The following is a 57,671-nucleotide window of genomic DNA, read 5'->3' as shown; positions in this document are numbered from 1 at the left end:
ACCATGTCCGGACATATATTTCCCCTGCTCAGTAGCATCAGATGATAATGAAGCCAGCAAGGTCATGCACGCTGGAGAGAGGAAGGCGAGCGCGAACCCGCTTGCTGCTCGTAGCATCAGCAAATGCCACGGAAGCTGAGCATGAGCCTGCAGCAGTAGAATGGCTCCCGCAGTAACAAGGCTAAAGACGATGTAGCGGCGGCTGCCATTACGATCGACGAGTACGCCTGCGAGCAAATTGCCAGGAAGATGGGTTAACGAATACATGCCCATCATCCAGCCAATAAAGGCGGGTCCCGCACCAAGAGAGATGGCAAAGGGCGTTAGAATAGGATACTGTGCATGTAAATCAAAAAACGCCAGAAAAAGAAACAGGTACAGCCACAGCGCAGTTTTCACAGGGAAACACCTCCGAGAGCCACCTACAATAAAGATTAATGCAGGAAGGCGGATTTTAAGAAGATCAAATTTAAGCAACTACTTGTACTTTACGTGGGACAGAGAGGGCTTATACCGCTTTTTTAATTCCTATAAGCAGGTATACCTTTCTCTGGCTGTGGAACCATGAATTATGATGGGCATTCATGTATAATAATTAATATTGGCGTCATGTCTATAGAGGAGATAATCCTTAGGACGAAACTAGGTGATAGGGGTGTTGTGAGGTTGATGGATCCAGAGGTGTGGTCACAGTTTATTAGAGAGAATTGGTTAGTTATTGTTATTGCGCTCATTCTGTTGTTCGCGGTTGTTAATTTGGTCAAAACGATGTTGAAATGGGCGATTGTCATTATTATCGTTGTAGGTCTATTCATCTATAGTGGTGTGACAATGGACCAAATTGGTAACGCTGTGAATAAGGTGGCAGATGGAACGGTAAGTACGGTGAAGAAGGAAGCACAAGAGGTTATGCTTAAAGAGGCGCAGGATGCGAAGTACACTTCAAATGGTGACGGAACATTTACGATCACAACTCCGAATATTGAAGTGAAAGGTACTACTGGCGAAGATAAGGTAGAGGTTACTTTCCGCGGAGTTAGTCTTGGGAAGTGGAGTATTACTGATACCACACAAACATTTATCGAGGAAGCTCGGAAACATCAATAAACGGCTTCAGTTTAAATCATTATCAAAAACAAGCAAGCGGGCGACTGAAAGGGGAGATTGGATATGATAAACGGTTGGTTGACTAGTCTGAGTGATGCAAATATCATCTCCATCGCCCTCCTGCTGGTAGTAGTCTTTTCACTATTGCAAGGCTGGAGCAGAGGGTTCTCAAGTGCTACCGGAAGATTATTCGGTCTGCTGGGAACAGGACTGTATACAATAGCTTCTTTGGTGCTGGCCATTCCTGCTGCGGCTTATCTCAATCCTCATGTACAGACTTGGGCAGCAGGAATAAGTCTGCCTGATAAACAGCTGACCCAGTGGCAGCAAATTTATTATACGGCTGTGTCTGTGCTGGCGGAATCGCCGCTGGTGCGGTTTCTATTGTTGTTATTGCTCTCTTATATCTTAATTCGCATGCTTCTGGGATTGTTGTCTATGCTGCTCCCATTCCATCAGCTACGGCGCACCAAGACATTTAAGGACAGAAAGATTACGCAAGTAAGCCGTATGGGCGCAGCTATCATAGGATTAATTATAGGCTTGACTCGTGGTTTAATTATTGTGCTTGCTCTCTTCATTTGTGTTGGCCTAAATCCAGAAAGTCAATTTAGCCGTTATGTGGAATCTTCTCCGATCTACAGTCAAAGCGCTGCCGCTGTATTTGAGCCCTTTGTTGGGGAGACCGTGCAGAAAAAGCTGCCTATTCTGACGAAGACCGTTGCAGCTGAGATGAATGATATCCTGCGCAGAAAATATGAAGTTATTGATCATGACATTCCACAAGATATTGTGGGTGCGGCTGAAGATATTATTGGACAAGCGCAAGGAGACGAGAAGAAAGCCAGACTACTGTATGATTGGGTAGGAACACGAGTAACTTATGATTACGCCAAAGCGGAAAATTATGAAAAAAATAGAATTTGGCATGAACAGACCCCGCAGGATACCTTCGACACACGCATAGGGGTATGTATTGATTATGCCCGTCTTTACGCTGTAATGGCCCGCTCCCAAGGATTGCAGGTGCGCGTTGTAACGGGTCAAGGCTATGATGGTCGAGGCGGGTATGGCGCACATGCCTGGAATGAAGTTTATATAAGTGACCGGCAAGCTTGGATTCCATTGGATCCCACTTGGGCGAGCAGTGGAGATTGGTTTAATCCGAAGGATTTTGACGATACGCATATTAGGGAGAACGCACTCTGAGTGAGGGCGCCGCACTCCTTCCGTGTGGTACAATAAACTCATACCAACCGCTCTAACACAAATGCGAGTGCAATGCTCACAATCAGCTTCTTAGAAATCACCTTCATTATAAGAGCAATGTCGCTGGCTAAGGCAATTCAGACATTATTTTTATATAGAAGGGAAGAAAGCTGGTGAGCTTTGGGAAGCAGCTCCCGCCTGCGGACGGGAAATCTTCGAAACATTCTGTAGGTCTGAGATTGAATCTGTTTTTCTTTGGCACCTTTTTTATTTTTTGTATCATTATTGTGCGTCTTGCAGGTTTGCAGTTTACTGAGGGAGCTTTGCTGACAGAAGAAGAGATCAAACGGGATACGAAGTTTGTTCCGCTGGCAGCCATGCGAGGGATTATTTTTGCTGCCGGGGGTGAGCAGATAGCCTATTCTACACCTATTGAGTCGCTCTATCTTACCCTAAATAAGGAATATACAGCTAAAACTACCGATAAAGTAACGGGTGAAACCTCACTAACGGAAAAAGCGAAAAATAAGTCTAATGACCTTGCAGCAAGATTAGTAGCGGAGTTTGAGAAATATGGAAGTGCAGATGCCCCTAAGTTAACGCAGCAGGACGTGCTGGATTTACTTGATCTGGACTTTAAAAAGTATCTGGGTTATGTACCGCGTCGTATAAAAGCAGGGCTAACTTCAGAAGAAATAGCTTATTTCATGGAACATAAGGATGAATATCCAGGTATTACCATTGTGGAAGAAAGTGTACGCCACTACGATAAAGATACGGTAGCTGTGCAGACGGTGGGTTTTGGTAAACCTTTTAAATCAACCGAAGACATAGCGATGTACAAAAATATTCGTAGTGCAATGAAAGACAATTCTTCACCGGGACTTATGTATAAAACGGAAGAATATGTAGGATTTGACGGTCTGGAAATGCAGTATCAACGCGAACTGCGCGGAGAAAATGGTTATCAGGTCATTTCGGTCACTCCTCAAAATATGGCGGAGAAGGTAGAACAGACCGTTCCCCCTGTAAAAGGCAATAACATTTGGATGACCATTAATAAGAATGTTCAGATGAAGACTGAACAGGCCATATTGGATCAGATTAAATGGCTGCACACCAATGCTGTTCAAGGCGAAACTCATCCTGATGCTTTAACAGGTTATGCAGTAGCAATGGAAGTAGAGACTGGGAATATTGTCGCTATGGCGAGTATGCCTGATTACGATTCGAATGTATGGACAAAGGACTCACTGCCTACATCTGTCTGGAATAAAATTATGAATAATCATCTGAATGGTACAATTACCTCGAATTCTTCCGGGAGATCGGGTCATGATTTTAGCTCACTTGTATTCTTGGGATCGACCATTAAACCGTTAAGTGTATTAATTGGTTTAAATGAAGGGTTTTTTAACACCTCGAGCACCTATCCCGATGTGGGGATTACCTATTTCGGTAAGGATGATAAATCATCGGTTAGAAATTCATCAGGTCACGTCTATGGAAAACTGTATCCGGCTGATGCTATCAAGCAATCCTCTAACGTATTTATGGTAGATATGGTCGGAAAGCAACTATACAAGAAATACCTGGGGGATAAAGGTGTAGAGGTCTGGGACGAATATATGAAAAAGTTCGGACTGGGTGTGTCAACACAAAGTGGTCTTCCCGGTGAATCACCAGGTCAGATTAACTATACAGATTTCAAGGCTGCAGGGAGCTCACAGGCCGCGCTCGTCTACGCATCTTTTGGCCAGCAAGGCAGTTATACTACATTACAGCTTGCCCAGTATGCTACTACACTTGCAAATGAAGGTGTTCGAATTAAACCGCAGCTTGTAAGTAAGATTACTGATGCGCAAGGTAAGGTAGTTAAGGAATTTAAAAAAGAAGTGCTTAATAGCGTAACCTTTGATAAATCGTTCTGGAGAGAAATCAAACAGGGAATGAGCAGTAAAGTTAGTGCTTTTGACGATTTTCCTTATGATTTTGCCCGTAAGACAGGAACCTCTGAAAAAACGGATAGAAAAAATATAAACCGTGATAACGGGGTCTTTATTGCCTTTGCTCCACGTGAGAATCCGAAGCTGGCTGTAGCGGTTGTGATTCCGGAAGGCGGCTTTGGCTCCAATAGTGCAGCTCCGGTTGCCCGTAAGATTTTTGATGCTTATGATTGGGAATATGGGCTGGATGGGGTTCCGAAGAAGAATATTCCACCTGTGGCAGATCCCGTTCAAGAACAATAAGCTTAAATTAGAGAAAAAGGAGAGAAAAACTGTGAGTTTTTTCCGTAAGCAGGCCTCACCTCCTGACGAGACCAGCAGCAAAAGTTCCATTGGCCTGCGACTCAACGTGTTTTTCTTTAGCACGTTCGTTATATTTTGCGTAATCATCATCCGACTAGCTGTTCTGCAGTTCGTGGAAGGTCCAACTTTAACTGAGGTAGAGACGAGTAGAGATACTAAAAATGTACCGTTAGCTTCCATGAGAGGGGTTATATACGCTGCAGGTGGTGAGAAGCTAGCTTATTCCACACCTGTTCAATCGCTGTATATCACACTCAATAAAGAGTATACGGCTAAGGAAACAGATAAAGTCACCGGTAAAACAACGCTGACCCCAGAGGCTAAGGCCAAGTCTGATGCATTGGCAGCCAAGCTGGTAGCTGATTTCAATAAATATGGGGATCCAAATGCAGAGAAGATGACGGAGAAAGATGTAATTGATGCGTTGGATTTATATTTCCGTAAATCACTTGGCTTTATGGCACGGCGAATTAAGGCTGATCTGACTACTGAAGAAGTTGCTTATTTCATGGAACATAAAGGAGAATATCCAGGGCTTGAGATTGTCGAGGAGAGCATTCGTCATTACGATAAAGATACGGTTGCTGTACAGACGATTGGTTATATCAAACCCTTCAAATCCGCGAACAGTCTTAATATTTATAAAAACATTCTAAGTGCTATGAAAAACAATCCGGAGCCAGGGCTAACGTATAAGGATGATGAATTTGTTGGATTCGATGGGCTGGAGCTGAAATATCAGCGTGAGCTTCGCGGGCAAAACGGCTATCAGGAAATTTCTGTCAATCCACAGAATATGGCGGAGAAAATTGAGCGTGTCGTTCCGCCTGTCAAAGGAAATGACATCTGGACAACGATTAATAAGAACGTTCAGATGAAGACAGAACAGGCGATAACAGATCAGCTCAAATGGTTGCACTCTAATACCGTACAAGGCAGAACGCATCCGAATGCTTTAACGGGATATGCAGTAGCGATGGAAGTAGATACTGGCAATATTGTTGCTATGGCGAGTATGCCTGACTATGATACGAATGTTTGGACAACGGGTTCTTTATCTGCAGATGTCTGGAACAGTATTATGGATAACTATCAGAACGGCACGATAACTCCTATTTCTTCAGGAACCTCAGGGAATGGACTAAGATCTGTATTGCTTCTAGGTTCAACGATTAAACCTTTGAGTGTACTCGTGGGCCTGAATGAAGGGTTGTTTTCAACTTCTTCTTATTATCAGGATAGAGGTTTTGCGACTTTTGGTAAGTCTGGGCATGAAACGAAGGTAAGAAACTCTTCTAACCACGTATATGGTTCTTTGGATCCTGCTAGAGCCATTGAGAAATCCTCGAATGCATTTATGGTCGATATGGTCGGTAAAAGATTGTATGACAAATATAAAAGCAAAGGGATTGACATCTGGGATGTCTATATGAAAGAGTTCGGCCTTGGTGTATCTACGGGAATTGACCTGCCAAATGAATTCTTGGGTCAAAGAAACTATACCAATATAGAAGCTGCTGGTAGTGCGCAGTCCGCACTGGTCTATGCCTCTTTCGGACAACAAGGAAGTTATACAGTAATGCAGCTTGCACAGTATGTTACAACACTTGCTAATGAAGGACAGCGGATTAAACCTCAATTGGTTAGCAAGATTACTGATGCAGATGGAAATATAGTCAAAGAGTTTAAACGTGAGGTGCTTGATGAAGTAACAAACTTCGATAAGTCCTACTGGAATGAAATTAAGCAGGGGATGCGAAGTGAAGTTAGTGCTTTTTCTGATTTCCCTTATGACTTTGCCCGTAAGACGGGAACCTCTCAGCAAGTAGCTAAGGGTGAAATTCGCGATAATGGGGTATTTATTGCATATGCTCCACGTAATAATCCTAAGTTGGCTGTGGCGGTTGTAATCCCTGAAGGTGGTTTTGGTTCACAAAGTGCGGCACCAGTCGCACGTAAAATATTTGATGCCTATGATTGGGAATATGGCCTTGATGGAGTTCCAAAGAAAAGTCTCCAGTCTGGCAATAATACTAATGATAATGCGAAGGAGGGAGAGACTACAGGTACTGAGTAACTCTGACCCTATGGCTAAGATTTAAAAAATAAACAGCTTCTCAATAGAGAGCATACAAGAATGGAGGGGTGGCAAATGATTGCCAAATACCGCCTGCTTGCATTGGATATGGATGGAACCCTACTGAATGATGAACAGATAATTACACCCACAACGGTGGAATGGATTCAAAAGGCGGTCAACGCAGGCGTTCATGTCTGTCTGTCGACAGGCCGGGCATTTGTAAGTGCCTTACCCTATGCAGAGCAGCTAGGTTTAGAGACACCGATGATCACTGTGAACGGCAGTGAGGTGTGGAGAGCGCCACATGAAATATACCGGAGATCACTAATGGATCCCAAGCTGGTACAAGAAATGTATGATCTTGCAAAAGCAGATGACATCTGGTTCTGGGCTTATTCTCTGGACGAAGTTCTTAAACAGGATAACTGGGATGGGGATGTAACGGGTAGAGAATGGCTTAAATTCGGTTATCACACTGAAGATGATGAGCTTCGTCATAAGTTGTTGCTTCGTCTTCAAGATATGGGTGGACTGGAGATTACGAACTCTTCTCCGCACAATCTGGAGATTAATCCTCTAGGCGTGAATAAGGCAGCAGGAATAAAGGAAGTCTGCAAGCTGCTGGGAATAGAAATGTCGCAAGTTGTAGCTGTGGGCGACAGCCTTAACGATCTGGCGGCGATCCAGCAGGCTGGGCTTGGGGTTGCCATGGGCAATGCGCAAAAGACGGTTAAACAAGAGGCTGATGTTGTGGTGGCGACCAATAATCAAGACGGGATTGCCGAGGTCATCCAAAAGTATATCTTTACCGAAGCTGCAGCCTCTGTAGGCAGCAAATAATAAAAGCAGTACTGCGAAGTGAATCCATGGAGCATTATGCTAGTAGGAGGTTAAGGAATTGACGATCCTGGGTTGGATTCTTATTATTGTTTTGTTTGCTGTAGGATTGGCAGGGGCTGTGTATCCCATACTGCCGGGTGCGTTAGCGATCTATCTTGCCTTTTTTGTATACGGCTGGTTCTTTTCTTTTGAGCCCTTTGGGGTTTGGTTCTGGATTATTCAAACACTGATCGTTGTAGTTCTTTTTGTTGCTGATTATGTTGTAGGAGCGTGGGGTGTCAAAAAATTTGGCGGTTCACGTTCATCGATTATCGGGAGCACGATAGGGCTGATCTTGGGACCTTTTGTTATTCCGGCTTTTGGTCTTATCATTGGACCATTTCTAGGGGCTTTTATTGGAGAACTGATCGTGGGATCTTCCCCGTCTAAAGCTGCTAAGGTAAGTGTTGGCTCCATACTCGGCTTATTTAGCAGCACCTTGGTCAAAATCGTGTTGCAGGTAATTATGGTCGTCCTCTTTTTTATATGGGTCGCCCGGTTTTAATTTAACAGTGAAGAAGGGGAAAGAGTTTGTCCAAGAAAGAGTCTTTTGTTAAAGGCACGCTTATCCTTGCTGCTGCAGCTTTGGTGGCAAGGGTACTCGGGCTTGTCCAGCGGGTGCCGCTGGAGCATTTATTTAATGATGTTGGTAATGCTTCATTTACACAGGCAAACACAGTTTATTTAATGTTATTACCGCTGGCTACAGCAGGGATTCCAAGTACATTAAGTAAAATGGTATCTGAGCGTTATGCACTGAATAGACCAAATGAAGCTCAGCAGGTGTATCGGGCGGCATTAATCTTTGGTGTTGTAGTTGGCGTAATTATGAGCGCATTGTTATACATAGGTGCTCCTTATTATGCAGAATATGCAAAAGTTCCTGAAAGTACTTTGGCGATCCGGGCCATAGCTCCGGCACTCCTACTCTTCCCTTCTATTGCAATGATGCGTGGTTACTTTCAAGGGCGGAATAATATGATGGCTGGTGGCATCTCTCAAATTGTGGAGCAGATCGCGAGGGTATCTACCGCTGTTCTTCTGGCATTTGTATTGTTACAAAAAGGGTACGACAACACGTGGATGGCTGCTGGTGCATCATTCGGTAGTGTATTTGGTAGTGTTGGTGCTTTTGGTGTAATGCTCTATTACGCTATGAAATTACGGCGTAGTGAGGGGCAAACTGCGTTATACGAAACGAATGAAGAGAAGCTTCCTCTATTTGGAATTTATAAGGATATATTTAAATTATCCATTCCTATCGTTCTATCTTCAGTTACGGTTCCAGTAGTGAACTTTATTGATACATCTTTAATTGTACCGTTACTGAGTGGACAAGTTGGTGTAGCTGATGCCACACGTGCTTTGGGTATTTTCGGGAGTCGGGCACAGAGTGTCGCCGGGATTCCGCCGGTTCTTTCTATAGCACTGAGCACTTCACTAATACCAATTATTTCAGCTGCATATGCCCGTCGGGATGAGAAACATCTAAAAGGGCAAGTGACGTTAGCGCTTCGTATCTCTATTTTAACAGGAGCACCGATTGTTCTATCACTCGTAGTTGCTGCATATTCAGTTAATGGCCTCTTATTCAGTAGTTTAGATGGCAGTGGTATCGTAGCCATGCTTACTTTAGGTACGATCTTTCAGATTACGATGATGACAACGAACTCTATTTTGTTAGGTATGGGCAAATCGCGAATTTCCATGTATTATGTGTTAGCGGGTATTATTGTAAAATTAGTGGCAAGCTTATTACTTAGTAAGGTATTTGGCATCTACGGAATTATCGGTGCAACAGCACTTTGTTTCGTGGTCATTACTTTGCTTAACTTACGGATGCTGAAATCGATTGTGCCATTTGAAATTATGGGCAAACGTTGGGGCGGTTTCGCGATTGCGGTACTTGTGTCCGGCGGGATTGGTTATGGCTTGAATGAAGCTGGGATTCTGTTAACGGATCTGATGCCTGCACGTTTGGCGTTTCTGATCACTTGTCTTGTTGTAGGAGCAGCTGTTGTTGTTATTTATCTAGTACTGCTTATTGTGCTGGGTGTGCTGACTAAACAGGAAATCTCCAGTTATCCGCGGGCGCTGCAAAAATTATTGAATCCGCTGATGAAGTTACAGCCTGCACGTGTTCGTATGAGAGAATAGGTTTGACTTCTACACTGCATTTTGCTTCACTTAAAGAGTAGAAAATAGACAGATATTGAAGAAGGGACTGAGTAAATCATGGACAAAATTAGTTCTCCTGCTGAATTTCAGGTAGCCATTCAATCACCTCGATTAACAGTGGCCATCTTCAAGGCTGACTGGTGCTCGGATTGTAAATTTATCGATCCTTTTATCCCAGAGGTAGAGCAGGCTTATGCAGACCGCCTTACACTGGTTGAGGTAGATGTTGATGCCGTGGGCGATGTTAGCCAAGAACAAAATATTATGGGTATTCCAAGCTTCGTCGCATATTCGGATGGACGGGAATTGGTTAGATTCGTTAATAAATTGCGCAAATCCCGTGAAGAGATTGAGAATTTCCTTGATAAAGCGGTCCAAGTGCATCAAAGCCTTCAAAAGTAATTCCTAAGGAACCACCGCTTTCGCCTGTTTGTGCAAAGCGGTGGTTTTTTGAAATATAAGTCTGGCTGCTTCTTCATTACTAAAAACTGCGGGTGATATTTTTGACGACAAATCAGTTGAAATGGCTTAGTTATCTTACTTGCCTTATCATGTTCCTCGCTGTACTCGGAGGAGCGGTAGTGACGAAGACTGGATCGGGCTTGGAATGCGGAAATGAATGGCCGCTCTGTCATGGAAAATTAATTCCGGCTTATACTATAGGCTCGATGATTGAATACACCCATCGCTTGTTTAGCGGTTTGGCAGGGTTATTCTCACTTGCCTCGATGTTTGCTTTTTGGCGTTATGCCCGTACGCGGCGCGATTTGCTGGGATATGCATTTATGACCTTAGTATTCGTCATCGTTCAAGGTGGTATGGGAGCGCTTGCAGTAATTAAATCCCAATCCGCTGCTGTAATGGCGTTGCATATGGGTTTTTCTTTGATCGCCTTTTCGAGCGCTATGATGTTGGCTCTTGGAACCAAGAGATGGCATGAAGCACGTGAATATGATCATAAGCTGGAGGCTCAAAAGAAGCCCGTAAGTAAGGCTTTTCGCAATTTAACCTGTTTTACTGCCATCTATTCTTATATTGTCGTGTATATTGGAGCCTTTGTAAGTCATACGGATTCACAAGGCGGGTGTTCGGGTTGGCCGCTTTGTAATGGAGAATGGGTTCCGGAGCTTTCCGGAGGAGTAGGTGTTGTTTTTACGCATCGGATTGCGGCTTTAATCTTATTCATGCTTACTGCGCTGCTCGGGCATTTAGCATTTTGGAAACATAAGGATTATCCAGAGCTTAGAGCGCTAGGTATAGCTGCAGTGCTGTTATGCTTGATGCAGGTATTTAGTGGGGCGGCTGTGGTTTACACCTTAGATAATGAAAGATTGTACATATTTGCCGCTTTGGCTCATATTTTGCTGATTGCCAGTTTGTTTGGTGTCTTATGTTATATGAGTGTAAGAGTCTGGCAGCTAAATCGCTCGAGTAGTGTCGTATCTGGAAAAAATGTAACGAACCCAATGATTCCACCGCCTTGGTAGAACATTCCCTCCGTGGATAGAGGTGCTTCACCCGCGGAATAATAAAGTGGAAATCGGTATATCGTGGAGCTGATTGGCCGATGCTTACGTCGCGAGTTTTGTACGAAGCAGTCCATGGAAGCAGACGCTGAACAAAACTTTAGGAGGACTGGGATATGCTGCGGGTATTACTTGGAGAGCCGCCTCGAAAGAACAGCGGTGTGTTGGCTGATGCGATGGAGAATATGGCCACTTTTGCAGCATTGCTGCGCAAGGAAATGAGTGCCCATGAGGATAATGACCATGAATACCGCAAGCTGGAGATTTGGACACGTGGGCTGATTTCCTCTCTGGATGAACTGGAGCAAAGTTGGTTCGCGGCCGCTTTTTACCGGAAATTAGTGATTGCGGGTTATATGGATGATATGACACCGGTGGAACAGGGCGATTATGCACGTTATGTTTATTTTTATAAAGATGGCTTTATCCGGGTTTTCTCTCTTCTGGACAAGCTTGGGACGGTACTGAATCATTTTTATGATCTCAAAACATCCAAATTAAAAACGCACTTTTCTTACTTTACAGTGCTGCGTCAGCTTCAATTATTGAATGTGCATCCTGCATTAGCGGATCAACTGGAAGAGATTAAGAACTCCTACCGCGATCCATTGGAGAATTTACGCAAGCGCAGAAATGCTGAAATTCATTATATGAATTCCGAAATGCAGGATGATTTGTGGCAGCGGCACCAAGGTCTGCATGACAAAATTCAGCTCGAGGATCTGGATAGCCATCTTGAGGATTTAAAACAATCGCTCGAAATGAACTGTAAGACATTAATCGCGGCATTCAGCTACAGCAATGAACAGCTGCGTAAGGAAATAAGCAAGGCAAAGAGCATAAAATCGTAATTGTTCAATATATTTCCTTTTGACAAAAATAGATAAACTCACTATACTTATGCTTGCATTAAAGTATGTACGATTTCAGAAAAAATATAATTTCATAACTTTATCTTATCGAGAGCGGCGGAGGGATAGGCCCGATGAAGCCCGGCAACCGATTTGTATCCAGCGCGGGAAGCGTTGTACAAATGTCATGGTGCTAATTCCTACAATGGCGCAGGTTGCGGTCGTTGGCAGATGAGAAGGCATTGTCTTAATAAACCCACAGAGCCTCTTGCGATCTGCATCGATCGTTGGAGGTTTTTTTGTATAGAATAAGTGAAGTATAAAGGGGGGGGCGACGAGAGTTGATTAATCTAAAAGGGATAACAAAGGTTTATGGAAAAGGGAGTAATGCGGCAACAGCACTTTCTGGATTGAATCTGTCCATCGAGAAAGGTGAAATATTCGGAGTCATCGGCCACTCTGGAGCCGGGAAAAGTACATTGATCCGTTGCATTAATCTGTTGGAACGTCCGACAGAAGGAGAGGTCTGGGTAGACGGTGTTGAGCTAACCAGTCTTAACCAAGGTCAGTTGCAGGAACAGCGGCGCAAGATTGGGATGATTTTTCAACATTTCAATTTGTTGTCTTCGGCGACCGTATACGATAATATTGCCTTTCCACTGCGCCTTGCAGGTACATCTAGAACAGCTATTGATACAAAAGTGAAAGACTTGCTCGCTTTAGTTGGGCTCGAAGAACATAAAGGTAAGTATCCTTCTCAGTTATCTGGAGGACAAAAGCAGCGGGTCGGCATCGCCCGGGCACTAGCCAGTGACCCTGATGTACTGCTGTGTGACGAGGCCACTTCTGCGCTTGATCCCCAGACAACGGACTCCATTCTTAAGCTGCTGCTCGATATTAATAAAAGATTCCATTTGACCATTGTGCTGATCACACATGAAATGCATGTAATCCAGAGCATCTGCGACCGTGTCGCGGTCATTCATGGTGGTGGGATTGTTGAGCAAGGCAAAGTTACAGAGGTATTTCTCAAGCCGCAGCATGAGGTTACACGCGATTTCATCCGCAGTGAGACACAGAATGAAGGACCTCTTCGAGTGGCGCTTGATGCTGCTGCCGGGGATAACTCTCAAGCTGTCAAAATTACTTTTTTCGGAGAAAAAACTTACGGCTCGGCACTATCCGATGTCGTGCGTGATACGGGTGTAAGCTTTGCAATCTTACATGGTACCATTTCAACGATTAAAGATGTGCCTTATGGACAGATGATTGTGCGGTTCGAAGGGCCAGCTGAGGCGATTGCTGTAACGATCTCCAGGCTAATTGCTCAAGGCCTTGATGTGGAGGTGATTTCGTAATGAATTTTGCAGATCTAAATTGGCAAGAAATGGTGGATGCTACGGTTGCTACTATAAAAATGATATTTTTTTCCGGATTGTTCACAATTATTCTTGGTTTGCCACTCGGAATTCTATTGTATTTATGGGGGAAATCGAATAGTATAGTAATCAGAGTAACTTACTCGGTCTTATCATTACTTGTAAATATTCTACGTTCCGTACCCTTTATCATTTTGATGGTGGCTCTAATTCCTTTCAGCAAAGCCGTTGTTGGAACCTCCATTGGTGTACTCGGTACGATTCCACCTCTGGTGATTGGTGCAGCTCCGTTTTTTGCCCGCTTGGTAGAGACGTCGTTAAGAGAGGTAGACCGCGGAGTCATCGAAGCCGCACAAGGTATGGGAGCATCGACGAACCAAATCGTTATGCGTGTGCTTTTGCCAGAAGCTCGTCCAGGCCTGCTCGCTGGAGTTACGATCACACTGGTTACACTGGTCTCCTATACAGCAATGGCTGGTATGGTTGGGGGCGGCGGATTAGGTGACTTGGCGATTCGTTACGGCTACCACCGCTATGAGACGGAGATTATGATTGTTTCTATAGTATTTATTGTCGTACTGGTGCAATTGCTACAAATGGCCGGTGACCGACTCGTAAAACATTACACACGGAAATAAGGTACATCCATATATATCCTTATTCAATACAAAATATAGATTAGAGGGGGATTTACAATGAAAAAAGTACTACTTACATTTTTTAGCCTGACACTGGTTGCGGTGCTTGCGGCTTGCGGTAACAACAATGCATCTAATAATGCTGGGAGCTCGGCTGCTACAACAGCACCAAACGCAGAAGCAACAAGTGAACCTACTAAAGATCCAGTGAAATTGGTTATTGGTGCCTCACCTGTTCCTCATGCTGAAATTTTGAAGGCTATTGCTCCATTGCTTGAAAAAGATGGAATTACACTTGAAATCAAAGAATTCACTGACTATATTCAACCTAACGTGCAGCTTGATGAGAAGGAGTTAGATGCTAACTTTTTCCAACACCAACCGTATCTGGATGACCAAAACAAAAATAATAAAACCGACCTGGTCTCTGTTGCATCCGTTCACGTTGAACCTTTTGGGGCTTATTCCAAAAAAATCAAATCGATCGATGAGTTGGCTGATGGTGCAAAAGTTGCCATTCCGAACGATGCTACTAACGGTGGCCGTGCACTAATCCTACTTGCAAAAAATGGTCTGATTACCTTGAAAGATGATACAAACATTGCTGCAACAAAAGCAGATATCACTGAAAACAAGAAAAATCTCGACATCATTGAGTTGGAAGCTGCTATGCTCCCACGTCAACTGGATGAGGTAGACCTTGCTTTGATCAACACGAACTTTGCACTAGACGCTGGTCTTGTGCCAACTAAAGATGCATTGTTCATCGAGGGTGTAGATTCCCCTTATGCTAACATTTTGGTAACCCGTCAAGACAATAAAGATTCCGAAGCCATCAAAAAGCTGGTTGCTGCCCTGAATTCTCCAGAAGCTAAAGCTTTCATCGAAGAAAAGTACGAAGGTGCGATCATTCCAGCGTTTTAAGGAATGAAGCTAAATTCGTCTATAGTCATAACAAGAACCCGCAGCCAAGTTGGCTTGCGGGTTTTATGTTCTAAGGTTGTGAGAGAATGTTAAATCCTCTATAATAAGAAAATCCCGATCTCCTTTACAGGAGAATCGGGAGGGTTATTGAACGGGATTTAGAATACTTGAACTACTTCTTCAACGCCTTCTACTTCTTCAAGGAGGGCGCGTTCAATCCCGGCTTTCAAGGTGATCGTGGAGCTTGGGCAGCTGCCGCAGGCACCCATAAGTTTCAACTTAACGATGCCGTCTTCCACATCGACCAGTTCTACGTCACCGCCATCGCGCTGCAGGAACGGACGAAGCTTATCCAGCACTTCTAGTACTTCATCATACATTTCGGTGCTTTGTGCATTCTCACTCATTTCTCAATCACTCCTTTCGTAAGTTCATTATAGTACAAAAAGTTAAAAAATAAAATGGTTAGGCGGAATAGGGAGATCATCATGAGACCAATTATTGAATTTTGTTCCAGCAACATGGGTCACGGAACAGACAAGCTAATGCATAAGCTGGAGGAAAATCCAGATTATGATGTTATTGAATACGGATGTCTGAACAATTGTGGAGAGTGTTATTTAATGCCTTTCGCCATGGTTGAAGGTGACATTATTGCAGCAGACACTGTTGCAGAGCTAGAAGAGAAAATTGAGGCCAAGATCAAAGAGCTTGAGGCTTGGTTTAATATAGATCTTGACTAAATTTCTCGAGAAAAAAAGAGGGAGCACTCCATAATCTAAATTATGGAGTGCTCCCTCTTTTTGGAACCTTACTTGAACAAAATCCACCAATTTGATCGATTAGGCAACATATTGGAGAGTGCAGGGGCTACCGTGAAGGTGCCACCGGACTCAGGCGACCTTATATTGAGTGTTTTCCTACATTTGGATTGCTATCGGACCCCATAGTCACTATTCACCTGAAAAACAGCATAAATGAACCTCATTATAAGCAATAACTTCACTGGAGTCCGAAACTCTCCTTCAAAGGCTGAAAATTTGCGAATAAGGTCATCTGAGTCCGAAGGGTATACGCACCAATAACGTAAGAAAGCTACTCTCGTGTTTATCTGAGAGTAGCTTCCTTTAATACTTATGAACCAATCATAGGCTTATCCTAAAGTGCGTTTCGACATCCAGAGCACTCCGCTCTTGAGGATGCGGGGAACCCGTCCTTTGACGGAGCGTTGTCCCATAAGTCCGAATCCTGCTTTTTTTCCTAGTGACCCTAAAGTACCCTTCAGGCGAATAGGATGAAGCTTAGGAGTCTCACCGCGCCAGGTCGCTTGGATAACCTGAGCTACCTGCTCACCCTGTGCTCCAGCGGCTTGTGCGCTTGGTGCGAATGGCAGACTGGCACAGTCACCAATCACATATACCTCCGGATAATCCGGTATACGATAATACTCATCCAGCATAATCCGTCCACCACGGTCCTTCGACACATTCAAATCTTGAACTACTTTTACAGGTTGAATCCCTGCGGTCCATACTGTCACATCTGAAAGGATTTCCTCGGTACCGTTAAAAATCGAATCCTTCTCTACATGAGATACAGAGATTCGTCCCAGCGTTTGCACCTGATGGTGATGAAACCATTCCTCTACGTACTGTGACAGCTTTGCCGGAAAGGCAGACAAAACACGTTCACCGCGATCCAGAATAGCGATGTTAAGGTCTGGACGGCTTTCCCGAAGCTCTGCGGCTAATTCAACACCGCTTAATCCTCCACCTACGATGTTTATCGTTCCGTAAGGCTTCACATCATTTAAACGGCGGTAGGTTTCCCGAGTACCAGCAAAGGTCTGGATGCTGCAGGTATATTGATCAGCACCAGGGATGTTGTGGTAATTGTCGGTACAGCCAAGAGCAATGGCTAGGAGATCATAAGATACAATCTCACCGGACTCCATACTGACTATTTTGCTCTCCAAATCAATGGAACTCACTTCACCGTACCGGACAGTAAGCCGGGGGTGAACCGGAAAATGAATGCGCAGGTGATAATCAGTTACGGTACCTGCGGCGAGCGCATAATATTCCGTTTTGATTCCTTGATAAGGCATTCGGTCAATTAAGATAATTTCAACATCATGAGGAAGATGATTATTGAGTAATTCTTGAATTAAGGCTAGGCCGCCGTAGCCACCGCCAAGAACGAGTATTGTTCTCATGCTGACCGAACTTCCTTTCCAATATGGGATAACAAATCTCAGGTAGTCTTCTTATTCGTATACCTTAACCTCATTATAGAAAGTGTCACGTTCGACAGGAATTCGTCCAGCACCTTTCACTAGCCAGATCAATTCGTCGCGAGTCAGACCTTCCGGTGTTAAGGCGCCAGCCGCGTGGCTGATACGTTCTTTTAGAATTGTGCCATGCACGTCTGATGCACCGAAGTTCAGCGCAACTTGAGTAAGCTGAGGGCCAATGTTAATGAAGTACGCTTTGATGTGATCGAAATTGTCCAACATCAATCTGCTGATCGCAATGGTCTTCAGATCCTCATAAGCAGAGTTGCGGCGCATGATGCCAGCGTTTTTATTCTTAGGCTGCATGGACAATGGAATGAATACCATAAAGCCATTGGTTTCGTCCTGCAAATCACGGATTTGCATCATATGGCGGATACGGTCTTCGTGAGATTCAATGGAGCCGTACAGCATAGTGGTATGGGTCTTCATCCCAAGCTGATGTGCTGTCCGATGGACTTCCAGATATTCTTCCACATTAGCTTTGTCTACACGCATTTTTTTACGATATTGGTCGGATAATATTTCTGCACCACCACCGGTGAGTGTTTTCAGTCCAGCAGCACGCAATTGTTCCAGTACCTCACGAATACTCAAACCGCTAATACGGGTGAAAAAATCAATTTCAGCGGCAGTGTAGGCTTTTAAGGTAACCTCAGGGAAACGTTCGTTCAAAGCTTTTAAAGAATCCACATAATATTGGAAGGGAACCTTGTCGTTATGGCCACCAACAATATGGAATTCACGTACGCCTGGGTGGATATGCTGTTCGACATATTGCACCATTTCCTGACCGGAAAGGGTATAGGCTCCCTCTTCTCCATCATCTTTGCGGAAATTGCAGAATGCACAGTGCGATTCGCAAACATTGGTGAAATATAGACTCATGTTTTCGATAAAATATACCCGATTGTGATTCTTGGCGATATTGACTTCATTCGCTAGCTGGCCAATGGTAAGTAAATCGTTGCTTTGATATAAATAAACGCCATCTTCCAAATTCAATCTTTCGCCGCTGCGAACCTTATCAATAATGTTCGCCATTCGGGCATCCGTGTGGGGGGTAAAAAGAGTAGACATATTATGATTTCCTCCTGAAAGTTTACGAGCAGATTGCTCGAAGATAAATTCCAGACGTACCCAAGTGGTAGCTGTTCATTCTAAAAAAGAAAGAGGCGAGCTTGCCTCCGTGACAAATTTCCGAATTTTTACTTAGAGTGCCTTCCCTATTATAAACCTACTCTCCTAAGGGTATCAACAGCTTGATATTGATGGTGTTTTTTACTGTGAAGGGTCATGCCTAAGGCAGTTGTGACTTGAGGGTAACAGAATAGTCGGTTATACTGAATTTATCAAGCATAAACGTCATTGGCATCCTTATAAAGTTGATAAGCGTTTAAGCGAGAAATATAAGACATAAAGAATAGGTGCAACACTTATACTATCTTATATTTTTATGAAATAACTTTTGGCCGGAAGGTCCCTTAAACATAAGTTTCCGCTTATGAAGGGAGACGAATTTGTAGGAGGATGAGATCATGATTAATATTAGTGAAAAGGCAGCAGAACAATTAAAGGCGATGCTTGCTGAACAAGAAGTACCGAACATGTTCCTCCGTATTGGAGTAACGCCCGGCGGTTGTAGTGGATTCTCGTACGCTATGGGCTTTGATGATAATGAAACCGATCAGGACGTATATATGGACATTCAAGACATGAAAGTGGTTGTGGAGAAGGAGAACCTTCGTTACCTGGATGGTCTCGAAATCGACTTTGAAGAATCCGGCATGACGGGTGGTTTCACCATCAACAACCCTAACGCTACTGCAACTTGCGGCTGCGGTTCAAGCTTCCGGACAGCTACGGATGCAGGGAAACCTAACGAAGAGCCTTGCTAATCACAGCAATCACGGCTCCAAGCCCCGTGTTGGATTCTAACAACACAGGCTTGGAGTTTTTTTTATTCTCAATGACAAAAATCAACACAAGGAGTTCGGAAATGGAAATGGAAATCAGAAAATTAAAAGCTGGTGAACAGCCTCCATTAGAATTACTTCTATTAGCAGATCCTTCGGAGAGCTTAGTTAACGGATATTTACAAAGAGGGTTATGTTGTGTGGCTGAGGTAGATAACAGCATCATCGGAGTCTACGTTGTGCTGCAGACAAGACCGGAGACTGTTGAGATTGTTAATATCGCCGTAGACGAAAATAAACACGGGCAAGGAATAGGTAAGCAACTGCTGAACCATGCGATTCAGAATGCCAAGCTGCTTGGGGCCAAAACCATTGAAATTGGCACAGGAAATTCGAGCGTTGGACAATTGGCACTTTATCAGAAATGTGGATTCAGAATCACTGGCATTGATAGAGATTTTTTTATTAGGCATTACAGTGAAGAGATCTTTGAAAATGGGATTCAAGTCATAGATATGATACGCCTGTCGCTGGATTTATGAGTAATAGGGGAGTTTCTCAGAAGCCATTTAATGGGCGCTGGGGTAGCTCTTTATTCTTTTACATAGGAAGCAAACGATAAATCGCTAACCATGTATCACGAACGATATATCGCTAACCATGTATCGCAAGCCATGTATCGGACACAGATGACCCTAAACGCCGCATTTTCCCATATTTGTGGTGCCAACGGACCGCATTGCCGCTATTGCTATGAAAATCAGTAAATATGAAACTCTTTCTAAGCGATAGTGTCACTGGAGTCCGAAACCACGCCTCAAAGGTTGAAAATCTGCAAATAACGTCATCTGGGTCCGAAATGCTCATGGGTTAACGACACTGTTGAAGCAGATAGCTATTGTTTAAAAACACAGAGCAGCGATTCTCCACATAACTGGAGAATCGCTGCTCTGTGTTTTTTTTGCGAGGGTCGGACCGTCTGTGCATAGAAGTAAGCTGTTTATAGGCAGTCCCCTGCGTACATTAGGCTGGAATAATAAACTTGTAATTAATCATAAATACGATGAGCGCTGCAGCTCCAAGGGAGAAGGCGATACAGCCCGTACCCAGTGCTCTGCGTTTGTCTTTAATAAATTTAAAGCCAATGGCGCAGATCAGTATAGTCGTTCCAGCCAATACAATGGACATCCCAAGCATAGCCACCCAATATAAAACCTCAAAAAACTGTGCCATTCTGAGCCCTCCCCGCGCTGTGCTTTTTAGTGATTCTGTTAGTACTCACTATAATAGTAGAAATTGAAAATGTAACCGCTATTAATAATACAATGATTTTGAAGATTATTCTAGTTATAGTGAACTCATCCATTAAGATATTGATGTCGAATTTCTTGAGAACTGAATCTACAAAATCCGCGGTTGTACCCTGTCGCTGTCGACTGATGCTGTGCTAAACACTAAGCCCTTTTTGCTAAGAGCGGCATCTTACACGGACAATCATACAAGAGGGCGAGACCTTCTCTGAGTAATGTATAGGGTAGGCTGGATTGTGAAGGGAGGGAAAGGACGATGGCAGGAAGACAATTGGCCAGTAAGTGGCTGAAGACAGAGGCGTTGCTGACCGACGCTCGGGTTGCACCCTATATCCCAATGACGAGGGGGTACAGGGCAGAAACGCTCCTGGCAATGCTTCGTAGATATGGAAATGTTGTCATTAAACCTATTGTGGGTGGCGGAGGTTACGGTGTAATCAAAGTTTTTCGGGATAGTCGCGGTTATGGATTCACCTATATGGACAGAACTCGAATTTACAAGGATTTTGGATCCATGAGACGTGCGCTTAATACTGTGAAGGCAAGACGCAGATATTTGATTCAACAAGGGATTTCCCTTGCGAGAATCGGTGGACGGCCTATTGATTATCGGGTCAAAGTAGTTAAGAATGGTGAGGTTTGGGAATTTCGCTCCATGGTAGGGAGATTGGCTCGGCCAGGTCTGTTCGTAACCAATCTTTGTAAAGGGGGAACGATGCTATCATGTCGTGAAGGACTTCGTAGATCGTTGCCGCGGATTAAAGCTTCAGCGAAGAAAGCAGAAATGCGGAGACTAACCCATGTATGTATCGGAATTATGGAACGGCATTTTCCGGGAATAGGTGAGCTGGGCTTTGATTATGCTGTAGATTATTCGGGGAAAATATGGATTTTGGAGGTTAATACAAGACCTCAATAAATTAACAATTATTTTAAGAATTGACGATAATAGAGTAGTAAGATAAAATTGCGTTTAGTTGCGTTCTTTTGGGGTAAATAACATTGTAATTTATTTACAATAAAAATATATTTTTTGCTTTATACAAGTGGTTCAATCCTGTGTATAACTATTATCCCCATAGTCCACTGTGTAGCTAGTACCTTTATAACGCTTACACACATTTTATACACAGGATTTCCACATGTACTTGTGGATAACGCGAACGCTTGTTCGAAAAATGATAGTTTGATATGATAGATTCAGATCCAAATAAAGGAAAGGTAGATGAAGTTTATGGTTGAATTGTCGGATGAGATGCTGCTTGACTCTTACCATAGAGCAATAGAGCTGCAACTAGAGCATGATTTCATCGCTCTTCTACTCGTTGAAATTCGCAAACGAAACTTACACTCTCCAGTACATGCGGTTCTTCATTAAAAAAGCGCAAAGGATAACTTTGTAGCAGGCTACATATATAAAACCGCGAGGCACAAACAAACATAAAAGGGTATCCTCACAGGCTGTTATCAACAGGCCTGTAAGAATACCCTTTTTTATTGTGTTAATAGATTTAGAGTTTCATATTACTGCTGTGACCCGGTGATAGCTTCGCTTCTGGATCAATGTACACCTTAGCATTATTCACAGCCGTTGGAGCTTCGCCAAATCCTACAGCAATCAGCTTCAGCTTACCAGGGTAAGTTGTGATATCGCCGGCAGCAAATATGCCTGGAATGCTTGTTTCCATACGCGAGTCAACAACAATGGAGTTCCCTTCAATATCAATACCCCATTCGGCAATAGGACCTAGGGAAGAGATGAATCCGAAGTTAACAATAACGCTGTCCACTTCAATTTCTTGAGTTTCTTTGGTCTTGATATTTGACAATGTAACCTTGGTAATGAACTCATCACCATGCAGCTCTGTAATTTCAGTAGGGGTAACTACGTTAACCTTGGAAGCCATCAGGTTCTCAACGCTATGTTCATGCGCACGGAATTTATCCCGGCGGTGAATCAGGGTTACCTGTTCAGCGATGGGTTCCAGCATGAGCGCCCAGTCAACTGCAGAGTCACCGCCACCGCTGATCAGAACTTTTTTATCTTTAAAGGCATTTAGATCATTTACAAAATAATGGAGGTTTGCTTTTTCAAAACGTCCAGCGTTGGGTAATTCCAAACGACGAGGTTCAAATGCACCTACACCAGCTGTAATGATGATCGCCTTACTGTGGTATTCGGCTACATCGGTTGTAACCACAAAATGACGTTCGTCCCGTTTTTGAACAGAAATCACTTTCTCCTCCAGCCGGATATTGGATTGGAACATATCCATTTGCCGAGACAGGTTGTCGACCAATTCTTGTGCTGTTACTTTTGGAAAACCTGCCACATCATAAATGTATTTTTCTGGATAAAGGGCAGCAAGTTGTCCCCCCAATTGGGGCATACTTTCAATAAGGGTTACTGATGCCTGACGCATTCCGCCGTAAAATGCGGCAAACATGCCAGCTGGCCCGCCACCTATGATTAAAAGGTCGCTCATAGGAACGCTGGATTGCTCTTGGGTCACGGGATATTACACCTCCGAGTTGATATATTCATTTTGCCATACTTGTGTACCTACTTATTATAATCATTGTGACACATACCTGCAAAGAAAGACTTTAGAAGTCAATAAAAGTGTGACGTTTTTTAGTATTTTAATGTTTGATTAATGCTACACTAAGGTTTACAATGGATATGGTCAATTTAGAAATGCTTCAAGTTTGATTGGAATTTCTTCTAAATATAAGTGTATAAATTCACAAAAAGGACCGTACATTGTTTCAATAAAAAATACAAAGACAGATTTACCTCTTGGAAGGAGCCGGAACATGAGTAGTATTCCCAAAATCGTTATCTTAGGCGCGGGCTATGGGGGTATTTTGACCGCACAGCGCTTGCAGAAGGCTTTGAATTATAATGAAGCGGATGTCACGCTTGTAAACCGTCACGAGTACCACTATTTTACTACCCATCTACATATGCCTGCGGCGGGTACGGACAGTATTGAACACACTCGGGTGTCCATTTCGAAACTAATCGATGAATTCAAGATCGACCTCGTGAAGTCATCTGTTCAGGAAATTCGTACTCAGCAGAAAAAGATTATTTTGGAGGATGGTACCCTATCGTACGATTATCTTGTCATTGCTTTAGGTGGAGAGCCTGAAACATTTGGTATTCCTGGACTTGATAAATACGCACTGACAATCCGGAGCATCAATTCCGTTCGTTTAATTCGCGAGCATATTGAATATCAATTCGCTAAGTACAAGAACGAGAACAATGCTCAGGAGCATATTAATTTTGTTGTCGGTGGTGCCGGCTTTAGCGGTATCGAATTTGTAGCTGAATTAGCTGACCGTATCCCTGGACTGTGTAAAGAATATGACGTTGATCCAAGTATGGTTAATATATATAACGTAGAGGCTGCTCCGACAGCACTGCCTGGTTTCGCTCCTGAGCTTGTTGAGTATGCGATGGACTTGCTCACCAAAAAGGGAGTTACCTTCAAGATGGGTGTTGCGATCAAGGAGTGTCTGCCAAACGGGGTAATTCTGGCATCAGGCGAAGAAATCAAAGCCTCCACAATTATTTGGACAGGCGGAATCCGTGGCAATCGTCTTATTGAGGCTGCCGGATTTGAAGCTATGCGTGGGCGCGTGAAGGTAGATGAATATCTACGTGCACCGGGCCAAGAGAATATCTTCATTATTGGTGATGGCTCCCTTATGATTAATCCGGAAGGACGCCCTTACCCGCCAACCGCTCAAATTGCTATGCAGCAGGGTGAATGCTGTGCGCATAATTTGGTGGCGGCAATCCGCAATCAACAGCCGAAGAAATTCGCATTCAGCAATAAAGGAACCGTAGCTTCCCTAGGCAAAGGCCAAGGAATCGCTGTAGTAGGCAGCAAAACTTACAAGGGCTGGACTGCAGCTCAGTTGAAAAAAGTTGTAGATATGCGCTACTTGTTCATTATCGGCGGAATTCCGCTGGTTCTGAAAAAAGGAAGATTCTTATAAGATGCGCCATTGCAGCGTACAGGTACGCGGACTGCTGACTCGGGAAGAATTGGACCGTTATAACGGACTGATAGAGGTTGGATCTTATCTGGAGGATCAGAACCAGTATGATCTGGCTTATATCGTTCAGAAGGAAATTGATCTGCTCATTCTCCCTGGTATCGAACGCCTGAAGGATAAAGGGCGCGCTCGGGATCGGGCCACGGCTGAATATCTGGAAAGTTTACGTGAAGATGATGAGGATAACGAAGATGAGGATTCAGGAACTTCGGTGTCTTAATCTAATAATATGGCAGTTAAAAAGGGTGTGTCTCCATGCGAACTGGAGACACACCCTTTTTTTGTTGTTACAGCTTGAGCATTTCTTCAAAAGATTCTTCTGTCAGCAGATTGCCGACATAAAAAGGTCCGAATTCGCCGTAGCGGGCACTTACTTCGTCAAAACGCATTTCGTATACCAGCTTTTTGAATTGCAGTGCATCTTCAGCGAACAGAGTCACGCCCCATTCCCAGTCATCAAAACCGACGGAGCCGGTAATAATTTGCTTCACTTTACCTGCATATGAACGTCCAATTAACCCGTGTGAAGCCATGAGCTCCCGGCGTTTGTCCATATCAAGCATGTACCAGTTATCGGCAAGCTCGCGTTTTTTGTTCATAGGATAGAAACAAATGTGTTTCGCTTGCGGTAAAATAGGCTTTAAACGTGCGGCAACATGCGGATTCTGCATAGGGTCGCTGCCGTCGCTGCCACTGCCACCAGCAGCGTAGTTGCTTAATTCAACAATACTTACATATGAATAAGCTTTGGTTGTATATTGAGCAAAAGCGATTTTGTTAAAGGCAGTCTCAAGCTGGTTCAAAGCTTCTAGGCTTTCGCGCAAAAACATCATTACAAAATCAGCCTTTTGGCCCACTATGGAGTATACTGCGGTGCTGCCTTCTTTAGCTTCCTCAACAGGGCTCCATTCCTGCATAAAAGCATGTAGTTCTTCCAGGGCAACGGCACGTTCTTCATCATCTGCTGCCGTCCAAGCGGTCCAGTTCAGAGAGCGGAAGTCATGCAGTGCATACCAGCCTTCCAGTGTCAAAGCGGCTTCGATCATGATCTCACTCCTTAAAAGTTTTACGAAGCATAAGCCTCGCCCAAAATAACATCGCGTAAAACTTGCTTCGAAAGCATACGCTTAGTTTTACGAAGCATAAGCCTCGCTGAAATAACATCGCGTAAAACTCGCAATTGAAGCATAAACTTAGTCTTACGAAGCATCTGCTTCATAGGCTATGTATGATCTGATTAATCTACTTGCATTGTATCGCAATCAAGCCGCCAAGAGCAAACGGAGGCATCCTCTAAGTGTGCGAATTAGTGCGTGAATTTGAATAAAGTTCATTGCTTCGTGACATTTTTTCTAGTAAACTTACTACTAGCTTGTAAAAGATGTGCGCTTCTTTATAGAAAGGGGTGGAGACGGTAAGATGGGATTTATTCCAGTGTTTATCCTAGCCGTTTTATTCTTTGTGATGATGTTTGGTATCGGCTTTATTCTTAACATGTTAATGAAGACAACCTGGTTTCCCGCTTATCTATTCGTACTTATTATTCTACCCGTCGTAATCTATTCTATTTGGGATAGAAACGCGATGTCGCTCTGGGAGCATCTCTCCAGTTTCCACTTTGTTGATTATCTTACAGGTGTCGCTGGTCTTGCAGGTGCTATACTTAGTGGATGGACCATTCAAAAGCTGCGCTTTGGCGGTTACAAGATGTTTTAAAGATTTGAAAGAGCCTATGTTATGAATCAGTCTTATATTTCTGCGAGAAACGGGATACCTTCCTCTTTAGAGGACGGCGAAGCCGTTTCTTCTTGTTTAATAGAGGTAGATATTCGTAAGAAGAAGTTGATTATATTGCGAAAAGAGTCGAAATTGGGATTTTATTTACATTTTCGCTATGTTAATTTGTGATAGAATAGAATCCTGTATGAATTCGTGTAAACAAGGGGGTATCCGTAGATGCGGATGAGTAACTTACATCATTTCACCGAACATCATCGGTACTGCGTTTCCCGCGAATTTGGTCTTAGTGTTATAGATGGACGTATGCTTAGCTCTGTATATCAACCTATGGTAGGAGCCTTTGCAATCAGTTTCTATCGCTTGCTGGTTGAACATGTGCCAGCAGATAGCATTGGCTATTCTGGAGTGGAGCAACAGCGCAGGCTATTTATGACTTTGGGTGTTGAACCCAATGAGAAAGGCCGCAAATATTTAATTGATCAGGCCTCCCGGTTAGAAGCAGTGGGTCTGTTGCAGACCTGTCGAATCTATGTGCCGGAAACAGATGATTATTTATATGAATATGAGCTAATGCCGCCGCTATCGCCAGCCGACTTTTTTGCCACTCAGCATTTAACCTTGCTGTTACGTGATAAGATTGGCAAATTTGCTGTGCTGTCCTTACGGGAACAGTTCTGGAATCGCGAACCGGAAGAGTGGAGTCGCAGATCTATAGGCAAAGAGAATATTTCCGTGCCTTTTTATGATATTTTTCAACTTAATACACATGTCATTGATTATGAGCTGGAGCAAGCTTTGGCAGAGGTAGCCTCTGTTCGACAGCCCGGCACGCTTGAATCCGGAGAGCAGGCAATCGGATACAGTGACATTATTTTGCGTTTTCCACGGGAGTCTGTGAATCGGGCTCATGTAGAAAAACTGCGCTTTGACCATACTCAAATGGGTGTAATTAACTATGTTGCTCATAAATACGAACTGAGTCCGCAGGATTTATGTCGTTTGCTGGATGAGGATGGAGTGTTCTCACCGGAGGGCGAGGTCATGCTGGATGCGTTGCAATATAAAGCGAGCCAACATTTCAGGCAAGATATGAAACGACAGGAAAAACGTGAAATTGCAGCTGCGAAAGTTGTTTCTATCCGGTCCAGTGCGACCGAAGAGAATGATGATTCTATAGCACCACCAGAGCAATCTGTTGAGATGGAGTATTATGTAGAAGTACCGCCACAATTTTTGTCCAAATGTGACATTCACCAATATAATATGATGCTGCGGAACGAACCTTATACGAGACTGCTACAAACCTTTTTCCCGGGTGCAGTGCCCAGCCATCTGATGGATATGTTCGAGAAAATAGATCTGAACTATAAGCTGAGCGGTGAAGTAATTAATGTACTCATTCATTATTTAATGACTATGGTAGCCTCGGGTGGAGAACAGCGGATGAACCGCAATTTTGTAGAGGCTATCGCCTCCAATATGCTGGTTAAACAAGTGAACACCTACGAGAAGGCTGTAAGATATATTAGAGATCAGTCCAAAGTGAAGGGCAAGGGGACAACGGCTAATACGGCTGGAGGAACACGATCACGTTCTTATGCCAAAAATTCAGGCCGATCCAATAAACCGGAAATTCCGATTGTGCTGGATGATGGAAGTGCCGGAACAGTATCGGAAGAGGAATTCGCGGCGATGATGAAGAAAGCAGCAGAAATTAAAGCCAGTAAGAAAAAAGGCGTATCGCAAACGCCTTAATGAAAGAGAGGTGGAACAATGGAGTCAATGGGCGATGTACTTCGTTCGATCAACAATCCAACTCTACGGCAGCGTCAACGCGATCTTGAACAGGGGTTATTCAATCATCCACTTGTGAAGGCATTACAGTCCGAACATCCTGAACTGGACGAATCACGACTGCGGCTTCATATGAGTCGCCTGTATCAATATGTAGAGGAAAGCCGAAACTGTGCGAACTGCCCAGGACTAGAGAAGTGTCCAAATGATTTTCCTGGCCATTATAGTAAACTAACGGTAGAAACTGTGAATGGTTCAGTGGATCTATATGAACGCAAGACGGCATGCCGACTTAAAGTGGCACAAGATAATCAGGATAACATCCGCAAACGTATTCGTAGTTTTTATGTGGACGAGCGTGTACTTAACGGCGGTTATGATGAGATAGATATTATGGGCAAAGACCCGCGCCGGGTCTCGGCTGTGAATAAAATATTTGATTATATCACGAATGTTAAAGAGGAAGGCCTGACTTCACGCGGCATTTATTTACATGGCTCTTTCGGAACAGGCAAAACTTTTTTGATGTGTTATTTACTGCATGAGCTTGCTGTTGCTGGATATACCGGAGTGATCGTATACATGCCAGACTTTATAGAGGACTTGAAATCGATCATGATGGATGGCCAGAAGATGAAGGAAACTGTTGATACGATGAAAAACTGCGATTTACTTATTTTTGATGACATTGGTGCGGAAAATTTGAATCCTTGGGCTCGTGATCATGTACTTGGGGCGATCTTGAATTATCGGATGAACCGCAAACCAACCTTCTACACCTCGAATTATCCGTTGGATGGCTTGGAGAAACATCTTAGCTTTACGAGCAAAGATGGTGAAGAGGTCTATAAAGGCCAACGACTAATGGATCGCATTGCTCCTTTTGTGGATGTTCTTCCACTGCATGGGGAGAATCAAAGAGGGGCCAATAGATAAGCCTGGAATATTCATAATGTAAAATTCAAAAGAGCAGTGATTCCTCTTTTATTAGAGGATCGCTGCTCTTCGTTTTTTTTGGTTATTCGAACTCAAACGCCGCTTTTTCCCTGCTACGAAGCAGGATCGCCTTAAGTCCTGATTGTTTTTCACTTGTTCAAACACACTTTCGGGTTGCAGCATCTGGCGGGCATACTGAATCTGATCGATAATTAGGGAATATCTCCCTAAAAATGAACTGATTCGTCAGCGAAAACAGATATTCTCCCGATTATTAGGGAGGAATTCCCTGATTTCGTTCATTTATAGCAAATATCGGTTATAATCAGGGAGGTTTTCCCTCATTATTCTAAAAAAAGAAGCCGCCCCATAAGTAGCATTCACTACTTTTGAGACAGCTTCTTTTTATTGTGCGAAGATTCCTTTATTCCGAGAGAATGAACTTAAGGATGACCATTCCGAAAAAGACAACCGTCATAAACGTGGTCATTCCGAAAAATCCGGTCATCAAATCCCCAAGATCATTGCGGGGTTCTTCGTTGATATGTTCTCGTGGGTCCCGTACTTGCGCGTTAACATCCATAGTTTCTGCCTCCTTACAGGGACAAGCCCCATATTATTAGATGCAAATTGACATTAGTTTATGAAATAAGTCATTGACAATTAATGCGCTTTCTTTAAGTATACCGAAATGCTGGGGAGGTTGTAAAGAAAAGAGTACGCAAAAAAAATACATTGAAGGCAATATAATTGCGAGTGATATTTCACATATCCCATAAAGATATGTTATACTTGTAATGTGTCGGTAAGTGGTAATTTGGTTATCATATTACATGAAACAATTTATTAACTCATATTTCGGAGCAGCTTCCATGAACTAAGCTTTGGCTTAAGATGTGCGTAATGCTTCGCAAAACTTAAAGGAGGAACAATATCATGGCTATCGTGAACGTGTCTGACCAATCCTTCAGTAACGAAGTGGAAGGTCAAGGTACTGTAGTAGTAGACTTCTGGGCTCCTTGGTGTGGTCCTTGTAAAATGCTCGCTCCAATCTTGGATGAATTGTCCACAGAGCTCGGAGACGACGTGAAAATTGCAAAATTGAATGTGGATGAGAATCCGGAAACGGCTTCCCGTTTTGGTGTTATGAGTATCCCAACTCTGATCTTCTTCAAAGATGGTCAACCGGTAGATAAAGTTGTGGGACTGAACTCCAAAGAATCCCTGAAAAATATCGTAGCAAAACATCAATAATTGATAGATGCTACTGTTCGGGCCTCGGCCCTGCCACTCAGCGCCTTCGGTTCATTCCGGAGGCGTTTTGTGTGCTGAATGCCAACTAATCATGGGTCCAATTTAGCTGGAGGGGATCATTTTGGACAATATCCGCAATAAACTGGCACTACTACCCGATCTGCCTGGCTGCTATCTGATGAAGAATCAGGAAGGCACTATTATTTATGTGGGCAAAGCGAAGGTACTCAAGAATCGGGTGCGGTCTTATTTTACAGGCAGTCATAATGGTAAAACGCAGCGGCTTGTCGCTAATATTGCTGATTTTGAATATATCGTTACGTCCAGTAACATGGAAGCGCTCATTCTAGAGTGTAATCTGATTAAGAAACATATGCCGCGTTATAATGTGCTTCTAAAAGACGACAAGACGTTTCCTTATATAAAAATAACGAATGAAACTCACCCGCGCCTTGAGGTTACACGCCGGGTGATTAAAGATAAAGCAAAATATTTTGGCCCTTATCCTAATGCTTATGCTGCTCAGCAGACAAAAAAGCTCCTAGATCGTATGTACCCGCTTCGTAAATGCGGCGTGATGCCAAAGGAGGTCTGTCTTTACTATCACATGGGCCAGTGTTTGGCACCGTGTGAGAAGGAGGTTCAGAAATCCGAGTATGAGCAGATTACGCAGGACATCGCTGCTTTTCTAGGCGGAGGTCATGAGGCGGTTAAAAAGGATTTACAGCAAAAAATGCAGGAAGCTGCTGAGGAATTATATTTTGAGCGGGCGAAGGAACTGCGGGATCAGATTATCCATATCGATGTATTGATGGAGAAGCAGAAGATCAACACTACAGATACTAAGGACCGGGACGTATTTGGTTATGCTGTAGACAAGGGATGGATGTGTGTACAGATTCTGTACATGAGACAAGGGAAGATGATTCAGCGCCATTCCTCCGTGTTCCCGTTCTATGGTGAAGCCTACAGTGACTTTATGTCTTATGTGACGCAGTATTATAGTGATAATCCCGCTTTGCCGCAGGAGATCCTGCTGCCGGATGTGCTCGATGAGGAATCTCTGGCTAATAAAGAGACTAAACCCGAGATCGCCATAGCTGCTCCAGCAGAAGCGGATTTACAACAGGGTGAAGATACTCCTGAATCGGCTGAAGAGGCTGAGGCACGTGCGACGGCGGCGGAGGAAGCTGCGGCAGCTGGGATCGTGGATGCCGCTGGCGGCGCCTCCATTCTGCAGGAGTGGCTGGGCATTAAGGTGCTTGTGCCACAACGCGGTCTTAAGAAGCAGATGGTTGGCATGGCTTGCCAAAATGCAAGAGTGGCTATCGACGAGAAATTCCGGCTGATTGAACGGGATGAAGAGCGTACCTCTGGAGCAGCGATCAGCTTAGGCGAGAGCTTGGGGCTTGAACGCTTGAGCCGTATTGAGGCGTTCGATAACTCGAACATTCAGGGGACTAATCCGGTCTCAGCGATGGTTGTCTTCATTGATGGTAAGCCTGCACGAAAAGAGTACCGTAAATATAAGGTTCGTACGGTAGTGGGTGCGGATGATTATGGAACGATGCGCGAGGTCATTCGGCGGCGATATGAACGGGTATTGAAGGAGAATCTTCCGATACCGGATCTTATCGTGGTCGATGGAGGGAAAGGGCAAATCTCCTCTGCGATTGATATTCTGGAGAATGAGCTGGGATTATTCATTCCGGTCTGCGGCCTTGTTAAGGATGATAAGCATAAGACGGCTCAGCTTTTAGTTGGAGATCCGCCAGAGCCTGTCGCGCTAGCCCGGGACAGTCAGGAATTTTACCTTTTGCAGCGGATTCAGGATGAGGTCCATAGGTTCGCGATTACCTTCCACCGTGAACAGCGCGGGAAGTCCATGGTTACCTCCAAGCTGGACTCTATACCTGGTATAGGTGAGAAGCGCCGTAAAGCGCTGCTAAAGCATTTCGGGTCGCTTAAGAAAATTAAAGAAGCCTCCGTGGATGATTTCCGTACACTTTCTATTGGAGAAAAGCTGGCAAAACAAATTCTTGATGCGCTCAAGGATGAAGAGCCAACCTCATAGCAATGGTGACAAAAGAAAAAGGGTATCAAAGCAGCGACTAAAGCTGCTTTGATGCCCTTTTTTAATTTTATTACGTCTTCACATTAGTTTAAATCAAAGAAGAAGGCTCCACCGGCTTAGGCTTCTGTGGTGGATTAAATCGATAGACGATGTAAGCGACTATGAACGGCATAATAATCGCGAAGATACCCGCGCCTACATTTACGCTCTCCTTCATAAAGATCAGCGTAGCGCCCATCAGGATGCTGTCAAACACGACATGGCTGAACATGACAGCAATAAACCCGTAACGAAGGAAAATATAGCTGAACAGCAGCCCGATTACAGTCAGCTCAATGGGACGGGAGCTGATGGGATAGATCGGATATAACGTATGGCCAAACGCCCAAACCAGCGTGGTGATCAAGCAAGCGATAAAAGTGTTCCGGAACACCTTTTTCAGCATAGGAATTCCGAAAAAGCGATAAATGGCTTCCTCAGATAAACCAGCGAGCCATGCGACGATAGGCAGAAGCCAAGCATATCTCATGTTATAAGGAGATTGGGTGGCGTCTGTAGTAGACCAATTGTGCAAGGTAAACGATAATATGATGAACATAACCGTCTGCACCCCTAGCAGAACGAAAGCCCAGATGTAACCAGCCCGGATACTGTCCAACACATATTGTCCATAGCCGGGCTCTTTGGCGCGGGGCCAAGGGTTCATGCCTTCCTCTTTTCGCCATAAGCCATTGCCGCCCACTAAAGAGAAGTAGAGCAAGGAGGACATCAGCAGGCTGTACAAAGCATAAATGATAAACATAATGACAGAGGTAATCTGTGCTTCTAGCCCTTCACCCGTAGATTCAGGCAGCATATTATAGGTGCTGATCATCATGATTACAAAATAGGCTGAGCTTAGGAATACTCCACGTTTAAAGGAAGTATGCTCTCTTCTAAGAATACTGTAGACGAGTGCCAGAATTCCTAAAATCAGTGTGGGTATACCGTAACCGAATAATGTTAGCTTTTCCGCTAAAGAGGTCTGTCCTTGTACGTAGGAGGTATGCCAAGCTGGTGCAGTGAATCCGGCATTAAAGGTGGATACCTGCTCTCCACTGAAATCAAAATAATAGTGCAATAAGGATTCGCCGACCTGAACAGTACTATCCGTATATACTAGCCCATGGCTTCCTGTATTCGATTCAATTTGTAGCTTGGCAGGATTTACTTCCCATTCCTGAAGCCAAGGACGAGCAAGATTCTCCTTCTGCGCTAGAGTGAGGTCAGCTCCCTTGTCCTCTTTTGCACCAACGGAAGCAATGCCTGGCCCCTCATCGGAGACAACTTTTGCAGCCTTTGAGAAAGCGACAATCTTACCGGTATACATATTGAGGTCAACGATGATTTGCGGCTCTTGCTCCGCTGAAGGAGTAAGCGTTGCCCGAAAGACATCAAAAGGATATTTTTGATCCAATTTTTTCTTGGTGTAGTCCTCCACAAGCTTCTCGCGAGACATATAACCATAAAAGGAAGAGTCCGTCTGGTAAAGTACATTCCATTGATCGTTTGGTGCTTCGGTGTAGTTGAGCTTTTGTTCTGCGAATAATATGGCTTGGTCACGGGCTTCTGCCTTGCTAATGACGGTGGTATCTTCACCTGTAGGGCTACTAAGCAGTGAAGGGGAAATCTGAAACATAATAAATAGAATAAGACCGATAATGCCCGAGATGATGAGCCTCTTGGAGAGGGCACGTTGCTGTAAGGGCTGGCCGACGGGATTCATGTAACGCCTCCTTGTTATGTACTGACAATGTTATGTTCCATTATAGTATTAGTGCCTGGTTGGTTACAAAAAACATTATATGTTCTTTTTATGGGTAATAGAGATAGTATAGAATAGTCATGTGAATTTATACCATGAATTTTATCGTGTTCATTTCTGCACGAATGATGAGAATCGGTGTAATTGCAGGGAAAACACGGAAAAGTGATGAGAAAAGGCACTCCTTTTGATGCAGTCTCTTTAAACCGCATTTTTTCATGTGAATGAGCATTAATTGTGTCTTTGTGAATTCACTAAATAACGTATATAATTTGTATGCAATTGTATAGTAGCCGAATTTCTGGTGAAAACGGGGGAACCATAAGAAGTGATGAAAAGTGGAGTGTACACGATAAATGGCACTTTCATCAGGGGTGAATTTCGTTCTGGGAACGAATAGGGCAGCCTGCACAGTCCGAATCCGACAGCTAACCTCGTAGGCTAATTTACTGCAGGAACCAAGTCAGCATTGGTTTTCCAGTGCTTTTTTTGTTGGAATTTTTGATAAGAAGGTGAGCAAAGTGGCTTCACAGTTTCGCAGGATTTCTGAATTTAAGTTTCTGAAGCTCTCGCCGCCGCAGATACTGGTGCTTGGTTTTGCATCGATCATTCTGATAGGGGCCTTGCTGCTTATGCTGCCCATCTCAAGCACAAGCGGGAATTCCGTGGAATTTATTGATGCATTATTTACTTCAACGTCGGCAACCTGTGTTACAGGGCTTGTTGTGCTGGATACCGGAACTTCGTTCACCATTTTTGGGAAAACCGTAATTATGATTCTGATCCAGATCGGCGGCTTAGGTTTTATGACCATGGCCACTCTATTTTCACTGGTGTTAAAGCGTAAAATATCTTTGCGGGACAGGCTAATCCTACAGGAAGCCATGAATCAAGGCTCTATGGAAGGAATTGTGCGACTGATCCGGAGAGTCCTCATATATTCTCTTGTCATAGAAGGCTGTGCCGCTGTGCTGCTGTCTATTCGCTGGGCTTTTGATATGCCGTTGGGAAAAGCGATTTATTATGGCATATTTCATGCGGTGTCTATGTTTAATAATGCGGGGTTCGATATTTTTGGGGATTTTCGCAGTTTAACTGATTATGTATATGATCCGCTTGTGAATATTATTGTGATGTTTCTGATTGTCTCCGGCGGGATTGGTTTTATTGTAATGTCAGATCTGGTGGAGTTTCGGGTAACCCGCAGGCTGTCTCTACATAGTAAAGTTGTCCTGTCCACCAGCACAGGGCTGATTCTGATCGGAGCTTTGGTTATTTTTATATTTGAGTTTACTAACACTCGTACCCTGGGTTCACTGAATTTCGGCGGTAAAATATTATCGGCCTTCTTTCAATCCGTGTCTCCCCGTACGGCTGGCGCGAACACAGTAGATATTGCTGGACTTCGGCAGGCTACACAATTTTTCATAGTGATTCTTATGTTTATTGGTGCTTCTCCGGGCTCAACGGGCGGGGGGATTAAGACAACAACCTTTACGATGATGATTGGTGCTGTAATTGCTATGCTGCGTGGACGGGAAGATGTTGTGTTGTTCCGTTATCGGCTGGCTCAAGAGCGCATCTACAAGGCATTAACGATCACGCTGCTGGCTTTGTTGTTAATTGCCTCTGTGTCGATGATACTCTCCACAACTGAAGACAGTAATTTCTTGGCAATCTTGTTTGAGACGACCTCCGCCTTTGCTACGGTAGGACTGACTATGGGGCTAACTCCGGAACTGTCAGCGATCGGTAAGATTCTACTCTGTCTGACGATGTTTGCAGGTCGGCTAGGTCCACTAACCTTAGCGTATGCACTCGGTCCCAAACAGGGTAAACCACTGTATAAGTATCCGGAAGGTAAAATAATTATTGGATAGGAGTTAATTAGAAATGAAAGCACAGCAATTTGTAGTAATCGGCTTAGGTCGCTTCGGTTCAAGCCTGGCGCTTGAGCTGATGGAAATGGGCTACGAGGTGCTCGGCATTGACCACCATGAAGAACGCGTGGAGGAAATGAGCGATCAGCTGACGCATACGGTAGTAGCAGATGCTACAGATGAGGGAATTATGCGCTCGCTTGGTGTACGGAACTTTGATTGTGGGATTGTTGCGATTGGTGACAATATGGAGAGAAGCATTCTGGCGGCCATTTTGTTGAAGGAGATTGGAGTCAAGCAAGTGGTGGCTAAGGCAATCTCTATCCTTCATGGCCGCGCACTGTCGCGGCTGGGGGTTGATCGGGTTATTTTTCCGGAGCGGGATATGGGGATTCGTGTGGCACATCAGCTGGTGACGCCCAATTTGCTGGATTATATTGAACTGTCCAAGGATTATAAAATTGTCGAGCTGACCGTACCTTCCTGCATGAACGGCAGAAGCTTGTCTGATTTAAATACAAGAGCTAAATATGGCTGCAGTATTGTTGCCCTAAATAGGGAAAGCGGAATAATCGTCGCTCCAACTGCCCATGATTATTTGAGTGAAGGCGATGTTATGGTACTCATTGGTCCTAATGAAAGTATTGACCGTTTTGAGAGTGAAGTTGTGAACCAAGAATCATAGAAAAAGAAGCTGACTCAAAAGTAGTGAATTCTACTTAGGGGCAGCTTCTTTTTTATGGAGTAAAGAGTAGGAAACGTATTGGATTTTAATATGCCATATGACTATAGACCATGCGTAGTGTTCTATAATGTTGGTTTGGTCGGTGCGCGACTTGCTAGGTGTGGTTATCGTACGGCTTGAAATTAGATGATTTGAGGTATCTGTGACGGTGAAATATGTGTGACGAAAAGCGATATGCGTTCTTTGTTTGTACGATGTACAGAGTGGGTGTGAACTAATTAGGGAAGACCTCCCTAAAAATAGCCGCTATTCGCTCTAAATGAACGACATTAGGGAATTCCCCTCTAATAAACAGAGGAATTCCTTTATTAGTTAGTTACTGAATGGGCCGAAAATTAGGGAAGTTTTCCCTAATTATAAGTCTGCTGAACAGAAATCTCTGAACTTCAGGGAGAAATTCTCTAATTACGCTATAAGTACTTCACTTATTGCCTCATTTGGAGATCACTAGGTGCGCCCCTTGATTCATTTGGTCCGGCTTTACTGCTCACGTTCTGTCAGAAACATCTCTTCGGTAACTTGCACCAGACTGCGAGCCGCCGTGCTCATGCTTCCATCGTCACGGTAGATCAGGCAGGTGGTCCGTTGAGTCTGTTCCAGCTCCTTGATATGTAAGGACACCAGCCCGCCGCCGTTCAGCAGCTCTGGACGCAGATAAGACTTTGGCAGCAACGCAGCCGCTTTGACAGTCGGAAGCAGCCGTACGATGGCTTCGAAGGAGTCAATCTCCATGCGCACATCGGGATCAATCCCGCAGCGCTGGAATAGATCGTCCGTCAGACGCCGGTACCAGGTCCCCTTTGAGAAGAGAATCATAGGCAGCCGGGATAGATTATCCATGGTTAGCTTGGAAGATAAATTTAAAGGATGCTGCTCTGAGACGACTAGTCGCAGTTGATCCTCAAATAGAGAAATGCAGCGCAACCCAGGTTCTTGAATAGAGGAAGCGATCAGACCTACATCTGATTTTCCCTCACTAACTGAGGATACGATCTCATGCGTTCGGCCTGTGATCAGCTTCAGCTCTGCGGTCGGATATTTGTCCATATAAGCGTTTACCAGCGGCGGAAGCGTGGTCTGCAGGGAGGTAAGACTAGCCCCCAAGGTGACAAGCCTTGGCTCCCCCTCTTTGAATTTGGAAAGAGCCTCCAGAAACTTGGAACGCTGCTGCCGTTGTTCAAGCGCATAGGAATAAGTGAGACGCCCAACCTCGGTTAACTCCAGTCGTTTGCCATAACGATTAAACAGTGCAACCCCCAGACGTTCCTCGAGTTTAGAAATTTTGCGAGACAAGGCGGGCTGGGATAGATTGAGCTGGCGTGAGGCCCGGTTTAAGCTGGAATGTTCCACAACTGCTGCAAAAACATCTAAATCGTCAAACATAATTGAGTTCCTCTCCTAATGCGATGTACGATCAGTAGTGATGAAATTCATAGCCGTAAGAGTAACTGTTCTTATTACATAAGGAAAATCAGGTTATGTCGGAAAATGTTGTTTTGCTAAATGAGAATTATTATCATATAAAATCTATTCTTATGCGTTTATTGTATAACGTTTAATAATTAGATTGCAATTCCCTTATAAGCGAAAAAAGAGTAACATGAAAAGTGACACAAGATATTCACATTTTGTGAAAAATAAAACTAAGTCCGGTAAACTCTAGGATAACGGTAAATTAAGGAATTATGTCATTGGATTGTCAACGTTATCCTGTGTCAAATGTAGTTCCGGCGGTGAATACCCATTAATGAAAACGCTGTTTTAATCGGAAAGGGGTTACTTTGTATGAAAGGATTTTATTCCAGAAAGATTCATTCCTTGCTAGGCGTTATCCCACTTGGAGCCTTCTTCATTGAGCACATGATGACGAATTTTGCGGCTGTAGAGGGTGGCGCTTCCGGTTTCACTGACAGCGTGTTATGGCTGAACAGCCTGCCGCTCGTCTTCTTCCTGGAATTGTTCGGTATATGGCTTCCTCTGCTGTACCATGGGGTATACGGACTTTATATTGCGTATCAATCCAAGCCGAACTTGAACCGTTTCAACATTGAAAGAAACTGGCGTTATACCCTGCAACGGATTACAGGTATTGTTACCTTCATCTTTATCGTCTGGCACTTGTTCCAAACACGGGTTCAGGTGGCGGTGGGTAATGTGGAGCATGAAGAATTAGGCGGTCTGATGCATGATATCGTGACTCAGCCACTTCTGCTGACACTGTATATTATCGGTATCGTTGCTGCATGCTTCCACTTCTCGAACGGTCTCTGGTCTTTCTTGATCAGCTGGGGAATTACCGTAGGTCCACGTGCACAGCGGGTATCTTCTTACCTCTGTCTTGGCATATTTGTATTAGTAACTTTCATGTTCCTGATTTCGCTGGTTACTTTCCGTGACAGTGAATTTCAAACTGCAGCAACCATTGCCCAGTCCATAAAGACCTTCATTTAATTTAAGAATCCTTTCTGATATTTTCGATAAAAGGAGTGAACTATCATGGCAACATCCGATATCATTATCGTGGGCGGCGGCCTGGCCGGCCTGATGGCTACCATCAAGGCAGCGGAAGCTGGTGCGCATGTCCATTTATTCTCATTAGTTCCTGTAAAAAGATCACACTCCGTATGTGCGCAAGGCGGCATCAATGGCGCTGTAAATACCAAAGGTGAGGGCGACTCCCCTTGGGAGCATTTTGATGACACCGTCTATGGCGGTGACTTTTTGGCGAATCAGCCGCCAGTTAAGGCGATGTGTGAAGCTGCGCCAGGTATCATTCACCTTATGGACCGGATGGGCGTTATGTTCAACCGTACGCCGGAAGGCCTGCTCGACTTCCGGCGTTTCGGCGGAACGAAGCGGCACCGTACAGCTTTTGCCGGCGCGACTACAGGCCAACAGCTGCTGTACGCGTTGGATGAGCAGGTGCGCCGCTGGGAAGCTGAAGGTCTCGTAACTAAACGCGAGAACTGGGAGTTCCTTTCAGCTATCATCGACGACGAAGGTGTATGCCGAGGCATCAGTGCCCAGAATCTTAAGACGATGGAGATTGAGACTTTTCCTGCGGATGCTGTTATTTTGGCAAGCGGCGGGCCGGGTATTATTTTTGGCAAAACAACGAACTCCGTAATTAATACAGGGACAGCCGCAAGTGCGGTATACCAACAGGGCGTACATTATGCCAACGGAGAATTTATCCAGATTCACCCAACGGCTATTCCGGGAGATGACAAGCTCCGCCTGATGTCGGAATCGGCACGTGGCGAGGGCGGCCGTATCTGGACTTATAAAGACGGGAAACCGTGGTATTTCCTCGAAGAAAAATATCCGTCCTACGGTAACTTGGTGCCGCGCGATATTGCTACACGTGAAATTTTTAATGTGTGTGTGGATCAAGGGCTGGGCATTAATGGCGAGAACATGGTGTATTTGGACCTCTCTCACAAGGATCCGAAAGAGCTGGACGTGAAGCTTGGCGGGATTATTGAAATTTACGAAAAATTCATGGGGGATGATCCCCGTAAAATACCAATGAAGATCTTCCCGGCTGTGCACTATTCTATGGGCGGCATGTGGGTTGATTACAATCAAATGACGAACGTTCCGGGTCTTTTTGCAGCCGGAGAATGTGAATATCAATATCACGGAGCGAACCGTCTAGGCGCCAACTCTCTGGTATCTGCTATTTACGGCGGTATGGTCGCAGGACCAAAGGCTGTTGAATACATTAAAGGCCTGAAGAAATCATCGCAGGATATCTCTTCTTCCGTATTCGATAGCTTCCACAAAAAGCAAACGGACAAATATGAGTCTCTATTGGCAATGTCGGGGACAGAGAATGCTTATGTGATCCACAAGGAACTGGGCGAATGGATGACTGCCAATATGACCGTGGTGCGGCACAATCCGAAGCTGGAAGCGACCATTGGCAAAATCAAAGAGCTTAAGGAGCGTTATCGCAAGATCAATATGAATGATGCATCGCGCTGGAATAACCAAGGTGTGGCCTTCACTCGCCAGCTCTGGAATATGCTGGAGCTGTCCGAAGCGATGACACTTGGAGCGCTTATGCGCAATGAGAGCCGTGGTGCACATTACAAACCGGAATTCCCGAATCGTAATGATGAGGAGTTCTTGAAGACCACAAAAGCAGCCTGGACTGCAGAGGGTCCACAAATCTCCTACGACGAAGTGGATGTCTCGCTGATTCCTCCACGGGTACGCGATTATTCGAAGGATTAATGCTTTCCAGTAACAGAATAGCTTGCGAGGCAAGCTTCATGAAATAAAATCAGGCAATTTTAGGAGGGAACCATTATGGCGGAAACAGCTGCAGCTCCCAAAAACGTAAAGTTTATCATCACCCGCCAGGACGATCCACAAAGTTCATCGTATGTCGAGGAATTTGAACTTCCTTATCGTCCAGGTATGAATGTAATCAGTGCTTTGATGGAAATTCAGCGTAACCCTGTGAATGCCAAAGGTGACAGCACAGTTCCCGTATGCTGGGATTCCAACTGTTTAGAAGAAGTGTGCGGAGCTTGCTCCATGGTGATTAATGGCAAACCCCGCCAAGCCTGCGCTGCACTTATAGACAATCTGGAGCAGCCTGTACGAATTGAGCCTATGAAGACATTTCCGGTGGTGCGTGACTTAGTCATTGACCGTACCCGGATGTTCAATGCACTAAAAAGGGTGAAAGCATGGATTCCGATTGACGGTACGTACGATCTTGGACCGGGACCGCGGATGCCGGAGAAAAAACGGCAGTGGGCCTATGAATTATCCAAATGTATGACCTGTGGCGTATGTTTGGAGGCTTGTCCGAATGTCAACGAAAAGACGGATTTCATCGGACCGGCAGCCATTTCTCAAGTACGTCTGTTCAATGCTCACCCTACAGGTGAAATGAACGCTGACGAAAGATTGGACGCTCTGATGGAGGATGGCGGGATCGATGGCTGTGGTAACTCACAGAACTGTGTACGTGCTTGTCCAAAGGGGATTCCTCTTACGACATCCATTGCAGAAATTAACAAGCAAACAACGAAGCATATGTTCAAACGTTGGTTAGGTGTGTAATTAATAGTACCGCCAAATGTTTATCTATTGAGCTATCCTCAAAGTGGATTCCATTCGCTGGGGGTAGCTTTTTTTATGTTGTTAAGACTCTCTTATCTGCTTGAGGCGGGAAAGTCTTGCAGGGCTGGAGCAGGTTCAGAATATTGACCAATTTATGCTATAATATCCATTGTTAACGTAATGTTAGCTGTGGAACAAGGAGGAATAATCGTGATTTGTCGGGAGCAAGATGGAGCAATTGTAATGGTTAAGCAGCATGATCACGGGAAACTTGCCGGAGAGCTGGCCATTGGGTTCAAAGAGCAGCATGTGCCAACTGAAGGACGCCGGGAAGAGGTACTGTGGGCAGTAGCCCAGCATGATAGGGGTTGGATTGATCTCGATGAGACCCCTTTCTGGAATGATGCGGAGCAAGCACCCTACACCTTTATTGATTTTCCTGTAGTGCCTAAGTTGACCTTTTATAAGCGTGGATTAGATGAGATCGAGGAACACACACCGTACGGAGCGTTGCTGTGCAGCTTGCATTTTGAGCGGCTTATTAAGATTGCGGGACTCGATTATCCAGAACTTACATTGTATCAAGAACATGAAGAGGAACGCAGAGCACGTATCCATCGGGAACTTGAAGCTTCCAAGCCTATTGGGGAAGATGAGCTGTATTATGATGCCCGCCTTTTAGAATTCTGCGATGATCTGTCCTTGTATTTGGCCTTAAATGAGCCGGGGTGTCCGAAATCAGAGGAGCATCCATGGTGGCGTGAAGGGTTCTCAGGTACTGAAGATTTCAGTTTTACGTCAGGTCGTGTCATCACAGCGGAGTGGCAGGATAAGTCAACGTTAATGCTTGAACCGTTTCCTTTTGAAAAAACGCTGGAAGTAGCATTTATGCTGAGACGAGTTGAAAAATCAGAAATCGCAAAAAAAGGGATTGCACGCGCTTACAGCGAAACTCCGGAAGAAGAATGCCGGATTGTTCTAACTGCCCGGAATAATATATAAGTTATTATTTGGACCATCTGTTTTTCGGGGGAAAAGGTAAAGAAAGGAGAATCTCCCTATGAAGATACAATCGTCTGGGGCTTCTCCCAATAAGAATGGCGATAAGATCCACAAGGACACCTCTAAGGGGCGTTCTGGTGGCGAGTCAACAATTACCCGCCGGCAGTTCCTGACTCGGAGTGCGGCTGCTGTAATCGGCGCAGGATTGCTTACAAGCGGATATGCATGGCAGGGGGAGCCGAACTGGATTGAGGTCACTAAGCTGGACTTGCGCTTTAAGGAGCTTCCTTCCGCTTTTTCAGGGATGAAGCTTGTTCATTTCAGTGATACACATCTCGGATTTAATAAGGATGCCAGGGATCTGGCCCGGCTCGCTAAACATATAAGCAAAGCTGAACCGGATCTTATTTGCTTCACGGGTGACATTGTGGACAGCGATCCTGAGGATCTTGTTGAAGCCGTACCGGTGCTGGCTGCGTTAAGTGCGCCATTGGGTAAATTTGCGATATTAGGCAATCATGATTACAAGAATACCCAGCTGGTTACCGAGCTGCTGGAGTCTGCGGGCTTCCGGGTGCTAAGGAATAAATCATACCTTCTAAAAAGAGGCGGGGCAGTCATGGCGGTTACGGGTCTGGATGATCTGTTACACGGTAAACCCGACCCAGCGAAAGCAATTGCTGGTGTTCCTGAAGGAACCTTTAACGTCCTTTTGATGCATGAGCCGGATTATGCGGATACCGCACAGGCCTATTCATTTGATCTACAGCTTTCCGGGCACAGTCATGGCGGACAAATTCTCCTGCCCTTTATAGGTGCGCCATTTACACCTTATGGATCTCTTAAATACATAAATGGATTGTATTATACAGAAGACAAAGCCATGCCTGTGTATGTGAATAGAGGGTTTGGAGAGACATACATGCCTTTTCGGTTATTGTGTAGGCCAGAATTAACGGTTCTGACGCTGCATCGGTCCATGAGCTGATTAGGCTGGAATTTTAGCTGCACGGAAGGGGAGAGAAGATGAGCACCTATGGAGCAGTGTTGTTAGAGACACAACATGGTTTAGCGGTAGATCTGAGGCTGATCATGCCTGAGGATGTTTTAGCTTTGCGGCAGCTGCTCTCCCATCCAGATGTGCAGCGCCATATTCTAGTACGCTCCGGCCCTGGATCAGTATCTGCCCAGGTGGAGAAGCTGGTAAACCGGATGTTATTTGCCTTCGATCCTTGTGCGCTGCATGCCGGGATCTATTTAAAGGGGCAGCAGCGGTTGATCGGTATAGTGGCTTTGCAGAATTGGAACCGCCGTGAGGGCACAGCTACCTTAGGATATATGCTGGACCCGGCATGGTGGGGATGCGGGCTGGCGACGGAGGCCGTGGGTTTGTTTTTGAACTATAGTGTTCATACCCTTGGGATAACAAGGATCGAAGGACGCTGCACAGGAGATAATATTAGATCGGAACGTGTGATGCTCAAGAACGGTATGAAGCTGGAGCGGGTGATGCCCAAAGTCGGCTCCTTGGACGATGTAATGAAAGTATTCACATTGTTACACAAATGAAATAATGCCGTTATCAAACTCTAACAGTGTGCGGTTAAACTAAGTACATGACCCCCTTTTAAAAATATACTGCTTTGGGACCCGATGATTCGGGTCCATTTTTTTTGTTTGAAAAGAGTAGCGTAAGTGATTGGCAGTACCGAATCCGATCGTTTATGATTAACATACTATGGAGTGGAATGACCAAGGAGGCGTAACATTTTGAATGAAGTGGTACACACATTAAAAAATCATCGTTCTTTCCGGCAATATTCAGACCAGCCTGTGGAGCCAGAGAAGCTACAATCAATGATTGAATCGGCTCAAGCCGCACCGTCATGGGTTCATGGACAGCAGGTATCGATAATCGCCATCAAAGATCCTGCGCGTAAGCAGCAGCTTTCAGTTTTGTGCGGAAATCAGAAGCATGTAGCGGCAGCACCGGTTTTTTTGGTGTTTTGCATGGATTTTTATAGAGCTAAAGTAGCTAGTGAGCTGGAAGGCAAGTCTTTTGAAGCCGTAAAAGATGTGGATGCGCTTTTGGTTGGAGCTACAGATGTGGGAATCTCATTGTCTAACGCGATTGCAGCGGCGGAATCCATGGGACTGGGCATCATTCCTATTGGGGGTGTGCGCCGCAACACAGCGGGTGTGATTGAACTGCTGAAGCTGCCGGAGTACGTATTCCCTGTCGTCGGTCTCTGCGTGGGATACCCAGCGGAGGAGGTTTCTCAGAAGCCGCGGCTGCCGCTGGAAGCTATATTTCATGAGGAGCAATACAATCCGGATGTACAAGGCCTCCTGGAGGCATATAATCAAACCCACCGTGAATTCTTGCAGCAGCAGGGGATGACGGAGAGAGATTGGACCAGTACGATTGCTCATTTTTATGAGATCAACCCGGAATATGGAGATGCGAAAAGTACGCTGAAACAACAAGGTTTTAGCTGTGATAATCTGTAAATAAACAAAAAAATGCACCAAGCTGAGATTGGTTTAACGGAGGGTGAACCCTGCCCCTAAACCAATAACGCTTGGTGCATTATTTAATTTCTCGCTTTAACGCTTACCGTCCTTATAGGGACGTTGAAGGCGTTTAGGCTTGATTACAGAGAAACTTTGACTTTTTGGCGCTGCTTGTAATAAACCCAGTGTGTAAAGCCTATTGCTTTGAGCTGTGCAGCTACCGCATCACGATCCTCAGCGACCCGGGACGGCTTATGTGCATCCGAACCGAAACTAACCTCTACGCCAAAATGTAGTGCCCGCTCCAGAATATCTTCAGAGGGATACCAGCCGCCGACCAGCTTAGTTCCGCCTGAGGTATTGATTTCGATGGCCACGTCACATTCACTAATTACACGCAGACAATCGTCAATCGGCTGAGGTGCAGGAATTTCGGAAAAAGCAGGATAATTCCCCTTCATCGCATCAATATGCCCGAGTATTTGGAACATACCACTGCGTGCGGAATCAGCAATCAACCGGTAATATTCAGACTTCACGCGGATCTTCTCATTTTTGCTAAGGTTTTTCCAGCGCCCTTTGTTAAAAATGCTGATACCACCAACACTATGTACCGATCCAATCACATAATCAAAAGGGTAGGCGGATAATGTCTTGCGGTATATCTCAGCATGTTCGGGAAAGTAATCTGATTCGATGCCTAACAGTACGTCGATAACGCCTTCGTACTCTTTTTTGAGGGAGAGAACATCATCTACATAATTAGCAAATTCGGATTTAGCCATTGCGATTTTGGGAAAAGCCTGATCGGATGGATCTCCGAAATAGGGAGTGTGATCGGAAATACCTATAACGCCCAATCCAGCGGCAATCCCAGCTTCGATATAATCTCTAATCGTTCCGTCAGCATGGCCACAGCGGAAATGATGGGTGTGTAAATCAAATTTCATCAAGAACATCTCCTTTAAACAAGGTTATGCAATCAGCTCAGAAGTAATCGGTTCCACTTTGTGGGTGGGATTTATTCAGACCCGATAAATTGGGTTTCTGGCATGCCTTTAAGATCGCTTAGGAACTGCCTCATAGCAGAGTTTACGTATTTTCCTGATTTCGTGATCACACCAACAGGATGCGTGACCTCCAGCTCAATAATTGGCACAATTTTGAGAGTGCCGGCTCGAACCTCAGCGGTAACTGACTGCTTGGAAATAATGGCGGCGCCCAAATCGAGCTCGACCATCCGTTTCACTTCCTCGCTGCTGGTCAGCTCCATAATGACCTGAGGTTGAATGCCATGTTTGTTCAGAACCTCATCCGCAAATTTACGGCCCACTGTGTCTGGTGAGAGCAGAATCAGCGGGGTTTTGCTTAAGGCTTCTATCCCAGCGGTCTTCACTTGAGCGAGAGGGTGTCTGGGAGAGACCACCAGTTCGAAGGTATCATAATACAAAATGGAAGTAGACATGCCCGGGCTACGTCCAATTAAATAACCGATGCCGACATCAACAATGCCGTTTTCGACATGCTGATAAATTTGTGATGAGGACATAGAGGAAATTGATGTTTTGATATGGGGGAACTGGTCTTTAAAATAAGATAGAATACGCGGTAAAATTTGAATAGCGATTGAGGTAGTTGTGCCTAAAACTATATGACCTTGGGGATTTTCATCAAGATCTGCAAGCCGTTCCTTAAGTTCCTCGACAATCCTCACTATTTGTTCCGCATGCTCCAGAAAGACAGTCCCTCTATCCGTTAATGTAACAGGCTGGTTTCGGTCAACCAGCTGAGTCTTGAACTCTTCTTCAAGGCTCTTAATCTGTGCTGATACCGCTGGTTGGGTCAGATTAAGCAGTTCTCCGGCCTTGCGAAAGCTCATCGTTTTGGAAATTGTTATTAGTGTCTCCAGCTGGCTGATGTTCATGGAATACCTCCTTTGGACCATCGAATTGGATGTGTAATTGCGTTAATATCTTACGTTCCACGTTGGCATTTGTTTAAATTATAGGAGATAATACCCGGCAGAGCAATGTTGCTGCGTAAACTATCTTGGGTTTGAATTCGACATATGCATTAATTTTTGCTGAATTGTGCCGATATATAAAGTATAATATATCCATATTGCTTGGGACTTTTGGTATATGACCAAAGCACGATAAAGGGGGAGACTAGACATTCATGAAAGCAGAAGTAATTAATCCGTTTCTAGAGTCTGCACGGACTGTTATAGAACAAGTAATTCAGGTCTCGCCTTCTACGGGGAGTTTAGGCATTAAAGAAATTGAACTGATCGATAATCATATATGGATTCAAGTAGGGATGACAGGCCAACTGAGCGGAAATATTATATTTGGTATCGCAGAGCAGGTAGCCTTGCGAATGGTATCGATTATGATGGGTGGCTTTGTGATCACCGAGATGGATGAGATGGGTCAAAGTGCAATTTCAGAGCTGAGCAATATGATCAGTGGGAATGCCAGTACCATTCTATATAATCAAGGTGTTTCGGTGGATATAAGTCCTCCTCAGATTATGAAGATGGAAAGCATGTCTTTTATGCCTCGTAAAGCGCTTAGTATTCCGTTGTTGATGGATGGGGTTGGAGAGATGGATATTCAGGTGATGATCTCTTAGGCAAGAGTTAGGAGCTGAAATACTTTTCATGGTACTCAAAGATAAGGTTGTTGTGATTACAGGAGCGTCCAGCGGCATTGGTGCATTAACGGCACAGATGCTTAGTAAAAAGGGGGCAATCCCTGTCCTGGTAGCACGTTCCGAAGCGAAGCTGAAAGAAACAGCGGCCGGTATCCCGGGCGTTTTTGGACTGTACACCTGTGACGTAACAGATGCTGAGGGTGTTCAGAAGACCTTCGCACAAATTTTGGAGGCATATGGCAGAATTGATATTTTGCTAAATAACGCAGGGTACGGCAAATTTGCTGCTTTTACGGAGATGGAGCCTCATGAATTTGACGATATGATGGATGTTAACTACATGGGGATTGTCCGGTGCACGAAGGCTGTTATTCCACATATGCTGGAGCGGGGAAGCGGCCAGATTGTAAATGTGGCTTCCATGGCAGGGAAGATAGGCACGGCCAAGTCCGTAGCCTATACGGCTACCAAACATGCTGTACTCGGATTCACAAATGCGCTCCGTCAGGAGCTGCGGAAGAGTGGAATTATCGTCTCGGCTGTGAACCCGGGGCCGATTGCCACCGATTTTTTCAAAACGGCTGACCCGTCTGGCAATTATGAGAAGAGTGTAGCCCGGATGATGATGACCCCAGAGCATGTATCTTCTAAGATCGTTAAGGTTATGGAGACCGGCAAAGAAGAGCTCGATCTTCCGGGTCTGGCAGGGTTTGGCATACGGCTTTACGGGCTGTTTCCTCGCCTGGCGGACAAGCTTACTTATAATGCGATGAACAGAAAATAGACCCTGTTGTCAGCTTTATTGGCCTTCCATTTGGTGGAGAGGCCTTTTTGGCATATAATGAAGATATTATCTCAAGCGAAAAGGATGAATTACACTTATGAATAAAGCTTCTTTTGCGGCTATCGGCATTCAGGAAGACCTCATTGCCCGGTTGTCGGAATTCGGCATTAACGCTCCATCCCCGGTACAAGAGCAGACAATACCGCTTCTACTAGAGGGAAGAGATGTTATTGCAGCTTCCCAGACTGGAACGGGTAAGACGCTGGCCTATCTATTGCCGCTGCTTCAAACGATTAATCCGGAGCAGAAGGTGGTCCAAAAGCTGGTGCTCGCCCCTACACAGGAGCTGGCGATGCAAATCTTACGCGAGGCGGAACGTTATGGTGAACAGCGCGGAATCCGAGTTATGGGTCTTATTGGCGGGGCCGCAATCAAACGCCAGATTGACAAGCTGCGTGAGCATCCACAGCTAGTTGTGGGAACACCTGGGCGGATCCGTGAGCTGATTGGACTTCGTAAATTGAAGATGCATGAAGTCAGTACTATTGTTCTGGATGAGGCGGACCAAATGTTCCAGCTTAGCGGAGCCGGCGAAGTCACAAAGATTGTCAGCAGTGCGCTGCGTTCACGCCAGCTTGTTATGCTGTCGGCAACGATCGGACCAGAGACGAAAGCGCTGGCTAATCGTGAAATGAAGAATCCGGCAGAGGTTGGGATTGCTCCAGGTGTAATGACTGCTGAAAGCTTGGAGCATCATTATGTTGTTGCTGAAGAGCGTAACAAAATGGACATGCTGCGCCGGGTGATTCGCCATTACAATCCCGATAAAGCGATTGTGTTCGTGAATGCTACAGATGATATTGCCGAGGTTGAGGCTAAGCTGAATCATCTTGGGCTTACTGCGGCAGCACTTTACGGAGATGCCGATAAGGTAACGCGCAGCAATGTATTAAAAGGTTTCCGGGAAGGCAAATTTCGTGTGCTTGTTGCCAGTGACGTAGCTGCCAGAGGACTGGATATTGAGAATCTTTCTTTGGTAGTTAGCTACGATCCGGCTTTTGATTCTGAACATTATGTACACCGTGCAGGCCGTACCGGACGGATGGGACGCCGCGGCTTATCTGTAACAATTGTTACAGAGCAACAGACCTTTATCATGCGGAAGTTCGCCCGCGAATTGGATATTGCGCTTGAGGAGCGGGAGATGGTCGGTGGTAAGGTGCTTGCAGCAGATGAAGCACGCAGCGCTTTGCACAATGGACGGGGACGGAGTAATGAAGGCAGTGGGCAACGCCGTGATGGATCCGCTCCACGCAGCGGCAAGCCGCCTGTTAGCACATCTGGAGCCTCCAATGTTCAGTCGCCATCCGTTGGAGCAGGTACACCGCCTGCCAAAAGAATGGCTACGATTAACACAAGTGAAACAACAAGCGGAGAACAACAACGCGATCCACAGCGCAGCGCGAATCCTTCTGCGGGAGCACGCGGAGATGCGACTCCTGCACGGAGCAAACGCAGCAGCAATGCGGAACGTGAGAAGAACCGTAAAAATAAAGGAGCTCCAAAGTGGTTGAAAGACAAAACTCCGAGAGGTGACGGTCAATGAATAATGCTCCCGTATTGCAAATTACGGGTCTCAGTGGTGGGTACAGCCTGAATAAGCCAGTGCTGCATGATATTGCACTTCAGGTGCAGCCTGGTGAAATGGTTGGATTGATTGGTTTAAACGGAGCAGGAAAAAGTACGACGATGAAGCATATTCTAGGATTGATGTCGCCCCATAAGGGCGATATCACCGTACAGGGCAAGACGCGTGCTGAAGATCCCGTTGGATACAATAATGCGTTGTCTTTTGTACCGGAATCGCCGCTACTGTATGACGAAATGACGGTTCGTGAGCATGTTGAATTTACTGCCAGAGCTTATGGGGTAGATCAAAAGGATTATGAATCCCGCACCTCGCATCTTGCCAAGCTGTTCCATATGGAGGATAAGATGGACACCCTGTCGACCCATCTATCCAAAGGGATGAAACAGAAGGTTATGATCATGTGCGCTTTCGTTGCACGACCTGCATTATATGTCATCGACGAGCCTTTTTTAGGATTGGATCCACTAGGGATCCGCTCCTTGCTTGATTTCATGATGGATCTGAAGAACTCTGGATCGTCGATTCTGTTAAGCTCTCATATTCTTTCCACAATAGAGAATTATTGCGACCGTTTTATTGTATTGCATAAAGGTAAGGTGATTGCACAGGGCACGCTGGCGGAAATAGCGGCAACTGCCGGGCATCAGGGGCTGACTTTGGAGCAGCTGTTCTACGAGCTGGTTCAGGGAGGGAAATAATATGGATTTGAAAGAGCTGCGGCGCACGCGGCGCGGTCGATTCATGGGAAGTATGCTTCCTTATGTGGGATATATCATTCAAAGCGGCGTAGCCATGGTCTTCCTGTTCGTGTTGATCGTCTTCTCTGCTTGGTATACATCGCTGCTACAAAATGTACCTGAAGGCATTCCCATTCGCTGGATTATGTTAGCACTACTGTTGCCTGCGACAGTGCATAGCGGCTTCCGAACCTATTTGCAGACCCCGGATACGATCTTTCTGCTGCCTCAGGGTCACCGCATGAAGGAATATTTTGCACCATCCTGGGTCAGTGGAAACGTGTGGAAGATCATTCGCTTGTTATTTGTACTGATCACCCTTTGGCCGTTGTACATACGTACAGATGATTCTCCCAAGCGACTTTTATTTACAGTGTTGATCCTGATTGCTGTGAAGCTGATCGCGAGCTATGGGTTATGGAAAGAGATAGCTATGCTGTCACGTCCGATGGCAGGCGTGTATGCTTTCTTGCGCTGGGCAGTTGGAGGTTTGATTATTGCCGCTTGGTTGTGGCAGCCTGCCGGTCCGAGCCTGATATTTATGGTGTTATTGGCCGCAGCCTATCTTGCTGCACTGTCTGTGCCCGGACGTCACGCTGTGCCATGGGAAAGACTGATCGCCATGGAAAACAATCAAGGTGCACGTGCGCTGATGGTTCTGGGCTGGTTCGTGGATGTGCCGGGCCGTGAGCAACGGGTATATTCCCGCCGTTATCTTTCCAAATGGGGCGCTAAGCTGCCTTGGCGCAAGGATACTGCTTATCGGTATCTGCTAACGAAAAGCTTTGCCCGGGGCGATATCTTTGGAATCATTATGCGGATATCGGTGCTGGCTCTGCTGCTGAATTGGTGGAACCGTGATAGTTACTTTGGCACCGGAATTTATTTGTTCTTCCTGTTCATCATTGGTGTTCAATTGTCGGCACTCCGCAAATTGCATAGCGAGTCTTTTTGGCTGACAGTGTATCCTTTTCCTGAAGGCAGTAAGGCGGACAACACGACACAATTTGTATTCCGTGCGCATCTGGTTGTGGCATTGATTCTTGGATTACCTTTCTTAGCTTCCATAGGTGACCGTCTGATGCCAGTGATCTTTACCTTAGCGGCAGGTGTTGTGGTAGTCTTTCTGTTTAAAGGATACTTGTCCCGCAAAGCAGCACGATTGGATGACGACGATCTGTAAGGCAATTTCATATTCACAATAAAAAGGCTGTCTCACAGTAGAGAAATTCTACGAATGAGAGAGCCTTTTTTTTGCTGGAAGCATAATTTGAGCCGGGCAAGTCCTTAAATTTGCAAAAACGGAACAGAGTATTTAAAAAATGCTGTATGTCTTTTACCAGATAGCTCCAGCATAATAAGCCTGTATCTTACATCATGTATACGCTTCCATTTATAGGCGTAGTCATCCGTACCAACAAAACAGTATTGGGGGAGGATTCAGGCGTGAAAAGAAGATTATCAATATTCATGGTGGCGCTTTTACTATTATCCTTATTCTTGAATGTGCTTGAGGCGGGTATACCGCGGGCCGCAGCGGATGCCGCAGGAGTTCCAATGTACTATGATCCCACAAAAAGTGTGGAGGAGCGCACTGCGGATCTATTATCCCGAATGACGCTGGAAGAGAAGATTGGGCAGATGGTTCAAGCAGAAAGAGCTGCCGTCACACCTGAGGAGGTACAGAAATATGCTCTTGGCTCTGTACTCAGCGGGGGAGGCTCATTCCCTAACGGAAAAGAAAGTGACAGCACTCGCGATAACTGGAGAAGTTTGATTGATAGTTATCAGGATGGTGCATTGTCTACCAGATTAGGCATTCCGCTGCTCTATGGGGTGGATGCGGTGCATGGACATAACAATGTCAAAGGCGCGACGCTTTTTCCGCATAATATTGGTCTAGGGGCTGCTAATGATCCCGCATTGACTGAGCTTATTGGTGCAGCTGCTGCTAAGGAAGTAGCCGCAACAGGAGCGAACTGGACGTTTGCCCCAACGATAGCCTCCCCTCATAATGCAAGATGGGGTAGAACCTATGAAGGTTTTAGTGATAATCAGGATATTTCAGCAGAACTAGGTGCGGCTTATGTGTTTGGTCTGCAAGGACGGACTGCTGCTGCATTGGCAGGGACAGATACAATCACGGCAACTGCAAAACATTATCTAGGTGAAGGTTATACGGATAATGGTGTAAATCAAGGCAACATCACTAAATATACCGAGCAAGAGATCATGGATAAGGATTTGAAAATTTATAAAGCAGCTGTAGACGCAGGGGTGCAGACGGTTATGGCCTCCTATCACAGCATCCAAGGTCTTAAAATGCATGCCCATAAACATTTGCTGACCGATGTTTTGAAGGGTGACAAGAAAAATGGCGGACTTGGCTTTACCGGTTTCGTTATTTCGGATTATAACGCTGTGCAGCAAATCACAGTGGATAGCGAGGGCAAAGCTGTTAGCGGGTTGAAGAACCAGCTAAATGTGTCCGTAAACGCCGGAGTCGATATGTTCATGATGCCGACCGTTTGGAAGGATACGATTAAGTACATCACAGAACTTGTAGGCGAAGGTAAAATCTCTACTGAGCGCATAGATGATGCGGCAGAACGTATCCTGCAGGTCAAAATCGCTTCAGGATTGTTCGAGCATCCCAAAAGCGATCCGGAGCTGTTGAGTGCTTTTGGCTCAGCAGAAAGCCGCAAATTAGCCCGCCAAGCTGTGGCGGAGTCGCTTGTTCTTTTGAAGAATGATGAGGTAAATGGAAGTCCAATTCTATCACAATTAAGCGGGATGGATAAAATATTCGTAGCGGGTAAAAACGCTAATAATATCGGTAACCAAGCCGGCGGCTGGTCGATCACTTGGCAAGGGAAGTCGGGCAATATAACTGAAGGCACGACGATCCTCGAAGGGATAAAGGAGGCTGTTCCTGCTTCTACAACGGTCACATATAACCTTAATGGGCGCGGGGCTGCGGGTTATGATGCGGCGATCGCTGTTATCGGTGAGACACCTTACGCCGAGACCGATGGCGACCGGACCAGCTTGAATCTGGATGAGCAGGATCTGGCAACACTTGCGAATATACGTGCTGCTGATCCTAATATTCCGCTTATCGTCGTATTGGTGTCTGGACGTCCAATGACGATAGCCAGCCAAGTGGAAGATTGGGATGGGCTTGTGGCAGCTTGGCTACCAGGCACAGAGGGTGCTGGAGTAGCTGATGTGTTATTTGGTACTAAGGATTTTGTAGGCAAAAATCCGATTCGTTGGCCATTCACTTTGAACAATTATCCGGCAGACAATAACAGTACAAATGTGTTATTCAAAACGGGATATGGTTTGACCAAAAATGAGAAAACACCAAAGCTTCCAACCGCTCCTGTCGATCCGGAAGCTCCAGAGATTCCTTCTCTGCCGATTCCCGGCAAAATTGAAGCAGAGGATTTTTTGAACAAAAGCGCAGGACTGCAAACTGAAAATACGCAGGATATAGGTGGCGGTCTCAATGTCGGCTATACCTCGGCTGGCCAGTGGCTCGAATATAACGTGAATGTGGCGCAAGCAGGTACGTATCAAGCCGATTTCCGCTATTCCGTTAATAGTGGCACTACAGGCGTCAACATCAAATCAGCAGAGGGAACTAAGCTAGGAACATTAAGCGTGACCTCAACAGGTGGCTGGCAGAATTGGCAGACGAAAGCTGTAGAAAATGTTGTGTTTAAGAAGGCAGGGTTGCAAAAGATCCGTCTGGAATTTACCGGTGGAGATATCAACCTGAACTGGGTAAGCTTCACTCGAACAGGTGATGTGCCTGTAGATCCATCGAATCCCGGAGATGGCGGGGAAAGCACTAAACATGTTATTAAGTCAGATGTAGTTAGCTCCTGGGTATCGAGTGAGCGAGATCCTTCCGATCGGAAGTGGTATTATGCTGACCGTTATCAAGAGGGTGATTTGAAGCTGGAAGAGCAGGCGAAGCTGGATATTGTGGTTCCCGACGTGAAGGCAGGTACAGAGATCCATATTGATCCTGACCGGAAATATCAATCTATTCTAGGGATCGGTACCTCTATGGAGGAATCGACGGTTAATAATCTGGCGAAGATGTCTGCGGCGAAGCAGGAGGAATTGCTGCGGAAAATGATTGATCCTGTATCGGGGATCGGAATGAGTATGCTCAGGTTGACGATTGGGACGGCTGACTTTACAGATAAACAATTTTATACCTACGATGATATGCCTCCAGGACAAACTGACATTAATTTGGAGAATTTCTCCATCCAAAAGGACATTGACTACCATATCATCAGCACGGTTAAAAAAATTCAAAACATCAATCCGGATATTAAGTTTTTTGCCTCACCTTGGAGCCCGCCCGGTTGGATGAAGACTACAGACAGTATGATCAAAGGCCAAGTGAAGGATGAATATCTGCCTGTACTGGCCAAATATTATCTTAAATTCGTACAGGAGTACGAGAAGCTGGGAATTACCTTTGAAGGTCTGACCTTGCAGAATGAACCTTTGCTGGAAATTGAATATCCAAGCACCAAAATGCCGTGGGAGCAAGAAGCGCAGCTGGCTAAACTGCTGCGGAAGGAATTAGATGAACATGGTTTCAAAGACGTGAAGCTGTGGACATTTGATCATAATCCTGGTGACACGATGGCCTATCCAGCACAAATCCTAGGTAATCCTGAATTAGGTGCCTACGATGCGGTGGACGGAACTGCTTTTCATGATTATGGCGGTGACCTTGGTCTGATGACCCAGCTCCATAATCTCTATCCTGACAAAAATGTATATTTGACCGAACGCGCAGTCTGGGGTACCTCAGGCGCAGACCGCATTGCTCAATATTTCCGTAATTGGGCCCGCAGCTATAACTCCTGGGTAGCGATGCTGGACAGTGATATTGCCTCTCATCAGTGGACCGGAACGCCAGACCCAACCCCGATTGTGCAGGATTCGGGAGACCGTAACCATTACTGGCTGCTGCCAGAATATTATCTGATGGGCCAATATACAAAATTCGTTAAACCGGGGTACGTGCGGATTGATAGTGACTACGGCTCAAGCAGTACTGTAACGAACGTAGCTTTTGCTAGTCCAGATGGAAAAGAGATTGTGACGGTAGTAATCAACCAGACGTCGGATCCACAGCCGTTTAAATTGCTAGTGGACGGTGCGCAAATTAGTGCTGTGCTGCCGGCGAAATCAGTGGGCACTTATAGCTGGGAACGTCTGAATGGTATACAGGCGGTGCCGGGTGTAGTGAATGCTGTTGATTTTGAAGAAGCGCAAGGGGTTTACACTGTGAATGAGCAGGGTTATATTGGCGGGTTCTCGCCAGACGCATCGTCCACCTTCGACTATGTGATTGATGTTAAAGAGAGCGGTGAATATTCACTTCAATTTAAGCATGCCGCTCAATTCAGCGATGGCGCCGGAAAATCGGTGGAGATTAGTGAAGATGGTAAGGTCATTGCTACGCTTCCAATTGTGCAGCAGACGGAGAGTCTGACCGATTTTGCAGATTATCAATCCTTGATCTCTCTGAACAAGGGCATTCACAAGCTCACCTTGAAGACGAACGGGAACGGTTATAATATCCGTTCATTAGCTTTACGCCAAGCACCTTCCGGATCACATGAGCTTCCTGCTGTGCTTCAAGGGCAAGACTACACGACAGCTTCAGGTGTATTAGTAACGGGTGGTGCAGTGGGTTATACTGACCCCGGCGATTGGGTGAAGTACAAGATTAATGTACCTGCCAGCGGTACCTACCCACTCCTGATCTCCTATGCTACTAATCAGGATGATGCAGAGCTGGAACTGCTGACGGGAGAGGATGGAGTAACGGTAACGGCAGCTACTTATGCTTTGACGAAGACGGGGGGATGGTCCAATTGGCAAATAGCTAATGGAACGGTAACCTTGCCTGCCGGGGAGCAGACGCTGACCATGAAAGTAAATGGAGCAGGATTTCATCTGCAGTCGCTTACAATCGGCCCCGCGCTTCAATCGGAGACTGCTCTGGTAGAAGGAAATGAGGAGGGTGCAGAAGTTATCGTCAAGCTAGTAAATGACAAATATGCACCTGAACTGGACACCGCTTATTGGTCTATTGAAGGTTACGAAGGTACAGTTGTCAATAGCGTATACCGGGTGGATGATTATACAGCGAAGGTCGTATTAGCGGGTACGCGAATTATTGATTTCGACACGGATCGTATTCTTACGGTTACCGCTGATGTGTATCAGACAGAATCAAATCAGTCTTTTGGCAGCGTACATGTTCTGAAATTGCCTCTTATAGTTACAGCAATCAACGACGAAGAGAGCA

General features: G+C 45.2%; 52 protein-coding genes and 2 riboswitches (2 of these 54 cut by a window edge). Of the genes, 40 read left to right on the top strand and 12 right to left on the bottom strand.

Annotation, left to right across the window (positions count from 1 at the left end):
• Positions 1 to 399, bottom strand: partial view of an MFS transporter gene (locus NST58_RS27520; protein WP_339244858.1) — the 5' portion only. The gene continues 789 nt to the left of window position 1, outside the view; 399 of the gene's 1,188 nt are visible here — the first part of the coding sequence; it begins with the start codon at positions 397 to 399; its stop codon lies beyond the left edge, outside the window.
• 270 nt (positions 400 to 669) lie between these two features.
• Here NST58_RS27520 and NST58_RS27515 point away from each other — a divergent pair, with 270 nt between their 5' ends.
• The 13 genes from NST58_RS27515 to NST58_RS27455 all read left to right on the top strand — a co-directional run bounded on the left by NST58_RS27515 (position 670) and on the right by NST58_RS27455 (position 15,080).
• A complete protein-coding gene (locus tag NST58_RS27515) occupies positions 670 to 1,107 on the top strand; it encodes a hypothetical protein (RefSeq protein WP_076127990.1) in 438 nt (145 codons plus the stop codon).
• Between the two features lie 63 nt (positions 1,108 to 1,170).
• Positions 1,171 to 2,316, top strand: coding sequence for a transglutaminase-like domain-containing protein (locus NST58_RS27510; protein WP_339244857.1), 1,146 nt, complete (start codon positions 1,171 to 1,173; stop codon positions 2,314 to 2,316).
• 173 nt (positions 2,317 to 2,489) lie between these two features.
• The gene (locus NST58_RS27505) at positions 2,490 to 4,565 is read left to right on the top strand and encodes a penicillin-binding transpeptidase domain-containing protein (RefSeq protein ID WP_339244854.1); all 2,076 of its coding nucleotides are present in this window, start codon (positions 2,490 to 2,492) and stop codon (positions 4,563 to 4,565) included.
• Between the two features lie 31 nt (positions 4,566 to 4,596).
• Positions 4,597 to 6,702 carry a penicillin-binding transpeptidase domain-containing protein gene (locus tag NST58_RS27500; RefSeq protein ID WP_076193375.1) on the top strand — a complete coding sequence of 702 codons (2,106 nt, stop codon included), beginning with the start codon at positions 4,597 to 4,599 and terminating at the stop codon, positions 6,700 to 6,702.
• 75 nt (positions 6,703 to 6,777) lie between these two features.
• Positions 6,778 to 7,545, top strand: a complete 768-nt coding sequence (locus NST58_RS27495; RefSeq protein ID WP_036685270.1) for a Cof-type HAD-IIB family hydrolase — start codon at positions 6,778 to 6,780, stop codon at positions 7,543 to 7,545.
• Between the two features lie 58 nt (positions 7,546 to 7,603).
• On the top strand, positions 7,604 to 8,089 hold the full coding sequence (locus tag NST58_RS27490) for a DUF456 family protein (RefSeq protein WP_038573189.1): 486 nt from the start codon (positions 7,604 to 7,606) through the stop codon (positions 8,087 to 8,089).
• Positions 8,090 to 8,115: 26 nt separating this feature from the next.
• Complete coding sequence (locus NST58_RS27485; protein WP_339244852.1) at positions 8,116 to 9,741, top strand: polysaccharide biosynthesis protein; 1,626 nt, start codon at positions 8,116 to 8,118, stop codon at positions 9,739 to 9,741.
• A 78-nt stretch (positions 9,742 to 9,819) separates the two neighbouring features.
• A complete protein-coding gene (locus NST58_RS27480) occupies positions 9,820 to 10,164 on the top strand; it encodes a thioredoxin family protein (RefSeq protein WP_036685265.1) in 345 nt (114 codons plus the stop codon).
• 101 nt (positions 10,165 to 10,265) lie between these two features.
• Positions 10,266 to 11,249, top strand: a complete 984-nt coding sequence (locus NST58_RS27475) for a heme A synthase (protein WP_076178959.1) — start codon at positions 10,266 to 10,268, stop codon at positions 11,247 to 11,249.
• Between the two features lie 155 nt (positions 11,250 to 11,404).
• Positions 11,405 to 12,139 (top strand): Cthe_2314 family HEPN domain-containing protein, encoded by a 735-nt coding sequence (locus NST58_RS27470; RefSeq protein WP_076178960.1) that lies wholly within the window; start codon positions 11,405 to 11,407, stop codon positions 12,137 to 12,139.
• A 102-nt stretch (positions 12,140 to 12,241) separates the two neighbouring features.
• A riboswitch (SAM riboswitch) is annotated at positions 12,242 to 12,377 on the top strand.
• A 103-nt stretch (positions 12,378 to 12,480) separates the two neighbouring features.
• Entirely contained in the window at positions 12,481 to 13,497 is a 1,017-nt protein-coding gene (locus tag NST58_RS27465; protein WP_076178961.1) for a methionine ABC transporter ATP-binding protein, read from the top strand.
• Positions 13,497 to 14,156, top strand: coding sequence for a methionine ABC transporter permease (locus NST58_RS27460; protein ID WP_076178962.1), 660 nt, complete (start codon positions 13,497 to 13,499; stop codon positions 14,154 to 14,156). The genes NST58_RS27465 and NST58_RS27460 overlap by 1 nt, the downstream gene beginning before the upstream one ends.
• Positions 14,157 to 14,213: 57 nt before the next feature.
• The gene (locus tag NST58_RS27455; protein WP_036685252.1) at positions 14,214 to 15,080 is read left to right on the top strand and encodes a MetQ/NlpA family ABC transporter substrate-binding protein; all 867 of its coding nucleotides are present in this window, start codon (positions 14,214 to 14,216) and stop codon (positions 15,078 to 15,080) included.
• Between the two features lie 158 nt (positions 15,081 to 15,238).
• Here the strand turns inward: NST58_RS27455 and NST58_RS27450 are convergent, their stop codons facing one another.
• Positions 15,239 to 15,487, bottom strand: coding sequence for a NifU family protein (locus NST58_RS27450; protein ID WP_036685249.1), 249 nt, complete (start codon positions 15,485 to 15,487; stop codon positions 15,239 to 15,241).
• A gap of 81 nt (positions 15,488 to 15,568) precedes the next feature.
• Between NST58_RS27450 and NST58_RS27445 the strand changes: the two genes are divergently transcribed.
• The gene (locus NST58_RS27445; protein WP_036685247.1) at positions 15,569 to 15,823 is read left to right on the top strand and encodes a YuzB family protein; all 255 of its coding nucleotides are present in this window, start codon (positions 15,569 to 15,571) and stop codon (positions 15,821 to 15,823) included.
• Between the two features lie 410 nt (positions 15,824 to 16,233).
• On the opposite strand, the gene NST58_RS27440 is transcribed toward NST58_RS27445, so the two are convergent.
• Positions 16,234 to 17,295 (bottom strand): NAD(P)/FAD-dependent oxidoreductase, encoded by a 1,062-nt coding sequence (locus NST58_RS27440; RefSeq protein ID WP_076099373.1) that lies wholly within the window; start codon positions 17,293 to 17,295, stop codon positions 16,234 to 16,236.
• A gap of 51 nt (positions 17,296 to 17,346) precedes the next feature.
• Positions 17,347 to 18,453, bottom strand: a complete 1,107-nt coding sequence (gene mqnE, locus NST58_RS27435) for an aminofutalosine synthase MqnE (protein WP_036685236.1) — start codon at positions 18,451 to 18,453, stop codon at positions 17,347 to 17,349.
• A 458-nt stretch (positions 18,454 to 18,911) separates the two neighbouring features.
• Here mqnE and NST58_RS27430 point away from each other — a divergent pair, with 458 nt between their 5' ends.
• Entirely contained in the window at positions 18,912 to 19,271 is a 360-nt protein-coding gene (locus tag NST58_RS27430; protein WP_036685235.1) for an iron-sulfur cluster assembly accessory protein, read from the top strand.
• A 107-nt stretch (positions 19,272 to 19,378) separates the two neighbouring features.
• Positions 19,379 to 19,831 carry a GNAT family N-acetyltransferase gene (locus NST58_RS27425; RefSeq protein WP_076128052.1) on the top strand — a complete coding sequence of 151 codons (453 nt, stop codon included), beginning with the start codon at positions 19,379 to 19,381 and terminating at the stop codon, positions 19,829 to 19,831.
• 481 nt (positions 19,832 to 20,312) lie between these two features.
• Here the strand turns inward: NST58_RS27425 and NST58_RS27420 are convergent, their stop codons facing one another.
• On the bottom strand, positions 20,313 to 20,522 hold the full coding sequence (locus NST58_RS27420) for a hypothetical protein (RefSeq protein WP_036685233.1): 210 nt from the start codon (positions 20,520 to 20,522) through the stop codon (positions 20,313 to 20,315).
• A 333-nt stretch (positions 20,523 to 20,855) separates the two neighbouring features.
• On the opposite strand from NST58_RS27420, the gene NST58_RS27415 reads away from it, so the two are divergent.
• The gene (locus tag NST58_RS27415; protein WP_076127972.1) at positions 20,856 to 21,518 is read left to right on the top strand and encodes a YheC/YheD family protein; all 663 of its coding nucleotides are present in this window, start codon (positions 20,856 to 20,858) and stop codon (positions 21,516 to 21,518) included.
• A 315-nt stretch (positions 21,519 to 21,833) separates the two neighbouring features.
• Positions 21,834 to 21,977, top strand: coding sequence for a sporulation histidine kinase inhibitor Sda (gene sda, locus NST58_RS27410; protein WP_036685584.1), 144 nt, complete (start codon positions 21,834 to 21,836; stop codon positions 21,975 to 21,977).
• A gap of 133 nt (positions 21,978 to 22,110) precedes the next feature.
• Here sda and NST58_RS27405 read toward each other — a convergent pair whose 3' ends face one another.
• The gene (locus tag NST58_RS27405; RefSeq protein ID WP_076128050.1) at positions 22,111 to 23,085 is read right to left on the bottom strand and encodes an NAD(P)/FAD-dependent oxidoreductase; all 975 of its coding nucleotides are present in this window, start codon (positions 23,083 to 23,085) and stop codon (positions 22,111 to 22,113) included.
• A gap of 331 nt (positions 23,086 to 23,416) precedes the next feature.
• Here NST58_RS27405 and NST58_RS27400 point away from each other — a divergent pair, with 331 nt between their 5' ends.
• Both NST58_RS27400 and NST58_RS27395 read left to right on the top strand, forming a co-directional pair.
• Entirely contained in the window at positions 23,417 to 24,610 is a 1,194-nt protein-coding gene (locus NST58_RS27400; protein ID WP_036685230.1) for an NAD(P)/FAD-dependent oxidoreductase, read from the top strand.
• Between the two features lies 1 nt (position 24,611).
• Entirely contained in the window at positions 24,612 to 24,890 is a 279-nt protein-coding gene (locus NST58_RS27395) for a hypothetical protein (protein ID WP_036685228.1), read from the top strand.
• 67 nt (positions 24,891 to 24,957) lie between these two features.
• Here NST58_RS27395 and hemQ read toward each other — a convergent pair whose 3' ends face one another.
• A complete protein-coding gene (hemQ, locus tag NST58_RS27390; protein ID WP_036685226.1) occupies positions 24,958 to 25,716 on the bottom strand; it encodes a hydrogen peroxide-dependent heme synthase in 759 nt (252 codons plus the stop codon).
• A 373-nt stretch (positions 25,717 to 26,089) separates the two neighbouring features.
• Between hemQ and NST58_RS27385 the strand changes: the two genes are divergently transcribed.
• The 3 genes from NST58_RS27385 to dnaI all read left to right on the top strand — a co-directional run bounded on the left by NST58_RS27385 (position 26,090) and on the right by dnaI (position 29,140).
• Positions 26,090 to 26,386, top strand: a complete 297-nt coding sequence (locus NST58_RS27385) for a YuiB family protein (protein ID WP_036685224.1) — start codon at positions 26,090 to 26,092, stop codon at positions 26,384 to 26,386.
• Positions 26,387 to 26,626: 240 nt separating this feature from the next.
• Positions 26,627 to 28,165, top strand: coding sequence for a helicase DnaB (locus NST58_RS27380; protein ID WP_339244846.1), 1,539 nt, complete (start codon positions 26,627 to 26,629; stop codon positions 28,163 to 28,165).
• 18 nt (positions 28,166 to 28,183) lie between these two features.
• Positions 28,184 to 29,140 carry a primosomal protein DnaI gene (gene dnaI, locus NST58_RS27375; protein WP_076134190.1) on the top strand — a complete coding sequence of 319 codons (957 nt, stop codon included), beginning with the start codon at positions 28,184 to 28,186 and terminating at the stop codon, positions 29,138 to 29,140.
• A 424-nt stretch (positions 29,141 to 29,564) separates the two neighbouring features.
• On the opposite strand, the gene NST58_RS27370 is transcribed toward dnaI, so the two are convergent.
• Positions 29,565 to 29,723 carry a YqzM family protein gene (locus NST58_RS27370; protein ID WP_094902239.1) on the bottom strand — a complete coding sequence of 53 codons (159 nt, stop codon included), beginning with the start codon at positions 29,721 to 29,723 and terminating at the stop codon, positions 29,565 to 29,567.
• A 353-nt stretch (positions 29,724 to 30,076) separates the two neighbouring features.
• Between NST58_RS27370 and trxA the strand changes: the two genes are divergently transcribed.
• Both trxA and uvrC read left to right on the top strand, forming a co-directional pair.
• Positions 30,077 to 30,394, top strand: a complete 318-nt coding sequence (gene trxA, locus NST58_RS27365) for a thioredoxin (RefSeq protein ID WP_036679814.1) — start codon at positions 30,077 to 30,079, stop codon at positions 30,392 to 30,394.
• Positions 30,395 to 30,515: 121 nt separating this feature from the next.
• On the top strand, positions 30,516 to 32,468 hold the full coding sequence (gene uvrC, locus NST58_RS27360; RefSeq protein ID WP_305953705.1) for an excinuclease ABC subunit UvrC: 1,953 nt from the start codon (positions 30,516 to 30,518) through the stop codon (positions 32,466 to 32,468).
• Between the two features lie 88 nt (positions 32,469 to 32,556).
• Here uvrC and NST58_RS27355 read toward each other — a convergent pair whose 3' ends face one another.
• On the bottom strand, positions 32,557 to 34,233 hold the full coding sequence (locus tag NST58_RS27355) for a CPBP family intramembrane glutamic endopeptidase (RefSeq protein WP_339244841.1): 1,677 nt from the start codon (positions 34,231 to 34,233) through the stop codon (positions 32,557 to 32,559).
• A gap of 320 nt (positions 34,234 to 34,553) precedes the next feature.
• Positions 34,554 to 34,729: riboswitch (cyclic di-AMP (ydaO/yuaA leader) on the top strand.
• A gap of 64 nt (positions 34,730 to 34,793) precedes the next feature.
• On the opposite strand from NST58_RS27355, the gene NST58_RS27350 reads away from it, so the two are divergent.
• Positions 34,794 to 36,152: a TrkH family potassium uptake protein gene (locus NST58_RS27350; protein ID WP_249267754.1), complete on the top strand. Its 1,359-nt coding sequence runs from the start codon at positions 34,794 to 34,796 to the stop codon at positions 36,150 to 36,152.
• A gap of 13 nt (positions 36,153 to 36,165) precedes the next feature.
• The gene (locus NST58_RS27345) at positions 36,166 to 36,837 is read left to right on the top strand and encodes a TrkA family potassium uptake protein (protein WP_036679808.1); all 672 of its coding nucleotides are present in this window, start codon (positions 36,166 to 36,168) and stop codon (positions 36,835 to 36,837) included.
• Positions 36,838 to 37,377: 540 nt separating this feature from the next.
• Here the strand turns inward: NST58_RS27345 and NST58_RS27340 are convergent.
• Positions 37,378 to 38,280 (bottom strand): LysR family transcriptional regulator, encoded by a 903-nt coding sequence (locus tag NST58_RS27340; RefSeq protein ID WP_036679806.1) that lies wholly within the window; start codon positions 38,278 to 38,280, stop codon positions 37,378 to 37,380.
• Positions 38,281 to 38,682: 402 nt separating this feature from the next.
• On the opposite strand from NST58_RS27340, the gene NST58_RS27335 reads away from it, so the two are divergent.
• The 7 genes from NST58_RS27335 to NST58_RS27305 all read left to right on the top strand — a co-directional run bounded on the left by NST58_RS27335 (position 38,683) and on the right by NST58_RS27305 (position 45,489).
• Positions 38,683 to 39,348: a succinate dehydrogenase cytochrome b558 subunit gene (locus tag NST58_RS27335; protein WP_036679804.1), complete on the top strand. Its 666-nt coding sequence runs from the start codon at positions 38,683 to 38,685 to the stop codon at positions 39,346 to 39,348.
• A gap of 45 nt (positions 39,349 to 39,393) precedes the next feature.
• Positions 39,394 to 41,136, top strand: coding sequence for a succinate dehydrogenase flavoprotein subunit (gene sdhA / locus NST58_RS27330; protein ID WP_076127961.1), 1,743 nt, complete (start codon positions 39,394 to 39,396; stop codon positions 41,134 to 41,136).
• A gap of 75 nt (positions 41,137 to 41,211) precedes the next feature.
• Positions 41,212 to 41,976 (top strand): succinate dehydrogenase iron-sulfur subunit, encoded by a 765-nt coding sequence (gene sdhB / locus NST58_RS27325; RefSeq protein WP_036679800.1) that lies wholly within the window; start codon positions 41,212 to 41,214, stop codon positions 41,974 to 41,976.
• A 210-nt stretch (positions 41,977 to 42,186) separates the two neighbouring features.
• Entirely contained in the window at positions 42,187 to 42,978 is a 792-nt protein-coding gene (locus NST58_RS27320) for a DUF3891 family protein (RefSeq protein ID WP_076193300.1), read from the top strand.
• 58 nt (positions 42,979 to 43,036) lie between these two features.
• The gene (locus NST58_RS27315; protein WP_339244838.1) at positions 43,037 to 43,966 is read left to right on the top strand and encodes a metallophosphoesterase; all 930 of its coding nucleotides are present in this window, start codon (positions 43,037 to 43,039) and stop codon (positions 43,964 to 43,966) included.
• Positions 43,967 to 44,004: 38 nt separating this feature from the next.
• Positions 44,005 to 44,547, top strand: coding sequence for a GNAT family N-acetyltransferase (locus tag NST58_RS27310; RefSeq protein ID WP_076184756.1), 543 nt, complete (start codon positions 44,005 to 44,007; stop codon positions 44,545 to 44,547).
• 210 nt (positions 44,548 to 44,757) lie between these two features.
• Entirely contained in the window at positions 44,758 to 45,489 is a 732-nt protein-coding gene (locus NST58_RS27305; protein ID WP_256716570.1) for an NADPH-dependent oxidoreductase, read from the top strand.
• Between the two features lie 143 nt (positions 45,490 to 45,632).
• On the opposite strand, the gene NST58_RS27300 is transcribed toward NST58_RS27305, so the two are convergent.
• Positions 45,633 to 46,442 carry a histidinol-phosphatase gene (locus tag NST58_RS27300; protein ID WP_076141977.1) on the bottom strand — a complete coding sequence of 270 codons (810 nt, stop codon included), beginning with the start codon at positions 46,440 to 46,442 and terminating at the stop codon, positions 45,633 to 45,635.
• 71 nt (positions 46,443 to 46,513) lie between these two features.
• Positions 46,514 to 47,416, bottom strand: coding sequence for a LysR family transcriptional regulator (locus tag NST58_RS27295; RefSeq protein ID WP_038573173.1), 903 nt, complete (start codon positions 47,414 to 47,416; stop codon positions 46,514 to 46,516).
• 254 nt (positions 47,417 to 47,670) lie between these two features.
• Here NST58_RS27295 and NST58_RS27290 point away from each other — a divergent pair, with 254 nt between their 5' ends.
• The 6 genes from NST58_RS27290 to NST58_RS27265 all read left to right on the top strand — a co-directional run.
• Positions 47,671 to 48,126: a chemotaxis protein CheX gene (locus NST58_RS27290; protein ID WP_036679793.1), complete on the top strand. Its 456-nt coding sequence runs from the start codon at positions 47,671 to 47,673 to the stop codon at positions 48,124 to 48,126.
• Between the two features lie 28 nt (positions 48,127 to 48,154).
• Positions 48,155 to 48,931 (top strand): SDR family oxidoreductase, encoded by a 777-nt coding sequence (locus tag NST58_RS27285; protein ID WP_076141978.1) that lies wholly within the window; start codon positions 48,155 to 48,157, stop codon positions 48,929 to 48,931.
• Positions 48,932 to 49,028: 97 nt separating this feature from the next.
• Positions 49,029 to 50,537 carry a DEAD/DEAH box helicase gene (locus tag NST58_RS27280; protein ID WP_339244835.1) on the top strand — a complete coding sequence of 503 codons (1,509 nt, stop codon included), beginning with the start codon at positions 49,029 to 49,031 and terminating at the stop codon, positions 50,535 to 50,537.
• Entirely contained in the window at positions 50,534 to 51,280 is a 747-nt protein-coding gene (locus NST58_RS27275; RefSeq protein ID WP_036679788.1) for an ABC transporter ATP-binding protein, read from the top strand. Before NST58_RS27280 ends, NST58_RS27275 begins: the two co-directional genes overlap by 4 nt.
• 1 nt (position 51,281) lies before the next feature.
• Positions 51,282 to 52,502 (top strand): ABC transporter permease, encoded by a 1,221-nt coding sequence (locus tag NST58_RS27270; RefSeq protein WP_312149018.1) that lies wholly within the window; start codon positions 51,282 to 51,284, stop codon positions 52,500 to 52,502.
• Positions 52,503 to 52,765: 263 nt separating this feature from the next.
• Positions 52,766 to 57,671, top strand: partial view of a glycoside hydrolase family 3 N-terminal domain-containing protein gene (locus NST58_RS27265; protein ID WP_339244831.1) — the 5' portion only. Its footprint extends 2,939 nt past the window's final position; 4,906 of the gene's 7,845 nt are visible here — the first part of the coding sequence; its start codon is at positions 52,766 to 52,768; the stop codon falls past the right edge of the window.

The sequence above is a fragment of the Paenibacillus sp. FSL R10-2796 genome, from assembly GCF_037965315.1.
GTDB classification, from domain to species: Bacteria; Bacillota; Bacilli; order Paenibacillales; family Paenibacillaceae; genus Paenibacillus_AQ; species Paenibacillus_AQ odorifer.
The sequence above is the reverse complement of the archived record's forward strand: the minus strand, read 5'-3'. Positions and strand labels throughout refer to the sequence as shown.

Coding starts and splice junctions, on each gene's coding strand:
- NST58_RS27515 (WP_076127990.1), top strand. CDS start 670: ATGGATCCAGAGGTGTGGTCACAGTTTATTAGAGAGAATTGGTTAGTT.
- NST58_RS27510 (WP_339244857.1), top strand. CDS start 1,171: ATGATAAACGGTTGGTTGACTAGTCTGAGTGATGCAAATATCATCTCC.
- NST58_RS27495 (WP_036685270.1), top strand. CDS start 6,778: ATGATTGCCAAATACCGCCTGCTTGCATTGGATATGGATGGAACCCTA.
- NST58_RS27480 (WP_036685265.1), top strand. CDS start 9,820: ATGGACAAAATTAGTTCTCCTGCTGAATTTCAGGTAGCCATTCAATCA.
- NST58_RS27470 (WP_076178960.1), top strand. CDS start 11,405: ATGCTGCGGGTATTACTTGGAGAGCCGCCTCGAAAGAACAGCGGTGTG.
- NST58_RS27460 (WP_076178962.1), top strand. CDS start 13,497: ATGAATTTTGCAGATCTAAATTGGCAAGAAATGGTGGATGCTACGGTT.
- NST58_RS27455 (WP_036685252.1), top strand. CDS start 14,214: ATGAAAAAAGTACTACTTACATTTTTTAGCCTGACACTGGTTGCGGTG.
- NST58_RS27450 (WP_036685249.1), bottom strand. CDS start 15,487: ATGAGTGAGAATGCACAAAGCACCGAAATGTATGATGAAGTACTAGAA.
- NST58_RS27445 (WP_036685247.1), top strand. CDS start 15,569: ATGAGACCAATTATTGAATTTTGTTCCAGCAACATGGGTCACGGAACA.
- NST58_RS27440 (WP_076099373.1), bottom strand. CDS start 17,295: ATGAGAACAATACTCGTTCTTGGCGGTGGCTACGGCGGCCTAGCCTTA.
- mqnE (WP_036685236.1), bottom strand. CDS start 18,453: ATGTCTACTCTTTTTACCCCCCACACGGATGCCCGAATGGCGAACATT.
- NST58_RS27430 (WP_036685235.1), top strand. CDS start 18,912: ATGATTAATATTAGTGAAAAGGCAGCAGAACAATTAAAGGCGATGCTT.
- NST58_RS27425 (WP_076128052.1), top strand. CDS start 19,379: ATGGAAATCAGAAAATTAAAAGCTGGTGAACAGCCTCCATTAGAATTA.
- NST58_RS27420 (WP_036685233.1), bottom strand. CDS start 20,522: ATGGCACAGTTTTTTGAGGTTTTATATTGGGTGGCTATGCTTGGGATG.
- NST58_RS27415 (WP_076127972.1), top strand. CDS start 20,856: ATGGCAGGAAGACAATTGGCCAGTAAGTGGCTGAAGACAGAGGCGTTG.
- sda (WP_036685584.1), top strand. CDS start 21,834: ATGGTTGAATTGTCGGATGAGATGCTGCTTGACTCTTACCATAGAGCA.
- NST58_RS27405 (WP_076128050.1), bottom strand. CDS start 23,085: ATGAGCGACCTTTTAATCATAGGTGGCGGGCCAGCTGGCATGTTTGCC.
- NST58_RS27400 (WP_036685230.1), top strand. CDS start 23,417: ATGAGTAGTATTCCCAAAATCGTTATCTTAGGCGCGGGCTATGGGGGT.
- NST58_RS27395 (WP_036685228.1), top strand. CDS start 24,612: ATGCGCCATTGCAGCGTACAGGTACGCGGACTGCTGACTCGGGAAGAA.
- hemQ (WP_036685226.1), bottom strand. CDS start 25,716: ATGATCGAAGCCGCTTTGACACTGGAAGGCTGGTATGCACTGCATGAC.
- NST58_RS27385 (WP_036685224.1), top strand. CDS start 26,090: ATGGGATTTATTCCAGTGTTTATCCTAGCCGTTTTATTCTTTGTGATG.
- NST58_RS27380 (WP_339244846.1), top strand. CDS start 26,627: ATGCGGATGAGTAACTTACATCATTTCACCGAACATCATCGGTACTGC.
- dnaI (WP_076134190.1), top strand. CDS start 28,184: ATGGAGTCAATGGGCGATGTACTTCGTTCGATCAACAATCCAACTCTA.
- NST58_RS27370 (WP_094902239.1), bottom strand. CDS start 29,723: ATGGATGTTAACGCGCAAGTACGGGACCCACGAGAACATATCAACGAA.
- trxA (WP_036679814.1), top strand. CDS start 30,077: ATGGCTATCGTGAACGTGTCTGACCAATCCTTCAGTAACGAAGTGGAA.
- NST58_RS27355 (WP_339244841.1), bottom strand. CDS start 34,233: ATGAATCCCGTCGGCCAGCCCTTACAGCAACGTGCCCTCTCCAAGAGG.
- NST58_RS27345 (WP_036679808.1), top strand. CDS start 36,166: ATGAAAGCACAGCAATTTGTAGTAATCGGCTTAGGTCGCTTCGGTTCA.
- NST58_RS27340 (WP_036679806.1), bottom strand. CDS start 38,280: ATGTTTGACGATTTAGATGTTTTTGCAGCAGTTGTGGAACATTCCAGC.
- NST58_RS27335 (WP_036679804.1), top strand. CDS start 38,683: ATGAAAGGATTTTATTCCAGAAAGATTCATTCCTTGCTAGGCGTTATC.
- sdhA (WP_076127961.1), top strand. CDS start 39,394: ATGGCAACATCCGATATCATTATCGTGGGCGGCGGCCTGGCCGGCCTG.
- sdhB (WP_036679800.1), top strand. CDS start 41,212: ATGGCGGAAACAGCTGCAGCTCCCAAAAACGTAAAGTTTATCATCACC.
- NST58_RS27315 (WP_339244838.1), top strand. CDS start 43,037: ATGAAGATACAATCGTCTGGGGCTTCTCCCAATAAGAATGGCGATAAG.
- NST58_RS27310 (WP_076184756.1), top strand. CDS start 44,005: ATGAGCACCTATGGAGCAGTGTTGTTAGAGACACAACATGGTTTAGCG.
- NST58_RS27300 (WP_076141977.1), bottom strand. CDS start 46,442: ATGAAATTTGATTTACACACCCATCATTTCCGCTGTGGCCATGCTGAC.
- NST58_RS27295 (WP_038573173.1), bottom strand. CDS start 47,416: ATGAACATCAGCCAGCTGGAGACACTAATAACAATTTCCAAAACGATG.
- NST58_RS27290 (WP_036679793.1), top strand. CDS start 47,671: ATGAAAGCAGAAGTAATTAATCCGTTTCTAGAGTCTGCACGGACTGTT.
- NST58_RS27285 (WP_076141978.1), top strand. CDS start 48,155: ATGGTACTCAAAGATAAGGTTGTTGTGATTACAGGAGCGTCCAGCGGC.
- NST58_RS27280 (WP_339244835.1), top strand. CDS start 49,029: ATGAATAAAGCTTCTTTTGCGGCTATCGGCATTCAGGAAGACCTCATT.
- NST58_RS27275 (WP_036679788.1), top strand. CDS start 50,534: ATGAATAATGCTCCCGTATTGCAAATTACGGGTCTCAGTGGTGGGTAC.
- NST58_RS27270 (WP_312149018.1), top strand. CDS start 51,282: ATGGATTTGAAAGAGCTGCGGCGCACGCGGCGCGGTCGATTCATGGGA.